Raw genomic sequence first — 50,278 nt, 5'->3', positions numbered from 1 at the left:
AACTGCTCTGGGTGCGCACCTTCTCCACCGTGGAGGCACTCCGACAGGCGCTGCTGGAGTGGGCCCACCGGTACAACGAGCACTGGCTGCTGGAGCGCCACCATTTCCGCTCGCCGAGTCAGGCCCGACGAGCGCTGATGCAGTCGAAGCAGGCGGCCTGATTACAACCAACCTGGTGTCTCAACAATTCGGTGCGGTACAGGCTGGAGCTGGGCGTGATGCACGAAACAGAATCCCGGACGCACGTGGCCACGACGGGGCTCCACGTCGCGCCCTATTTCTCCTTCATCTACGGCTCGGTGGGCCTGCGCCTGGGCATCCCGCTTTCCGCCGCGGAGGACCACCGGCCCCGGTATGGCTTCGAAGGGGCTGTCGTCCTGAGCTTGAAGCTTCCCGTGTTGTTGGGCGGGAGGACCGTCGCTCGCTTCCCCCATCTGTGAGTCGAGTGTGGCCGGCTCCGCGCGCTACTCCAGCTCCGAGTAGGCCTAAGGCTCTACCAGCGCATCCCCCCAGGCCAGGCGGTCTGGGCCTACGCCCTCCGCGGTGACCTGACGCAGCTCTGCGAGCCTGGCGCGCGCAGCCTCGGCGCTCAGTCCGAGGTGTCGCAAGAGCGCGTAGCCGAACATGCCCGTGCGGTGAATCCCCGCCGAGCAGTGGATGACCAGCTTGCCGCCGCCCTCGACGATGGCGCTCAGTTGGCGCAACACCTGCCTGAGCTCCTGGGTCCGCTCGGGGGCCGGGACCGCTCCGCCGTGAAACGGTACCCAAATCCAACCGAGGCCCGCTCGGGTCGCGGCCTCGCCAAGCTGGCGTGCGCCCTCGGTTTCCGCAAGCAGGGTGACGACGTGAGTCACCCCTTCGGCACGCAGCGTGGAGAAGTCCTTGAGCTTGGGTCGATGTGTCAGCGAGATCGCACCACCGCCAATGGAGACAAGGTGGACATCACTCATGGGGCAGTCCTCGTCACCGGGTGCCGGGAGCTGACAGCGCCGCCCAGCGCTTGACTTCGTCCGCAGTGGGCTTGAGGTCAACCACGATGAAGCGCTCCTCGTCATCATCGAAGTAGGTCTTCGCCGTGGCCTCCAGCAGGCTCCGGGCCAACACTTTCTCCAGGAGCATATTCCTGGGGTCGGTCGACTTGCCCAGGCTCCTACGAAAGGCCTTCTGCATGCGGGCAAGCTGCGGAGGTGGTGCGGGGGGCTCATCCCATTCGGTGTAAGAAGCGAGGTTCACTCCGTAGAGGTGGTGCTTTCGAGCGACGAAGTCGCTGCCCACCTCGACCGGCTCCGCGCGCTACTCCAGCTCCGAGTAGGCCTCTTCCAGACTCTCCAGGCTTTCGGCCACATCCTTGGCAGGGCATTTGGGGAGGTGGTCCACCAACTTGATGACCAACTCGTCCACCACCTCAAGGCTTACCTCACCCAGCTCGGTTTCACCCACCTCGACGAATTCAGTAGGCTCCCAGTCCAGGTAGATTCGAACCCGTTCGCTGCCGACCTTCTCCAGCACGAGCCGCGCGGCATCATCTGGATGCTCATAGACCCACTTCTTCTCGGAGGATTCGAGCCAGGGAAATACACTCGACCATGCCAGCGCGAAGTCTACTCCTGGCACGACGAACGAGGCCTTGCTGAAGTCACCTGATTCCGCGGCCTTCACATCCCCAAAAACATTGGGATGGGAACTCGTTCCGAGAAAAATGGCTGTCTGGAAAAGATGGTATCCCACCAGCAAGTCATCGGCTTCGGACGAGGTGCTCCGCTTGAGCTCTTCGTCAGACAAGACGCACTTCATCCACATTGTGATTCCTGTCCCCATTGGATGGCGGATCCCTTTGACCTGACCCTGAAGCTCCCCGTGCGGCTGGGCCGGGACACCGCCGTTCCCAGCTTCCACCAGTGAGTCTTCTCAGAGCGTCTTGACGTAACCCGAGACCTTCGGATTGCAGGCACTGACCTTCTTCAGCGCGGCCTCGGCTGCCTTCTTCTCCGAGTGGATGCTTGTCACGATGAACAGCCCCGGCGTCAGGCGCTTGTGCGGCGTGGTCTCGAGGACCAGGAAGCTGCTCGTACAGGCCTGCTCCAGCTGCGCGTTGTCGCGGGATGCGATGGCCTCCTGGACCGTCTTGAAGCTTCCGATGATGGCCGCGTAGCGCGCGGGCCGGTTCCGGAGCTCCTTCACCACTTTGCGGCCAGCGGCATCCCAGCGGTAGGCATCAATCTTCCACTGGTCTGGCTCGGCGGAGAGAAACGCATACTCCCTGTAGAAGCCCTCGACCGGTGAGCCCGGCGTCAGCGGGTATGGGCCGACGTGGGAACTCTCCGGACCCGCGAAGTTCTCATCCCCGTTCCAGGCTTCCGCCACCCCGCCGTCCTTGACCGCGTAGAGGCGGTGATGGCGATGGACATGTTCGAACCCGCCCTCCTGGGTGACGAGGAGTCCCCACTCCCCGGCCTCCAGTCGTACCGGCTGGACGGAGGTCGTGACGTTCTGTTCCTCCTCGCCGGAGGTCCAGCGCTCGGAGGACTCGGCTTGAATCCCGTACGCCATACCGGCGGGCAGCTTCGCCTTGCGCTTCCCGCCAGCCCCGTCGCTCAACTCGAGCTCGAGCTGGCAGGTATCGCCCGCCTTGCGGCAGCCCGTGGCGCGCAGGACGTACATCGCTTCGGTCGTCTCGCTCGCCTTGAAGCGCTTGAGCTCGAGACCTCCCTGCGTCGCGGGCTCGGCGCTGACCGCCCGCGGAACGCTCGCGCCCAGGAGCATGATGAATACCGAACCCAGCGCGGACCGACTTCCAAAGCCCATCTCTCCTGCCTCCCTGATTCCGACCGCAGTGTCCTCCACCTGAGAGTTTCACGCCGCCGTTCGGGCCTCCAGGGGGCATCCGAGGAGTACAGTGCCGCCCTTTGGGCGAGAGCGAGGGGATCTCATGGGCTGCTACGTGTTGGGTCTTCAGGAACTCGACCAGACGCAGGTCGCGATCGTGGGCGGCAAGGGCGCGCATCTGGGGGAGCTTTCGCGGATCGACGGCATCCGCGTGCCGGCTGGCTTCTGTGTGACGACCGACGCCTTCCAGCGGATCCTGGCGGAGGCGCCGTCAATCGACGGGCAGCTCCAGCAACTGTCGCGCCTGAAGCCGGACGACCGGGATCAACTCCGCGCGCTCAGCGCCGAGATCCGCCGGACCCTCGAAGGGACCGCCATCCCTGACGATGTGGCCGTGGCAATCACCCACGCGCACGCCAGTCTCGGTGAGCACGCCGCCTACGCCGTCCGTTCGAGCGCGACGGCGGAGGACCTGCCCACGGCCTCCTTCGCGGGCCAGCAGGACACGTACCTGAACGTCGTGGGGCCGGCGGCGATCCTCCAGCACGTCAGCCGGTGCTGGGCCTCGCTCTTCACCGAGCGGGCCGTCATCTACCGCCTGCGGAACGGCTTCGACCACCGCAAGGTCCGCATGGCGGTCGTCGTGCAACAGATGGTCTTCCCGCAGGCGGCCGGCATCCTGTTCACGGCCGACCCCATCACCTCCCACCGGAAGGTCGCCTCCGTGGAGGCAAACTTCGGCCTCGGTGAGGCCCTGGTCTCCGGTCTGGTGAACGCGGACTCCTACAAGGTGCGGGACGGCGAGGTCATCTCCAAGGCGATCGCCACCAAGCAACTGGCCATCCACGCCTTGCCGGCAGGCGGGACGCAGGAACAGGCGATCGATCCGGAGCGGCAGCAGCAGCCCGCGCTGACGGATGCGCAGGTCGTGCGGCTCGTGCAGCTGGGCCGGCGGATCGAAGCGCACTTCGGCCGTCCCCAGGACATCGAATGGTGCCTGGTCGATGACGCGTTCTTCTTCGTCCAGAGCCGGCCCATCACCACGCTGTTCCCCATCCCCGTGGCCAGCGACCAGGAGAACCACGTCTACGTCTCCGTCGGTCATCAGCAGATGATGACCGACGCCATGAAGCCGCTGGGGCTCTCCCTGTTCCAGCTGACGGCCTTGCGGCCGATGTTCGAGGCCGGCGGGAGGCTGTTCGTCGACATCACCCAGCTCCTGGCTTCACCGGCGGGCCGCGCGGTCCTCGTGGACGGCCTGGGGAAGAACGATCCGCTGATCAAGGATGCGCTGCAGACCCTCCTTGGACGCAGCGACTTCATCCGGCCACTCCCGGACGCGAGTCCCAGCAGGCCGCCGGCTGGCGGCGCACCCGCCCCGATCGCAACCGATCCGGCCATCGTCGACGAACTGATCGGCGGCAATCAGGCCTCCGTCGCCGCCTTGAAGCGCGACATCCAGACGAAGTCCGGGGCGGCGCTGTTCGACTTCATCCTGACGGACATCCAGGAGCTGAAGCGGCTCCTGTTCGAGCCGCGAAGTCATCAGGCGATCATGGCCGGGATGGAGGCCACCTGGTGGCTCAATGAGCAGCTGCAGGCGTGGCTGGGCGAGAAGAACGCGGCAGACACGCTCACGCAGTCCGTCCCCAACAACGTCACGTCGGAGATGGGGCTGGCGCTCCTGGAGGTCGCGGACGTGATCCGCCCGCATCCGGACGTGGTGGCCTACCTGCGGCAGGTCGAGGATGAAGGCTTCCTGGACGGGATGGACACGCTCGCGGGCGGCCGGGAAGCGCGAGACGCCATCCGCGCCTATCTCGACAAGTACGGCATGCGCTGCGTCGGCGAGATCGACATCACGAAGCCGCGTTGGAGCGAACGGCCCTCCACGCTCGTGCCCATCCTCCTGGGCAACATCCAGAACTTCGAACCGGGTGCCGGCGCGCGGCGCTTCGAGCAGGGACGTCAGGAGGCCTGGAAGAAGGAACAGGAGCTGCTGGAGCGCCTGCGGGCCTTGCCGGACGGGGAGGCGAAGGCTGAAGAGACGAAGCGGATGATCGACCGGGTCCGGACCTTCATGGGGTACCGGGAGTATCCGAAGTACGGCATCGTCAACCGGTACCTCGTCTACAAGCAGGCCCTGTTGGAAGAAGCCGGGCGCCTCGTGCAGGCCCACGTGCTTCGTGAAAAGGAAGACATCTTCTACCTCACGTTCCAGGAGCTCCACGACGTCGTGCGCACGAACCAGGCGGATGACCTGCTCATCCGTCAGCGCAAGGACGCGTTCCGGTCGTATCAAGCGCTCACGCCGCCCCGGGTGCTCACCTCGGATGGCGAGGTCATCGCCGGGGCATACCGGCGCGACGACCTGCCGGCGGGCGCGCTGGTCGGCCTGGCGGTTTCCGCGGGGACCATCGAGGGACGCGCCCGCGTCATCCTGGACATGGCGGAGGCCAGGCTCGAAGCAGGCGACATCCTGGTCACCTCCTTCACGGACCCGAGCTGGACGCCCTTGTTCGTGTCCATCAAGGGCCTGGTGACGGAGGTCGGCGGCCTGATGACCCACGGCGCGGTGATCGCACGGGAGTACGGCTTGCCAGCCGTCGTGGGCGTGGAGCAGGCCACCCGATTGATCCGGGACGGGCAGCGGATCCGCGTGCATGGGACGGACGGATACGTCGAGCTCCTGTCCTGGCCAGACGAGGCGCTCCGGCGGTGATCACCGGAGCGCCAGGGACGACTACTCGGCGACGTACACGAGGGTGTCCCCCTGGTAGAAGGGGCGGTAGCGGACGCCGCCGCACTGCTGGTAGGCGACGCCGCCCACCGTCGTGGCCGCGCAGCCCGCGGGGAGCGTCGTGACGGTGGCCGCGCCCGCCGGTGCCGCCACCACGGTCGTGTTGTTGCCGTAGACGGCGTCCTGACGGGCGGCCGTGCGTCTCGAGGTGCGCCGCGCCACCCGGCGCGACGTGCCGTAGTACTGGGCCAGGGCCACCTCCGGGAGCATGTCTCCCAGGAAGAAGAGCCCCAGCAACATCGCCGCCGCCCGCTGGCGGGGCTTGCGCGAGTGCGTTGTCATTTCGAGCCTCCTTGCTGCGCTCCGCCCTTCGAGTCCGGTGCGAGGAACGACACGCGCGTGGCATCGCGTGGGGGCGTGAACTGGAACTGGTCCGGGGTGAGCTGGGGCGACAGGTTCCACTCGGACAGAGTCACCGAGTACTGCGGCGCTCCCGGCAGGTCCCGCGAGGTGATGACGTACTTGAGCGGCAGGGGCCGCGGGCCGTCCTCGACCCACAGCTCCCAGTCCACGCCGTCGCGGTTGCGGAACGCCAGGTGATGCACGGGCACGCCGTTCACCTTGGCGCGGCCGAGGTATTTCCCGGAGCGCACGTCCTCGGTGAGCGCGGTGTAGGGATTGCTGACGAGCAGGTCACCCCCGGGCGCATCCAATCCGAGCTTCTGCGAGGCCATGTCCAACGTGGCATCCAGGGTGGAGGGGGCGGGCGTCGTCGCATACGCGTTGGCCTGCTCGCCGTGGACCGTGAGTCGCTGGCCGTCATAGAAGAGGTGGAGCCTGGCCAGGTCTCCGGCGCGGTCCACGCGGAGCCGGTTGGGCCGCTGCAGGCGCACGTCGCCCGCGCGCTGCAGTTGGATCTTCTGCCCCGAGTCGAGCACTTCATCGAGCGTCCCCTCGGTGCGGACGGAGAACTCCCGCTGCTCGGCCAGGAAGTCGCCCATCTGGCGCAGGATGCGCTGGGCCTGGGGATCGATCTTGGCCTCGGACTCGGTGCGCTCGGCGGTTGCCTGCTCCTGTTGCGCGCCCGCGAGCAGAGGTGTCGCTCCCAGGAGCAGGGCGAGCAGGGCCCCGCACCACCTCTTCCTCAAGCGTGCACTGCTACCTGTGTCTGTCATGAACCCCTCCTGTCCCCAGGACGTTGGGGACATGGCCGAGGGGCTCCAAGGCTCACCGGTTCAACCGCCGCGCTGTCTGGTGCCTTGCAAAAGGCCGTCACCGCGGACCGACATCAGTGGGAGGCGCCGGGGGGGCCCTTGCCATGCGGGGGCGCGTCGCCGCTGTCGTGGCGCACCTGGGCTGGCGTGCTCCGGATGGCCAACTCCTCCATGGTGGCGAAGGTGCGGAAGGCCCACCAGCCCAGGCTGAACCACGGAGGGGCTTCGAGCCTTCCTTTGACGGCCACATTCATCACGCCCGCCGCCGCGAAGCCCAGCGCCGTCAGCGCGCCCAGGTCCACGTGGCCCTCGGTGGCTCGTAGCAGCTCCACGTTGAGTCCCTTGATGAACGAGCTGGCCGCTCGCGCCACGCCGCTGCCCTCCTCGAGGGACCGCAGCAGGGCGTCCCCGTCGGGCAGTTCCTCTCCAGGGCGCACCACCGTGTCCACGCCGGTGCTCCGGCGCACCTCCTCCAGCAGTCGATCGACGTCTATTTCCTCGGGGTCGTGCATGCACAGCACGCTGCCGGTGAAGGGCCGCACCTGCACTTCGCTGATGCCCTCCACCAGCAGCAGGTCGTCCGCCAGCGACGTGGCCACCTTCCCGGCGCGCCGCAACCACGGCAGCCGCAGGCGCGTGCGCCCCGGTGACGTGTGGATGACGTGGATGCTCTTCTCCATGTGCGCTCCCTAGGCCCGGGCCTCATCCGCGGGCCGCGTGCGTTCGCCTCCGCGAGCCCTCGCTTTCGCTTCCGCCATCAGGTCCTCGATGTCCTCGTGCTTCATCGCGGCGCGCGCGATCACCATGTCGACGAAGTGGTAGGCCGCGGTGGCCACCTCCACGAGGAGCGGCCGCAGATGCTTGGTCACCAGCACGGTGCCCGCGCCCGCGCCGTAGCCCATGAGAAAGGAGGGGAGGTCGAACTTCATGAAGGTGTCTCCAGGGAAGAGGTTGTGTCCGTCACCCGCCGCGCCCGGCGCACCACCTGCGCGCCCCACGCGGGCGTCGCGCCCACCAGGGCCGGGAGCAACAGTCCCGCGGCCAGCCCGCCGAACGTCAGCGGCGTGGGCGCTGGAAGGCGCAATACCCGCCGCAGCGGCGGGAGGGTGAGCGCCGCCACGTGCAGGGCCGTGGCACCGCCGACGAAGGTGTAGATGCGCCACTCGCCGTCCGTGGGGATATGCCGCCGCGCCTCCCGGGGCGCGCGGCACACGGCCGAATAACCGAGCTGCACCGCGGTGAGCGTCCCGAACGCCAGCGGTGGTCCACCCAGTGCCATCCCCAGTGCTCCGACGCCCGCCATCAGCGCGCCGTCCCGCGCCACCCGCCGCACCGCCGGTCTCGTGAGCAGCGGCATCCCCGGTGGCGCCGGAGGCCGGTCGAGGATGGCCGGGTCTCCCGGCTCCAGCGCCAGGGCGATTCCCGGCAGCGTGTCCGTGAGGAGGTTGATCCACAGCAACTGCAGCGGCGAGAGCGGCTCCCGCAGCCCCAGCAGGCTCGCGCCCAACACCAGCGTCATCTCCGAGAGGTTGGTCGCGAAGAGGAAGCGCAGCGCCCGGCGCAGGTTGTCCTGGACGATGCGGCCTTCGCCCACCGCGGACATGATGCTGCGCAGGTCCTCGCTGGCCATCACCACATCCGCCACCGCGCGCGCCATGTCGCTGGAGCGCACGCCCACCGCCACGCCCACGTCCGCGGCCCGGAGCGCCGGGGCGTCGTTGATGCCGTCTCCCGCCATGGCGACGATGGCTCCCTGCGCGCGCAGGGCCTTCACCAGCTTCCGCTTGTCCTCCGGAGTCACACGCGCCAGCACCGCGGTGCGGGCGAGCCCGTCCGAAAGCGCCTCTCCCGACAGCTCGAGCAGCTCCGCCAGCTCATGCGGGGTGAGGGTGTCCCCCTCCAATCCCACCTGCCGGGCGACGGCCTCGGCCGTGCGGGGCTGGTCTCCCGTCAACACCACCGTGCGGATGCCCGCGCCTCGCGCCTGGCGCACCGACTCCGCCGCGCCCTCGCGGAGCGGGTCCCTCAGCCCCACGAAGCCGATGAAGGTGTACCCCTCCGTCGGCGCGGGGCCCGCGTCCCCGTCGAGCCGCCGCCAGGCCAGCGCCAGCACGCGCAGCCCGTCCGCCGCCAGCGCGTCGTTGCGCCTCGCCAGCCGCTTCCGCTGCTGTGCGTCCAGCGGCCCTTTCGAGTCCCGTTCGCAGATGGCCAGCACCTGCTCGGGAGCTCCCTTGATGAAGGCCACCGTGCCATCGCCGGGCGCATGGTGGACACTCAGCACGTAGTGGATGGCCTCGGAGCGCTCGCGGAGGTGGCGGCGAGGGAAGGCGCGGCGCAGCGCGGCCCCGTCCAGCCCCGCGGCGTGCGCGGCGGCCACCAGCGCCTTCTCCGTGGAGCTGCCGGACACCTCCAGCGTCGTGCCGCGGTGGTGGATGTCCACGTCGCTGTTGAGCAGTCCCAACGCCAGCGCCAGCGTGGGTGGATCCTCCAGCACGGCCTGGGGGCGCGGACGCAGCGAGGACAGCTCCAGGGGGCCCTCCCCCAGGTCCAGCACCTCCAGCCGCATCTCGTTGCGCGTGAGGGTGCCCGTCTTGTCCGCGCAGATGATGGTGACGCCTCCGAGCGCTTCGGCGGCCACCACGCGCCGCACCACCATGCCGCGCGCGTGCAGCCGCTGCATGGCGCGCAGCAGCGCCGCGGTCGCCACCAGGGGCAGGCCCTCGGGAAGCGCCGCCACGCCCAGCGCCACCGCGCCGCGCAGCACCTGGGGCCCGGAGCGGCCGTGGGCCAGGCCCGCCAGGGCGGACAGCGTCGCCGCGCCCACGGAGGCCGCCGCCACGCGCCGGTCCAACTGGCCCATCTTGCGCGTCAGCGGCGTGGACGGCGCGGACTCCTGCGCCACCAGCTCCCGCACGCGCGCCATCTCCGTGTCCGCGCCCGTGGCCACCACCAGGGCGCGCCCACGTCCCGAGGCCACCGCGGTTCCCGCGAACAACAGCGGCGTCCGCTCGGCCAGCGGCGCCCGCGCATCCACCGGCGCGGCCTGCTTGGGTTGCGGCTCGCTCTCGCCGGTGAGGGGAGCCTCGTCCGCGCAGAGCCGGTGCGCCTCCAGCACGCGCATGTCCGCGGGCAGCACGTCTCCGGCGCGCAGCAGCACCACGTCCCCGGGCACGAGCTCCGCCGCGGGCACCGTGAGGAGGACGCCGCCGCGCAGCACCTGTGCCGCACCCGCCTCCAGCTTCTGCCACGACGCGAGCAGCTCCTGGTTGCGGCGCTCGATGCGGTAGCCGATGCCCGCGTTGAGCCCCACCACCGTGAGGATGGCGGTCGCCTCCAGCCCGTCTCCCGCGAGCACCGAGGCCCCCGCCGAACCCAGCAGCAGCATCGTGGGCACGGTGGCCAGCTGCGAGCCCATCATGGCCAGGCGCGAGCGCGGTGCCTCCTCCTGCATGACATTGGGGCCAAAGCGCTTGAGCCGCCGGGCCGCCTCCTCGGTGGTGAGGCCCTGCTCCGTACCGTCCAGCCGGGCCAGCACCGCGTCCACGGTCATCGCATGCCACGGCTCCTGCTGTCCGCGCCGCGCGTGTTGCACCGGGCCGGCCTTGCGCGGCGTGGTTCCTTGGGCGGTCTGTGTGTCGGGCTCCTGGCGCAGCCGGGCCAGCAGCGGGGCCTGCGGCGCGTAGCGCACCAGCAGCCGTCCCGTGCGGGGTTCCGCGCTCACGTCCACGACGCCGGGCCAGGTGGCGAAGGTTCGCTCCAGCCGCCTGCCGAGGAAGGCATTCCACCGCAGGTCGGGGACCTCCAGGCGCAGCCTGCGCGCCGCGGTCGAGTGGCGCACCACCCGCGCGGGTGCGCACTGCCCGTCCATGAGGAACACCACCATTAGCGACCCCCTGACCGGGTCTCAGAGAGGTGGGGATGGTGGCCCGCCGGAACAAGTCAGCCCGGCGGGCCAGCGAAAGCCGCGGGGGCGACACCGTGCGCGGGTCGTTTCACCGGTCAACACCCGGTCCACCCTCGCGCTGGATACCTATGGGTCCCGGGCGGATTCACCGGTGAAGAGTGCGAAGTCGGGCCCGCTGTAAGCCAACTGCGTCAAGCTCTGAAGGAGTGAAGCCATGCGTCTCAATGGCGCCATCCGTGACAGTTCAATCTCGTAGGTCTTGTCGAACCAGCGCCAGGGAGTGGCGTGGGCGTGCTTGACGACAAGCTCGCCCATGCTCTTTCCTCACGACATGAAGACGCCTCTCTCCTTGCTCGTGAGTGCCGCGTTCACCCTTGCCTCTGTCCCCGCGCTCGCCCAGGACCGCGCGGATGATTTGCTCAGCGGCAGGCCTCCCCCCACGGGCACCGGGATGCTCGTCACAGGCAGCATCTTGTCCGGCGTGGCCGCGGTGAACCTGCTCTCCTCGCCTCTCTGCAAGACGAGCCTGATTCCTCGCGACACGCAGGATGTCTGTCTTGGGTCCTCCCTGGTGATTGGCGGCGTCCTCGCGGCCGTGGGGCTCCCGCTCCTGTTCGTGGGCATCAGCCGCCACAACACCTACGTCGAATGGAAGCGGCAACACCGCGCCATCTCGTTGCTCACCGACGTTGGCGTCGCGCCGACTCCAGGGGGAGCCGCGCTCACGTGGAGCGCCTCGTTCTGAAGGCTCAACCGGAGCGGCGGCGCCGCGACTTCGCCCGGCGCTGCGGCGCCTTCTCGCGCTGCGGTGCCTTGACGGCCTCGGGCGTCCGGGCGAGGTGGCGCACCTGGTAGAGGCTCAGCAGCATCATCGTCACCGCGCGCGACGCGTCCGGGGCAGGGGACGCTTCAGCCGCCGCGTCCTTCGGGACATGGGGGAGCCAGGACTCCTCCAGCCGGATCCGGAGCCGGAGGCGCTCCCCGGTGATGCGCAGCCGCTGAAGCTTCGCACCGGGCGGAAGGCGCACCGCCTCCCGGGCCCGGTCCAATGACAGCGCCGCGAGCCGCGGGTGCCGCTTCGCCTTCACGCGCAGCCGGGCGTCCAGGAACAGGGTGTCGTACTCCTTGGTCTTCTTGCGGCGCCGGGGCCCGTTGGGTCCCGGGTCGCTGACCTTGTTCCTGCGGCGCTCCACCGCGCTCAGCCGCAGGTGCGCGCCATCCGCCAGCCGCGTCTCCAGCGTGAGCCACGGGTCCAGCACATCCGACACGGCCTTCGAAAGGAGCTTCAGGTCATAGAAGCTCGAACCCGGCCCCTCGGGACGCGGGTCGGGACGAAGCCGCAGGCGCACGGGCGTCTTGGGTGCGAGGTCGTCCTTGAGGCGCAGGAGCACCCGGCGGACCAGCTCTGGCCGGCGGTCCAGCGCATCGCCAGGATGGCCCTCGGCGTGGAAGCGTCTGGGAAGCAGACTGCGAAACCACAGCACGATGCCCAGCCCGACCGCGAGGGTTCCCGCCACGACATCCAGGGGGCCGTCGGCGGTGCCGGCAACCCATAGGAGCAGGAGGAAGACCCCGATCCTCGACAGGGAGATCAGCCGGTGCCCCACGCGGCTCCGGAAGCGGCGGGCCTTCTGGATGGACGGGAGCGCCGCCAGGGCATCCATCACCCCTGGCAGGGGAGCCTCGAGCTCCAGGGCCTGCGACTTCGGGTGGATGCCTTCAACGGATGCCACGCGGCCCTCCTGCTTGCACGGGCGTGTTCGGGAGCGGGCATGCTAGCCGTCGCGGCGAGACATTCCACGTGGCGGGAAGGTCCGCCTCGCAGAACACACAGACGAACCAGGCCTCCTTCACGAGGTTGATTTCGCCGCACTGCGTGCAGCGCCGGAAGACGGCCTCGTGCGTGAAGCCAGCGGGGGGACTCAGCCCCGCGTTCGTGAGGGCCCATTCGACGGCGGCCCAGCAGGTCGTGTCCGGGCAATACCCCGTCGACTGATTCGAGACTTCCGTCACGAAGGGAGCCGGGCTCCCTCGTTGGAAACGGATCTCTCCGGCTGCCAGCACTTCTTCGCCCCCCGCGCATGCAACGTGCTCGGCGCGTCGTGGGGCCAGCCGCAGGCGTCCCTGGAGGTCGACGACGTATGTAGCCCCTTCGACGAGGGCGTCTGGCGTCGCATCGAGCCACGCCTCGACGTCGCGTGGTGCCACGATGGGAAATCCCACCGGGGCGTTCTCGACGGCGAGGCGTATCGCCTCCGGACCGATGTAGGAGTAGGCGTGTAGTTGCATGCCTGCTCCTCTACGGCCGAAAGGGCGTCGGCTGACTCACATCCCCGGGACGGCCGCTCGGAACTCTCGCAGGCTCATCTCCAGGTCCCCTCCCGCCGCATCTCCAGGGGGAGGGCACTTTCGGGCCGGGCCATGAAGGACTCCACGCCCTGCAGGACGGCACGGCACAGCTCGTCGGACGCCACTTCACCCAACGACGCCGTGCCGCACTGGATGGCGATGCGGCCCTTCTTCGCCCGTTTGAAGCGCAGGCTGAAGGATGAGTCCGCGCCCACGAAGCGGTGGTCCGTCGCGCCGCCCACCACCAGCGCCTTGAGCCCTCCGCGCAGGTCCGCGAACGCGATGACGAGCATCATGCCTGGTCCGGGGACCTGCCCTTGGAGGTGCAGGTCCCCGCGTCGCTCGTGAAGGTCATGTGCCCCAGGTCGAAGCCCGAGCGGTCGGGGGCCTGGGAGCTCTACGATCCGGCCACGGGCGCCTGGGCCGTGTCAGGCGCCATGTCCACGCCGCGCTACAACCAGGCGACCACCGCGCTCAGCACGGGCGACATCCTGGTCGCGGGCGGTTACCTGAGCCCCAGCGCGCAGAACACCACGGTGGAGCTGTACCGCCCGTGACGTGAGGCGGGGACTCACCGCCGCCTTTGACGGGGGGGAGTCCTTGGTGCGTCTGTCCCTCGGCCTCAAGAGGTCTGGGCGCTTGAAGCGCAGCCTGGCCGCTGGAGGCCGGCGGCCCTTGCCTGCGCCGGGCCTCGTCGCGAGCTTGAACCATGAGTGTCAGAGGAGCTTCGCGATGGAACTCACACCTCAAGCAGTAGCCATCCCCAAATCGACCGAGCACCTTGAGAAGGGGAAGTACGGCCCCATCTTTCCGAAGACTCCCGCCTGTTACGGCTTCACCATCGTCGCCAACGTCAAACCGGGGCGCGCCGATACGATGCGCGGCTACGGTCAGCGATTGGCCGAGTCCCTGAAGACCGAGCCCCACCTGCTGGCGCCGCTCAAGCTCCACTACCTGCGCTGGGTGCTCTTCGATAACGACACCCGGTTCATGTACCAGGGCATCTTCGATACCGATTTCGACAAATACACCGAGGACGCGGTCGTCATCTTCACGCGCTCCGGCATCAACACGGCCTTCGAGAACCTCGAGGGTTTTCCCATGGACTGGAAGACCAACACGCAGGCGTTCATCCAGTTCATCCGGGACCACCAGTGCACCAGCTTCCTGGAGTACGGCGAGTATCCGTTCTTCACGAGCGATGAGATCAAGAAGGCCCTGAAGCTCAAGGCCGCGTTCTCCGAGATGATCGAGCAGATGCAGTAGGACCGCAGCGAGAAGGGCCTGTCATGAGCACCCAGCCCGCACGGACGTACAACCAGGACCACGCGCCCCGGCGATATGCGAAGGGGCATCGGCGCGTCAGCGTCTACACGTCCTGGAGCTACCCCGGAGAGGCCAATCGGGATCCGACCGAAATGGACAATCGGTTCTCGACGATGACCGAGGTCCGCCGGGTGCTCTGGCCCACGTATGAGTCCCCGCAGTGGGCGGACCCGCGGAGGTTCCAGCAGGGCATCTCCGGCTCGCTGGAGCTCTTCTTCTGGGCATGGGTGCGGTTCCAGAAGGTCGTCGAGGAGGCCACCGGGTACGCGGTCCCCATGTTCCAGCGGGTGGATCAGGCGGGCTTCACCCTGCCGCTCGACGAGCGGGTCCTCGCCGACGCGGACACGCTGCTCGTCTTCAGCCTGGACCACAACGTCACCGAGCAGGTGGCGGCTCCGGAGGAGCTCGAAGCGCTCCGCGCGTTCCTCGCGCGCGAAGGCACCTGCCTGGTGATAGGCCCCCACCATGATGTCGGGCACTCGGAGGACATGCAGGAGCGTGCCCTCGAGTACGCCCACCATGGCGACGCGCTGGTGCCTCGCCAGCAGCGCTTTGGCAGTTATGCGCGCTCGTTGATGCAGGGGCTGGGAATCCCCGTCGAGAATCGCTGGGGCCTCCGCCCGGCCGTCATCGAGGGAACGAGCCGGAGTGTCCCGCTGACGGTGCGCGAGGACCTGGACACCCGCGGCTGGCTCAACGGGGTCCAGAACTTCAACTTCCACATGCACCTGCCGCATTACGCGGTCACGACGGACGACGCCCGTTCGGTTCGCGTCCTGGCGACGCAGCCCATTGATCTGACCCGGCCCCATCCCTTCACGAACGCGGGGAACACCGAGTTCAACGCCCTGGTGTGGATGCCGCCTGGCGACGGCAGGGCCGGTGACGTGCTGGTGGCGGACTCCACCATCTTCAGCACCCTGTTCGGGGCGGACGAGAGCCTCGAGCGCTTCTGGAAGAACCTGGCCACCGGCCACTGACATGCTCGAACTGGACGACATCCAGAGCGGAGTGCTCCGGCCCCGGCCCACGCCGTATGTCGCGACCTACATCCTCCTGCGCATCGACTACCGGAGGGCAGGGCGGGAGCTGATGCGCCGGCTTCTCCCGGTGGTGTCCTCGGCCGCGCATCCGGAGCGTCCGGCCGCCGAATGCTGGGTCAGCGTCTCGCTCACGTATTCCGGGCTCGAGGCGCTGGGCGTGCCAGGGGACTCCCTGGACAGCTTCGCGTGGGAGTTCCGGCAGGGGATGGCGGCCCGGGCGAGGGCGCTGGGGGACGAAGGGGAGAGCAGCCCCGAGCATTGGGAATCGCCGCTGGGAACTCCAGACGTCCATGTCGTGCTGACGATGCTCTCACCGGACCAGGCCCGGCTCGCTGCCGCGCTGGAGCGCGCGGGCGGGGCCCTGCGGGAACTGGGCGGCGTCCAGGCCCTCTGGCGTCAGGACTGCCACGCGCTCAGCACGGAGCGTGAGCCGTTCGGGTTCAGGGATGGCATCAGCCATCCGGCCGTCGAGGGAAGCGGCATTCCAGGAAGCAACCCCCACGAGGTGCCGCTCAAGGCAGGTGAGTTCGTCCTGGGCTACCCCGACGAGACAGGCACCCTGCCACCCATGCCCCAGCCCGACGTCCTGGGCCGCAATGGGACGTACATCGTCTTCCGCAAACTCCATCAGCGGGTGGCCGCGTTCCGGCAGTACCTGAAGCAAAGCGCGAGCAGGCCCGAGGACGAGGAGCTGCTGGCGGCGAAGATGATGGGGAGGTGGCGCAGCGGCGCGCCCCTGGCGCTGTGCCCGCACCATGACGATGCCTCCCTGGGCGCCGACCCCCGGCGCAACAATGACTTCCACTACGCGGACGACCCGACCGGCTACAAGACACCTCCCGGGTCACACGCCCGGCGCGCGAACCCCCGTGACGCGTCCGTCGCGGGAGTGGTGAGACTCCACCGGATGATCCGGCGCGGAACCGCCTACGGGTCCGAGCTTCCCGAAGGCGTCCTCGAGGATGACGGAGCCGACCGGGGGTTGATGTTCGCCTTCATCGGCTCGCACCTCGGACGGCAGTTCGAGTTCGTGCAATCCGAGTGGATCAACGGCGGTGAGTTCCTGGGGTTGGGGGAGGCGAAGGATCCGCTCGTTGGCGCCCACGACGGAACCGGGGAGTTCGCCTATCCCAGGCGGCCCATCCCCCGGTGTCTCAAAGGCCTGTCGCGGTTCGTGGTCACCCGAGGAGGCGAGTACGGGTTCATGCCCGGCCTGCGCGCCCTGCAATGGCTGGCGGACCTGCGGTCCTGAACGCCCGGTGAATCACTTCTCCAGGTCGCCGACGATCTTCTGGAAGGGCGACGGCTGGCCGGACAGCTTCTGGAAGAAGTTCCGGGCGTCGGTGCCTTCGTCGTAGTTCTTGAAGGCCTGGTCGTTGCTGTTCTTCCCGTCGGGCTTCAGGCCCGAGTAGTCCTGGCGGGAGGGCAGGCCGTGCTCGGCGCGGATGGCGTTCTCGGACGGGGCCCAGTTGTTCTTCGTGTGCGGGGTGGGGCGCAGGCCAATGGTCTCGAACTCCTCCGAGAGGCGGAGGCGGTTGTCCACGGTGGACTTCATGTTGTCCGAGTGCGCCGGGTGCTGCTTGAAGACGTCCGCGTTGCTGTGCTTGCTGGCGGCCAGGGGGCTCACCTGGAGGCCGTTGGACGCGCGCCAGGCGTGGACGGACTCGTGGCCCAGGCTGTTGAAGCGCTGGCCGCCGCCGTTCTCGTTGTACTTGATGTCGCTGGCCGTGCCGGCGCCGGGCTGACCGTCGAAGCGGTACGCCGGGCGGGTGGACGACAGGGTGCCGTCGTTGCGCGGCACATGCGAGTTGGGCATCGCCGAGTTGCGGCCCGAGTAGATGTCCATCGCCGTCAGCGGCTTGCTCTGCATGCCCGTGGCGCCGGGGTTCACGGCCTGGGTGCGGCCGTTGATGTCATTCAGCATCTGGTTGCCCACGGGCTTGCTCGTGAGGCGGTTGGTGGAGTTGCGCACGTCCTGCGTGAAGTCCGCGAACTGCGCGCCGGACTGGCCGCTGTCACGGCGGGTCCGGATGCCCTGGAGCTTGGGGTCCACCACGCCGTAGTCCGTGGGCTTGAGGTTGTTCTTGCCCGCCTGCAGCTCCGCGGGAGACGCCACCGGCTTCGGCTTCGCGGTCTCGGGCTTCGCCGGCACGCTGCCGCTGCGGGGGCGGGAGGTGGAGCTGGAGCCGAACGACGAAGAGGGCTTGGAGAACGAAGAGGAGCGCAGCTTCATGGGAAGGCCTCGGGAGTGGAGTGCAGCGACGGACCACCCCTAGTGCACCCCGCGTGCCCACCGTTTCACGGCCCTTCGCTTCGTGATTCCAGGAGGTTACGTCGAAGTGGAGGCCCCGCCCTGGTGACTGGCGTCGGAGGCCTGATGTCTCCAGACATCAGGCCCCGACCCTCCACTGTCAGTTCGCGGGCCCGATGTAGATCTGCTTCACGACCTGCGTCTGGTTTCCCGCCGCATCCGTGGCGGTCACCAGCAGCGGGACGAAGCCCCGGTTGACCAGGTCCACCGTGTGGGTGACCGTGCCCGTGCCGCTGTCCACCGTGCTGGTCTCCAGCCACTGGGTCGTCACGCGCGTGGGCGTGGCGTCCTGGATGGAGGAGGTGACGACCACCAGGGGACTGGAGAGCGTCTCATCCTCCCGAGGCGAGACGATGGTGACGACGGGAGGCGTGAGGTCCACCGACACCGTCATCTGCTTGCGCGTGACGGCACCGCTCGCATCGGTGGCGGTCAGCTCCACGACATGGGTGCCTTCCACGAGGTCGAGGAAGGTGAGGACAAAACCCCCGCTGAAGTCCGGCGTCACGGGGATGGGCTGGCCCCCGTCCACCGTGAAGGAGGCCTGGGTGATGGACGCGCCACCAGCACGAGGCGTGCTCCAGCCGCAGGCCATGAGGGTCGTCTCCTGCGTGTAGCGCGGCAGGTTGCACATCGTGACGTTGGGCCCATCGTCCGGCGGCTCCTGCACTGTGACGTGGAAGCCGCACGTGGAGGTATTTCCAGCGGCGTCCCGGGCATCCACCACCGTCAGCGTCTGGCCCACGGGGAACAGGCTCCCGGACGCGGGCCGGTAGCTCACTGTGACGTCCGACACCGCGTCGGTGGCGGTGGCCGCCGGATAGCTGACCGTGGCACCTGCGGCACTGGCCGCCACCACCGTCACGTCCTGGGGACAGGTGAGCGCGGGCGCGGTGGTGTCCACCACCGCGACGGTGAAGCCGCAGGCCGCGGTATTGCCCGCCTCATCGCGGGCCGTGGCCGTTACGGTCGTCTGACCCAGCGCGAACAGGCCGCCGCGCGCGGGGCTGTAGCTCACCTCCGGCGCCGGCGTGACGTCGTCCGTGGCCACGGCGTCGGGCCAGGTCGCGGTGGCACCCGCACCGCTCGTGGCCTCCACGGTGACGGCCGGAGGACAGGTCACGGACGGCGGCGTCGTGTCGTCGATGCCCTCCCCAACCCTCCACAGCTCGGTGCCGGTGAGCCCGTCATCGGCGGTGAAGTACAGCACGCCTCCGCTGACGGTCAGCTGATCCGGTACCGACGATTCCGGTCCCTCCCGGAGGTCCGCCACCCGCCGGGTGCCCTCCGGGGTGCCATCGGTCACCCACAGCTCGCGGCCGGTGGTCCCGTCATCCGCCGTGAAGTAGATGAGGTCCCCGAACACCGTGAGCTTCTCGGGCGAGGAGCCCTGCGCGCCGGGACGGATGTCCTTCACGAACTCCACCGCCTGTGCGCCATCCGTCCGCCACAGCTCCGCCCCGAACGTGCCTTCGTCCGCGACGAAGTACAGCCAGGGCCCCACGGACAGCCACTGCTTCGGCCACGCGTCGCTAAACCACTTACTCGGCAGCGACAGGAGGCGCACGGTCCCCTCGGACGTGCCATCCGTCCGCCACAGCATGGGCACCCCGTTCTCCGAGGTGGTGAAGTACAGGCCTCCCTGTCCGGGCGTCAGGTAGTCGTAGCTGTACTCGAAGGGGCGGACGGTCCCCGTCGGCACGACGTCCGTGACCTTCACCGTCCCGGCCTCGGTGCCGTCGGTCCGGTGGATGAAGGGAACGCCTGTGTCGTCGTAGGCCACGAAGTAGAGCAGGCCCTCGTAGGGCGTGAGGTCACTGGGGACAGAGGGTGCATTTCCCGACCGGATGTCCTTCACGCGCACGGTCCCGTTCGGCGTGCCGTCCGTCTTCCACAACTCCATGTCGCCCGTGCCCTCAAAGGGCGTGAAGAAGAGCGTCCCATTGAACGGGGTGAGGCTCTGGGGCGCGGAGCCGCCCGGCCCCGGAATGAGATCCAGGACGAGCGTGGTGCCCGCTTCCGTCCCGTCGCTCCGCCACAGCTCCACGCCCGTCGTCCCGTCATTGGCCCGGAAGTAGAACGTCCCGTCCCCCATCCCCACGAAGCCATCCGGCGCGACGCCGTTCGTCGGCCCGGGGAGGATGTCCTTGAGCAGGCGCGTGCCTTCCGCGGTGCCATCGGTAATCCAGGCCTCGGGGCCGGAGACACCGTCGTTGGTGCTGTAGACCGCCTTGTCGCCCACATTCCACATGAAGCCACCGGAGGACTTCTGGCCCGGCGCGATGTCCTTGATGAGCACCGTGCTCCCGGGCGTGCCCCGGCTCTTCCACGGCTCGAAGCCGGACTCCAGCGTGTTGGCGCTAAGGAAGAGCGTGCCGTCGACGTCCACCAGGGTCACCGGTCGCGAGCTGTTGACCGGCGACGTCCTGAGGTTGCGCACCAACCGGGTGCCCGCCGCCGTGCCATCCGTCCGCCACAGCTCGCGGCCCCAGAGGCCATCATCCGCGGAGAACCACGCGAAGCCGTCTCCGGCCGTGGCCGCGGTCGGGCCGGAGCCGGCCGCGCCGGGCCAGATGTCCTGGACCAGCACCGTGCCCGCTTCCGTCCCATCGCTCTTCCACAGCTCCTTCCCGTGGACGTCATCCTGCGCGGAGAACAGCAGCACCCCGTCCAGGTCCACCAGGGGCACGGGCGAAGCGCTTCCAGCGCCGGGCAGGACGTCCCGGACCAGCACGGTGCCCGCTTCCGTCCCGTCGCTCGTCCACAGCTCCGTCCCGTGGACGGCATCGGTGGCGCTGAAGAAGAGCCTTCCCCCCGAAGTCATCAGGTTCGAAGGATTGGAGCCCGTCGCGCCCGGGGAGATGTCCTTGAGGCGCCGTGTGCCGTCGGGCGTCCCGTCCGTCACCCACGGCTCCTGGCCGGACGTGCCGTCGTCCGCGGTGAAGAAGACGCGCGAGCCCAGTGCCACCAGGGAAGTGGGCCGGGAGCCTCCTGCTCCCGGTTGGATGTCCTTGATCATGAAGGTGCCCGGGGCTACCCCGTTGCTCCGCCACAGCTCCAGGCCGTGGGTGCCATTGTCCAGCGTGACGTAGAGCACTCCATTCAGCACCACCGACGCTTGCACGGAGATGCTCGAGTCCGGCCCCGGGCGGACGTCCTTCACCAGCGAGGTGCCGAACGCGGTGCCATCGCTTCGCCACAGCTCATAGCCCGTGGTGCCGTTGTTGGCGAAGAACAGCAGCGTGCCATTCACGTTGCGCAGCCCGGAACTCAAGGCGCCGGAATTACTCCCCGGGAAGATGTCCTTCACCAGCACGGTGCCGTTCGGCGTGCCGTCGCTCTTCCAAAGCTCCTGGCCGGTGGTGTCACCGTTGGCGACGAAGAACAGCGTTTCATTCACCGCCGTCAACGCCGAGGGCCGGGAGTCGGTCCAGACGTTGAGGTCCTTCACGAAGACCGTGCCGCCCGCGGTCCCGTTGCTCTTCCACAGCTCACCCGTCGAGAAGAAGACCGTGTTTCCCACGCGGGTCAGGTTCTGGGGCTCGCTGGAGAACCCCTGCGACCCCGCGCTGTTCACGCGCGTCGTCCCGCCCTCGGACCCGTCGCTCGTCCACAGCTCGTAGTTGGACGCCGGTCCGCCGGAGGACGTGAAGACCACCGAGTTTCCCAGGCGCACCGGGTTGTTGGGAGAGGCGCCGGAGTCTCCAGGCCGGAAGTCCTTCACCAGCGAAACCGGCGCCTCCAGGCGCTGGCGGGTGGAGACCGGTACGGGCGCGGCCTCCTCCTGCGTTCGTGTCTCGCCGCATCCCGCCCCGACCAGCACCGCCAGACTCCATCCCCACCGCCAAAGACATCCATTCCGCATGGGTTTGTGTTCCCCCTGGACGCGGCCGGACGGCCTCCAAGAGCCAATACTGACCGCGCCTGGACCCATCTACTCCAAATGTTGACTTCAGGACAATGCCACCCGAAAGACCAGACAAGCGCGTTATCATGGATTGTCTGATTGTTTTGGTTTGCCCATGGAATACGAAGGCGCGGGGAGGAACAAGGGGTCCTCCCCGCGCCCAGCGTCACCACTGGCTGTTACCGGATGGTCCAGGCCACGGTGCCGCTGCAGCTGCTGCTCGAGTAGCAGCCAGCACGGAGCTGGTAGCTCCCGCTGCCGCCCGCGGGCACCGTGTAGACGAAGTTCGAACCCACGCCACCGCATGCGTCATCGTTGAAGGTCACCTGCGTGCCGCTCGGACCGTAGAGCCGCAGATAGGTGTCACCGGAGAAGCTCGAGCCCGTCACACCGCAGGTTCCCAGCGTGAGGACCTGGCCCGCCGTCAAGCTGAGGGTCTGGTTCACCGTGCTTACCGTGGCGCTGCTGGTGTTGCTCGCGCTGTACTGGAGGGGCCCGGAGCCCGGCGCCGCGCTGAGCGTCCAGGCCACGGTGCCCGTGCAGCGGGTGCTCGCGGAGCAGCCTGCGCGGAGCTGGTAGTTGCCGCCGGCGCCCGCCGGCACCGTGTAGACGAAGCTCGAGCCCGCACCACCACACGCGTTGTCGCTGAAGGCCACCTGTGTGCCATTCGGGTTGTAGAGGCGCAGGTAGGTGTCACCGGTGAACGTTGAGCCCGCCACGCCGCAGGTTCCCACCGTGAAGGTCTGTCCCGCCGTCATCGCGATGGTCTGGTTGGCCGTGCCCGTCGTCGCATCGCTCGTGTTGCTCGCGCTGTAGCTGAAGGGGCTGTAGTTGGGGAAGGGCGGATACTGCACCGTCACCATCACGGACGCGCTGGAGGTGACATTGCCCGCGGCGTCATATGCCTTGGCGGATACCGAGTGGAGCCCGGCGGTGGTGTAGATGTACCAGGGCACCGAGAAGGGCGCGGTGGTGCTGGTGCCGGCCGGCATCCCGTCCAGGAAGAACTCGACCCGGGCCACCCCGACATCGTCGCTGGCCGAAGCCGTGACGATGTACGACGTCTCGCGCAGGAGGATGTCGTTCGGCGCGGGGTAGGTGATGGAGACCGTGGGCGCGATGAAATCATTGTTCAGGGTCACATTCAGGCTGGTGCTGCCCACGTTCCCCGCGCCGTCGTACGCCTTGGCCGTCAGCGTGTACGCGCCGTTGGCGAGCGCGCGTGTGGCCCAGTCATGGGTGAAGGGCTCACTCGTGTCCGTCCCGAGCAGCGTGGCGCCCCGGTAGAACTCCACCCGCGTGATGCCGGAGTGGTCGTCGCTCGCGCTGGCCGCCAGCGTGACGGTCCCCTGCAGGACGGCGCCCTCCACCGGCGACGTGAAGGAGACCCCCGGCGCGACGGCGTCATTGTCCACCGTGATGTTCACGGTGGCCGAGTTCGCCAGGTTGTACGCCGCGTCCCAGGCCCGCGCGGACACCGTGTGGGTGCCATTGGCCAGCTGGGTGCTGCTCCACGTGAGGGTGTACGGCGCCGTGTTGTCGATGGCCACGGTGTTGCCGTCCACCTTGAACTCCACGGAGGTGACCCCGCGGTTGTCGGAGGCGTCGGCCGAGAACACCAGGCTCCCCCTCACGGTCGCTCCCGCCACGGGCGAGGTGAGGGTCACGGTGGGCGCAGTGAGGTCGTTGTCCAGCGTGAAGGTGAGCCACTCGGAGTAGACGAGATTGCCCGCCGTATCCAGGACCTCGGCCCGGACCCGGGTGGGGCCATTGGGCAGGTTCCGGGTGTACCAACTGCAGCTGTACGAGGGACTGTAGGCGTTGCACAGGATGGTGTTGTTCAGCTCCGCGCGGAAGTCCACCCGGGAGACAGGCGTGTTGTCCGTCGCCGTGGCGGTGAGCGACACCGAGCCGCTCAGCACGGCGCCCGCCGCGGGCGACACAACGGCCACCGTGGGCGGCGGGTCCACCGTGATGTGCACGGGCGCCGACGTCGTCACCTTCCCGGAGGCGTCGTAAGCGCGGGCCGTCAGCGTATGCGGGCCGGGCGGCGCCGTCTGGACGTTCCAGGGGATGCCGAACTGGGCCTGGACGCTCGTGCCGAGCAGCACGGTGTCATCGAGGTAGAACTCCACGTGGGTGACGCGGATGTCGTCGGTGGCGTTGGCAACCACGCTCCTCGACCCGCCCACCGTCGCTCCATCCACGGGGGCGATGAGGCTCACCGTGGGCGCGGCGTAGTCGTTGCGGATGTACAGATTGACGGACGAGGCCCGGGCATTGCCCACGGCGTCGTAGACCCGCACCATCCAGTAGACCATGCCGTTGGGCACGGAGAAGCTGTCCCAGCTCGCCTCGAAGGGCGCGCTGCTGTCGCTGCCCACGAGGACGTTGTCGATGAAGAAGTCCACCCGGCCCATGGCCTGGTCATCCACGGCCTGGGCCACGAGCGTCACCTGCCCGGAGACGGTGCTCCCGGCGGCGGGCAGGTGCGTGACGGAGGGTTGGGTGACGTCCGGCGCGGAGACCGCGAAGGCAAGGTCGTCGTGGTCATGGACAGCCCCGGGGGTGCACGGAGCGCCCTGGGCCTGGGCGGCGTCCACGAGCACGGCGCGCACGGCCTGGAAGCTGCCCGCGGGGAGCTTGAAGGTGGTGGAGAGGGTCTCGGCGCCGCCGGTGGCGGGCAGCGTGACCAGGTGCACCCACTGTGGCGCGGTGGCATCCGTGGCCCGGAAGAGCATCAGCGCGCTGCCGGAGGAGGGGGCACCCCACACGTCCGCCTCCACCTTCACCGTCCGCCCCTGGGCGAGCCATGAGACGCCATCCACGGTGGAGACGCGGAGGGCCTCCACGGAGGCGTCGGACTGGAAGGTGCCGTCGTTCCCGTCGGTGCAGCTTCCGCCCAACGTATTGGGAGCGTTGGACTCGGGGCCCACGGTGCCCCGGCCCGTCAGCGTGGAGTTGGAATCACAGAGGGCGCCGTGGGCGGTGCACGCGGGCGCTGCCAGCTGGGCGTCATACTGCGCGTTCGATGATGCGAGCGTCTGGGCCACGGAGGCGCTCGCATCCGGGGCGGAAGTCGTATCGGAAGGGCCGGGGGCGCAAGACCCTCCGGCAAGGCACAACATCAGGGTTTGAGTCAGTCGGAGTGAAAATCTCATCACGCGTCCTTGGGGTGATTGGCCAGCGCTGGACGCAGTATGGGAAATGGCCCTGACGCGGGCCTGGCGATGGGGCACGTGGGGTGAAATCGCCACGGCCCCTGTGTATTCAGCCTACTGGCACGACGCCGGATACGACGGGGTGATGACGGTCTGCCCCGACTCCGTGAGGGTCAGGACGGAACCCTCCGTGGCGCCAGTCACGGCCTTCGCCGTGGCGGTAAAGCCAGTCGTTCCGTTCAGCGTGACCTTGTAGATGAACCGGCAGCCCGCCACCCAGGACGCGTCCGGGACGGCGGCGCGGGTGCCATTCGAGCACCCCTCCGGCACGAAGCCGATCAGCGGCAGGTTGGTGGAGTATTGATCCCTCTCCGCGAAGTACGACTGCTCCACCACGTGGATGTAGTTCATGTTGCTCCGGGCCTCTCGCAGCTGGGCTTCGCAGGTGAAGGATTGCGGCGGCTGGCACTCCGCGGAGTCCACGTAGCGGCGCACGCCCTGGCGCTCCAGCCAGAAGAGGCGGCCGGAGACGGGGTGGGTGCCAATCTGGAGGGTGATGCCCGCGGACGCCGTCCCCGCCACGCCCTGCGCCACCGCCGTGAAGCCCGCCGATGGATTCGGCGTGATGCCGGTGACCTTGTAGGAGAAGTTGCACCCGGACACCCAGCCCGCTCCCGGCACGGGGGCGCGGCTGCCGTTCGGACACGCCGCGGGCGCGAAACCCGCACTGGCGAGGTTCAGCGTGAAGACATCATTCACCCCGAAGTAATCGGACTCCGCCGCGAAGAGCGACCGCATCTCGCGGATGGCCTCGCATTCCACCGTGCCGCAGTCCACCGGCGTCCCCACGTCCGCCCAGGCGGTCGCGGACACTCCTGCCATTCCCATGCACAGCACGGACAGCCACTGCTTCAGGTTCTGCTTCATGAGGTGTGCGCTCCTTCTCGGGGAAAAGTCGCGCCTTGGACACGCGCGCCCTGTCGCCGGTTCCGTTCGCCGGTCACATATCAGGTCCAGGCGCCAGCACGCTCTCGAGCCTGGGGTGCTCGCGTACCCAGACACAGGGCTTGTCCTATTCATCTCCGCCCCCGAAAGCGGCTGGCTTGAAACCGCGAGGCGCGAGCCATCAGGATGCGCCGCCCCGTCGGAATGGCAGACCCTGCCGCGACGTGGGTCACCCCATGACCCCGCCCATGAAAAGACTTGCAGCCGCCCCAGCTCTCCTATTGGCACGGACCTGCGCGGCCTGCGGCACGGACGCAACGGACTTCAGCCCTGGCACGCAGCGCGCGGAACGTCACAGTGGCGGTCCACCGGCGCCATGCTGACGGCGCGCAGCGGCGCGGTGGCGGCGCGGTTGACCTCGGGCGAGGTGCTGGCCGTGGGCTGCGCGACGGCCAGTGGGCCGTCCACTGCGCTGTATTCGCCGTGAGCTGAAGTGAACTCACGCAGGCCCGGCGCAACGGCGCCGGGCCTGTGGGGCAGGGGCGTCCGGCGCTAGGCTGCCCGGCATGAGTTCCCCGCCCGAAGCCGACCTCTCCACCGATGAGCTGTTCGCCCGCACGCTCCAGGGCGACGAGGAGGACGAGGGCGCGTGGTTCGCCATCTGGCAGCTGCACCACCGAGGAGGGGAGGACGTCTTCCAGCGGGCCGCCGCCTGGCTCCAGTCCTCCTCCCCGAAGGAGCGGGGACGCGGCGCGAACATCCTTTCCCAACTGGACTTCCGGCACCGGCCCCCGGAGCGCATCGCACGCTTCATGGACGCGCTCCTGCCGGCGCTCGCGAAGGAACAGGACGCCGCCGTGTTGGCGGCGATGACCGCCGCCCTGCGCCACCTGGGTGATGATCGCCGCGGGGTGCCCGCGCTCCTTTCCCTGAGGGAGCACCCGGACGCCCACGTTCGCTTCGGCGTCGTCATGGGGCTGTCACGGTTCCGGGACGCCCAGGTGCTCCAGGCATTGATTCAGCTTTCCCGCGACTCCGACGACGCCGTGCGAGAGTGGGCCACGTTCACACTCGGCTCCGAGGCGCGGGAGGTGGACACGGCGGAGCTGCGCGAGGCGCTGGTGGACCGGCTCTCCGAGACCCACGTCAAGATTCGCGGGGAGGCCCTCTTGGGATTGGCCCTGCGCAAGGACGCGCGCGTCTTCGAACCGCTGCGGCGCGTGCTGGAGGGGCCCGGGGTCACCACGCTGGACGTGGAGGCGGCCCAGGCGCTGGAGGACGTCTCGTTGCTCCCGCTGCTGCTGGGGCACCGTGAGGCCTTCGACGAGGAGGACGAGGACCACGAGCTCCGCGCGGTCCTCTTCGAGGCCATCCACGCGCTGGAGTCCCTTGCCCGGTGACGGACGTGTCGCCGACGGGAGCGGAGAGGGCTGCTCGCCTCACCGGAACAGCAGGTCCGCCTCGGTGATGGGCCGCGCCGGAGTGTCCGTCACCGCATCGAGCAGGAAGGATTGCCACCTGGCGACCGCGTAGCCACCGTAGCCGTTGCGGTTGAGGTAGGCCTCAATCGCCACGGCCCGCTCAAGCTTCTCGGCAATCTGCCAGCGAACTCCACTGGGAGGGGGGCTGGCTCCTTCGCGGAGACAGCTCACCTCGAAGGAGATGCGCGAGGCGAGCAGGGCCGGGTCCCCGCGGAAGACACGCGCGACGCGTCCTTCAACGACTGCCTCGCCTCGCACCTCTGAGGGAAGCACCACGCGGTCAATCTCAACCTGGACGTGGAACTCGGCATCCAGGGCGGCTCGGGTGTAGTGGTCGGGAAGTAGCATGTCCCAAGGCTATCCCTTCTGCGGGCCTACGGCGCTTTGAGGACGTCGGTGATGCGCAGGTGGCGGGGCTGGGCTTGCACCCGCTCGAACCAGGCGCGGATGGCGGGATGGCGGCCCAGGTCGAACCGGCCCTCCTCCGCCACGTGTGTGTACGCATACAGCGCGATGTCCGCGAGGCTGTAATGCTCGCCCGCGAAGAAGGGCCGCTTGCGCAGCTCGCCCTCCATGATGTCGAGCGCGGCGTAGCCCTTCTGGATGCGCTCCTCCAGCTCCTTCTCCTTGCCGGAAGGGACGCCGAAGAAGGTGAGCCACGCCCGAGCCACGGCGATGTAGGGCTCGTGACTGTACTGCTCGAAGAACATCCACTGGAGCATCCGCGCCCGCTCCAGCCGGTCGGTGGGAATGAAGGGGGTGCCCTCGCCGAAATACCAGAGGATGGCGTTGGACTCGGCGAGGAAGACACCGGGCTCCAGCTCCACGGTGGGGGTCCGGGCAATGGGGTTCATCGCCTTGAACTCCGGCGTGCGCGTCTCTCCGGCGGAGAGGTCCACCTCCCGCGTTTCAAACGGAATCGCGAGCTGATGCAGCAGGAGGCGGACCTTGTAGCAATTCCCAGAGGGGTTGAACTGGTGGAGCTTGATCATGGGCGGTGAGTCTACTCCCATGCGGTTCCGCGGCCACCCCGAGGTCAGGCAGCGGTCATGGGTAGACGCAGGTCACGAAAACCGAGCTGATACTGACATCGCCCAGGCTCCATGTGCCACCGCCGCGCACGACGATGCGACTGCTGGCATAGGGGGTCGAGGTCCAGATCCACTCAAGAGTCCATCCCGCGTTCGCGAGGAAACGACCGCCTTTCGCGACGTGCAAGGCCTCCAGCTCCGATGAAGTCGGCAGCCGCCACCCCATGTGGTTGCCCATCGTCCTGCTGGAGCAGTACGCCTCCGCGTTCGTGTACGTTCGCGTGGTCGCGTCGGGTCTCATCCAGGTCAGTCCTGCATGGGAGAAGGTGGCGGGGTATTCACCCGTCCCACGAACACACGTCAGGAATTGCTTGTCGGAATCAAGGGAATAGCTGGAGCCGCCGGTCGACATGTGCGTGACCCTGTGGCCATAGGAAATGGGTGTCATGGCCCAGATCCAGTCGAGCGGCCAGCCTTCCGCCGCGAGAAGACTCGTCCCTTTGTCGACCCACAAATCGGTCAGTTCTTCCACGGTGGGCATGCGCCATCCGCTCTGACCCGCGATGACCGTATTCGTGCAATACGTCGTTCCGTCCATCCAGGTCACGGTGGCCGCCCCCGGCCTCACCCAGGTCAATCCTCCGCTCGTGAGCATGCCGGTGGGGTCGATGGCCGCCGGCAGCCCCGAGACAGTGAAGGACTTCGAGGCCGAGAGGCCGTGGGCATTGGTGACGACGACGGTGATGGTGGGGGGCATACCCGCTGCCGCGAAGGCAGGCGCCGTCCACACGACATGGCTGGTATTGGCGCCGTCCTGCGCCGTGGCCAGTGAGCCTGCGCTGGCGGTCCAGGAAAAACCCAGGGTGCTGGACTGCGGGTCCAGGGCGGTGACGTCAAAAGCCACCGTCTGCTCAGGCGAGGTGGAGGTGGCGGATTGGTAGAAGTGGGTGAAGGTTGGCGCAAAGCGCACGGGAGTGGTGTCGGTGACACAGAGGTTGAGCGAGCCCGTGGTCTGCCCACCCCGGCCGTCTTGAACCGTGACGGCGAGGCGGCAGTTGTTGCATGCGCCGGCCGGTCTGGAGGAGGGGACAAACGAGGCGGTGCTGGACGTCGCATCCGTCCAGGTGCCGGGGCAGGAGGAGGTCCACTGGTAGGAGAGCGCATCCGCATCCGCGTCGGACGCAAGCGCGGAGACGGCGGTGGACTGTCCCGCGTCGAGGCGGTTGAGGGACGCGGAGACCTTGGTGACGACAGGCCAGCGGTTGAAGGAGATGTCGAGGGTGGCGTCGCCGGTGACGAGGTCCGGGACGACGTTGACGGTGAGGGAGACGGAGACGGCGGATCCCCGAGAGTCCGTCACGGTGAGGGTGAGGGTTTGCACGCCGGGGGAAGCAGGCGCCGTCCACGAGGAGGTCGCGGCGGTGGAGTCGGAGAAGGTGCCGCCGGAGGCGGTCCAGGCCAGGGTGAGCGCGTCTCCGGCGTTGGGGTCATGAACCGTCGCGGACAGGGAGAGGGAGGCGCCAGGCTGAAGCGCGTTGCTGGAGGCGGTCAGTGAGTCAATGACGGGCGCTTCGTTGTCATAGGGCGTAGGGGCCGGAATCTCCTGGAGGCTGAGGAACACGGCAGTGGTCTGGTTGGCGGTGATGGAGACACCGGAAGCCTGGCCTTGGAAGAGCAGGGTGCCGGAGGTGTCGAAGGCCTCCGCGAGGACGAAGCGGTTGGGCCCGGCGGGAATGCTGCCGACGAGGCCACCCCAGGAGTCGCTGGACTTGAGCAGTTCCACGACGCGGGAGGACATGTCCGAGGAGGAGATGGTCACCTTGACGCGGGTGACATCGCTCACGGTGAGGGCTTGCTGGACGGAGCTGGCGAGTTGGACGGAGCCGACGGGCTGCGCGCTACAGGCCATGAGGGCGAGCAGCAGCAATCCAGCGAGGGCGGGGAGTGGGCGGTGGAGGGGCATGGTTTGTAGGGAATGAGCTGACGAGCGGAGAAATGATGCGGAAGCTCGTCTACGGTACCCCAGCAGCCGCCACCCTCCTGGGCCGGCGTGTGTCAGCGCGGGTACGGGACGTCTCCGCGCGCGTTCCGGCAGCGCCCTTTGACGAGGCCCTGGACTCCGAAGACCGCCAGTTGCGCAGCCCCTGAACGTGTCGCCACGTAGGACCGGCCGGAGTGTTTCGGCTCGTCAGGATTCAACGGCGCGGTCCCCATGGAAGGGACCGGCCGCGACACCGCGACTAACAGTGATTGACCCGCTCGAAGTAGGCCGAGCGGTAGCCGTGCAACACCGACTGGTCACCGAACCCGCATCCGCAGATGATCTCTCCCCTCCAGAGGGTGTGCGCCGGATCCTCGTAGTACGTGATGACGTAGTCCTGCCCGTTGCAATCGGGAAGCGCGTCCTTGCGCGTCCCGATATCCGTCGGGCCTTCCACCTCACCTTCGGAGGTTCCACATCCAGCAAGGAGGCCGACTGCCATCATCCCGGCGATGATTGCCGATCGCATCTGTTGCTCCTGGTCGTGTGTGTTGGGTGCTGCGAGGCCATGATAGCGCTGTCATTCACGGACGTGTCTGGTAGGAAATGTTGAGTAGTTGATTATTGCTCGTTTTGCGCTTATTGGAATGGTTTTGGCGCATGCATGGATGGGGACGCGCGGTCGCGCGCTGTCCTTTCCTCGAACAGGAGGTTTGCATGCGTAGACTTTCCATGGCGCTGCTCGTGGGTGTCTCCCTCGCCGGTTGCGGAGGCGACCCGGAAGTGGAGAACCAGGAGATCGTCTCCAACCTGATCAAGGCCGGCTTTCCGGCCAATGACATCCAGGTCTTCGACGGTGCCGTGTACGTGGGCCGGGACGCTCACGTGACCCTCGATGCGTCCCGCGAGCTGCTCCAGCCCCTGGAGGGGAGCGCCGAGCAGTACCGCACGACGAACCAGGTCGGCACGGGCGTGACGAAGATCTGCGTCAACCCCACCGCCGCGTTCAACAGCTATCCCAACCTGAGCCAGGGCCTCGACCTGGCCCTCGCCAACTACAACGAGCAGGGGCTGCGGCTCACCTTCGCTCGCGGACCGACCACCGGCTGTACGGCGAACATCTCCGCGGAGACCACATCCGGTACCGGCGGCCAGGCGGGCTTCCCGTCGAACGGGATGCCCTATGGGGTCTTCTATATTGGCACCGGCCTGGACAGCTACAGCGCGGACGTGAACGAGCACGTCATCACCCACGAGCTGGGCCACGCCATCGGCTTCCGTCACTCGGACTACTACAACCGCAGCATCAGCTGCGGCGCCGGTGGCGACGAGGGCGAGGCGGGCGTGGGGGCCATCCACATCCCCAACACGCCCACCACGGCCACCGTGGGCGGCTCCGTCATGAACTCGTGCTTCCGGTCGACCGAGACGGGTGAGTGGACCGGCTCGGACATCACCGCGCTGGCGGCCCTCTACTCCACGGGCGGCGGGGTCCAGAGCTGCTCGAACTACAACATCATCTCCTATCGCGGGCAGAACGGGACGCAGATCCGCTGCGGCTGCGACGCGGTGGGCGGCGGCGCAGTGTGGGGGACGGACCTCTACACCGACGACTCGAACGTCTGCGTGGCCGCGGTCCATGCCGGCGCGATCGGCAATGCGGGTGGGACGGTGGTGGTCACCATCCAGCCGGGGCAGGCCAGCTACGCGGGCACCACCCGCAACGGCGTCACCACGTACTCCTACGGCGCCTGGTCGGGGAGCTTCTCCGTCAGCGGCACGACGCCTCCGCTGAACACCTGCTCCAGCTACAGCTTCACGTCCTACCGCGGCCAGAACGGCACGAGCATCCGGTGCAGCTGCGGTCCGGTGAGCGGCGGCACGGTGTGGGGGACGGACCTCTACACCGATGACTCGAACGCCTGCGCGGCCGCGGTGCACGCGGGGGTGATTCCGGCTTCGGGTGGCAACGTGTCCGTCACCATCCAGCCGGGGCAGTCCAGCTACACGGGCACCACGCGCAACGGCATCACCACGTTGTCCTACGGCGCCTGGTCGGGGAGCTTCTCCCTCAGCCCGTAGTCGTCGCGTCCGCATCTGGAACGAGCGGCCCCTGGGGACGGTTGTCCCCGGGGGCTGTTTTTTGACCTGTCAGGAACGGGCGGCAAGGAACTCCCGTCTCCCTGCCCCGCCGTAGGTGCAGGGGAATGGGTCTTCGTCCTCGGATACAATCGCCATGCACACGGTCCAGGGGGAACGCGGCTTGAAGCCTTGGGTGTTCGTCGTACTCAGCGTGGTGATGGGGGGCTGCTCCACTCGCGACATCGACAGTGACGCGGATGGCGGACTGAACGTCGTTGTCGATGCGGGCACTGACGGGGGCCTCGACGCGGGCACTGACGGGGGCTTCGACGCTGGCACTGACGGCGGCGCCGATGCGGGCACGTGCACGCAGGATGCGGACTGTGACCTGGAGCAGCGGTGCGAGCCCGCGACCGGGGCGTGCGTGCCCCGGACCTTGCGGTGCACGACCTCCGCGGACTGTCTTGCTTCGGAAATCTGCCATCCCACGGCGGAGGTCTGTGTCCGGACCTGCATGACTGGCGCGGACTGTCCGGACTCGGCGAAGACCTGTGACGTGCTGAGTCCCACCGATTCGCAGCGGGTCTGCAAGTGCTCCACGGATGCGCTGTGCAACGAAGGGCGGAGCACCTTCGACCGGGTGTGCTCGACCCAGGATGCCGTCTGCACGCCGAAGTGCGCGGCGGATGAGGCATGCGCCGAGGGGCTGCGCTGCGATACCAGCACGGGGCAGTGCAAGGTGCGCGGTGACAGCGGCGCCCCCTGCACGGGAGCGGGGCAGTCGAACTGCGACTACGGCACGCACTTCTGCAGCTCGAACGTGTGCACGGCGCTCTGGGGACCCACTTGCCTCAACTACGAGAACTTCCCGAACAAGGACCGGCTGGGCACCACCGGCCCCATCCTCTACGACGCCCGCCGGGTGAGCGTCAGTCCCGACCCGGCGCTCTGCGGGAGCGCGACCCCCAAGCGCGTGGATGTCGCCCTCTCCGCGTATGCCAGCAGGCCCTTCCCGACGCTCAAGGCGAACCTGAGTGGCTTCTTCCGGGTGATGGTGGACGGGTCCACGCGGGATGGCCAATCGCTCCTGTTCCCGGGGAACAGCTACACCGTGTCGGGCGAGAATCAGGAGCGTGCGGAGTTCGTCGTGAGCCTCTGCGCCGAGTCGACAAGCACCACTCTTTCAGGCGGCTTCTACTTCACGGACGGCAACTTCCTCTGCTTCCAGGCCAACTACTAGGGAAGGCCACATCACGAATGCGGGGGGCGGATGTGTCCACGGGGCGCCATGGGAGGCCCTGATCCCCGCTCTTCCGGCTCCGGTCCGTAGTAGGAACGCTTCGATGTCCGAACTCGACGACGCCGCGCTCCTGGAACTGCTGGACCTGACCTTCGACGCGCTCTGTGCCTCCCGCGTCTCGGACTGGGTGGACCCCGACCGGGTCCTCGCCGCGGTCGACCTCGCGCTGACGCCCGCGCGGGTGATGGACTGGCACGCACGGTTGGTGGTCCCCATGCGCACGCGCCTTCTCGCGCGCGCGGCGAAGAGCCGCACCCGGCTGGGCGCATGGCTCCCCGCCGAGGCCACCGCGTCCCTGAAGGCGCTCCTGGGCCAGCCGGTGCATCTGCCTCGCAAGGCCATCGACGAGATGGTGGCGTCCGAGCAGGTGCGGGAGACCGTGCGCACCACGCTCCAGGAGACCCTGTCGTCCCTGGTGAGCAAGGTCATCGCGGGTGCTCCCGGGGCGGGTAGCGGTGGGCTGCGGGATGCGCTGAGTTGGGGCGCGCGAGCGGCGGCCTCGGCGGGCAAGGGAATCCTGGGAGGCCTGGGCGGCAGCTTGCAGGACCGCGTGCGCGAGGTCATCGACGGCTCCATGGCCCTGGTGCAGCGGCGGATCGCCGAGCGGCTCGCCAGCGAGGAGACCGCCCGGTCCCTGGGGGCCCAGCGCCAGAAGGTCTTCCTGTCCACCCTGGAGAAGACGGAGGCGGACGCCGCGCAGGCGCTGAACCGGGTACCCCACGAGCAGCTCGATTCGCTGACACCCCATGTGATTGCCCACAACCTCGCGCGTCCCGAGGTGCGCGAGGGGTTGAAGGCCGAGCTCCACGCCGTCCTGGAGGACCTGTCACGGCACACCGTGGGGGAGCTGCTCGATCAGGCCGGGCTGCGGGACGCGACACGCCAGTGGCTGCATGCGCACGGTCTGCCCTTCGCGCGCAGCCTGGCACGCTCCGCACCCTTCAGCGCATGGGCCCGGCCCGCGGGGTGAGCAGGCCAGGCCGATGCGCCGCGAAACGACAGGCTTCAGAAGTAATAGGTGTAGCGGATGTAGAGCTTGTAGTTGATGGCCACGATTTCACAGCTGTCCATCTTCGCGAAGCTGCTGTGATTCTTGACCATGTGGGCCTCCGCGATCTTCCGTTGCTCTGAGTTGCAGGACACGCCGCCCTCTCCGTCGGCCTTCACCTCGAACTCGTCGGCCATGGCGCCCTGGGCCTGGACCGTGCGCTCGTCGCCTGTCGTTGCTTCCGAATCGACGCCGCCACAACCGAGCATCAGTCCGCCGGCCAGAAGTCCCACGATGATCCGCATGTGCATTTGTCTTCCTGGGTAGAGGTTGGTCTTACGTCGCAATGACGCAGGCACGAAGCAAAGCAGGCTTCATGCCAGTCATCGCGGAGTCCAGCGTTCCCAGGGATTCCAGAGTGCGGGCCGGACGTGGCGATTGTGATTCGTGAATGGAGATGTGTCGATTCACGTCACAGGGCCCTGCCTGCTTGTAGCGCTTCACGCCATAGGCAAATATTTACACTGTCGGTGACTTCGCCTGTCTCGCCGCGTGAGGGCCCGCGCCCGGATGCAGCCCGGCTAGTAATTGAGCCAGCGGTAGCCCGTGGTCGCCGAGCCCGAGCACAGCAGGGAGTTCGGCGTGTGGCTCGTGGCGTTGCAGCAGTCCTTCGTTGCGTTCGGGGTCGTGCACGGCTTGTTCACGTACAGGCTGCATGACAGCAGGCCGCCGCACGATGACGGACACGCGGTCGACACGCCGTCGCACGTCACGCCCTGGTTGTCCGTAGACGTGCAGGTGGTCCCCGTACAGGAGACAGAGGTCCCCCCTGCGCAGGTCGCCGTACAGGTGCCAAACTGGGACACCGTCCGCGCATCGGCCTCGGGGGCCATCGTGTCGTCAAGGGCCGGGCCTCCGCACCCGACGAGGGAAAGGCCGACCAACGTCACCAGCGCAGCAAGGGAAAGCTTCATGGGAAACCCCTGGAGGTCCTTCGAGTGGACCTCAATCCCAACCGTTTCCTCGCTCCAGGTCTAGACCCAAATCGTTGGCCCGTGCCTGACGCGCGTGCCCTCGCAATGGGCACGGAGGTCAGCGTTGAGGGCGCCACCACAGGCTCTTCAGTTCAGCGACCTCGCAGGCCTGCCGGGCTTCCTCGGTGAAGCAGTAGAAGGTCAGCTCCGGCACACAGAAAACGGGTGGGAAGCCCCCGTCGGCTGGCGGAGCACCAGGGGCAGGGCTTCGTCCTGACCCAGGACGGATTCACCGGATTGATGAAATGGCACTCCCTTCACGAGGGTGCGCTCACGGTCCAGACAAGGGGTTTCTTCCAGCAAATGGAGGATGACGAAGTCCTCGTTCTTCATCGAGGGGTCCGTCACCGGGTACCAGCGTTCTCCAGGTTGCCCACGAACTCGACGACCTCGGGTGCCCCTTGCTCTCGCTGGTAGTCGATGGAGGGCTCGTGGAACGTCACGTACTCGAAGCCGTCGAAGTCGATGATCTCGGCATCATGGACCCCATCCTCCGTGATGTGAGTGACGTCCGGCAGCAGTTCATGAATCATGCGGTGTTCGACTCCGAGTCCTGGGGGCCTACTCGAACACGCCGATGCCCGGGTCGTTGCCCCCGGTCTTCACGGGCTTCGCGGGCCGGGGCGGCGGCGCGGCGCGCACCGGCTCCAACCGCACGTTCACGCGTTGCTCCGCCGTGTCCGCGAGCCGGCTGTAGTCCAGGGGATCACCTCGCCCTCGGCGGGTGCCACGGTCCGTTCGACCGTGCAGGTCCAGGCCACCGCCACCGATGACACGCAGATCGTCCGGGTCGAGCTCTACGTAGACGGTGCGTTGATTGGAACGGACTCCTCCTCGCCCTACGGGATCTCCTGGAGTCCGAACTCGGTGGCTATTGGCAGCCACACGTTGACGGTCAAGGCATATGACTCCTATGGCAACGTGGGGACCTCGCCCGCGGCGGGGGGGACGGTGGCCCGCGACGTCACCGCGCCCACGGTCTCGGCGAGTTCACCGGCGGAGGGCGCCACCGTCAGCTCCTATGCCTTCTTCGCGGCGAACGCCGCCGATGATGATGTCATCTCCAGGGTGGATTACTTCCTCGATGGACAGTTGCTGGGGTCGGGTGGCAACAGCACAGGGAGTACGATGAGGCATGCACTCTCCCAAATGGCTCCTCCTGGCCGCCCTGGCATTCGCTTGCGTCGCCTCCGCAGCCAGCCCCGTTCCCACCTACCAGACCCAGACCCTCGAGGGCTGGACGGTTCGCATCGATGACCGCCTGCTGACACCGGCGAACAAGCCCGCGACGAACAAGGCCCTGGTGCTCCTGGCGGCGCAGCTCAAGGATGTCGTCCGGATCGTCCCCGCGGGCCCCGTGGCTCAGCTCCGCAAGGTGACGCTGTGGCTGTCGCCGCCCTATCCCAACGAGGAGCCGAGGGCGACGTACCATCTTTCCGAATCCTGGATGCGCCAGAATGGTCGCAACCTGGCGATGTTGAAGAGCGTCGAGTTCTCGAACGTCTCCATCTTCGAGAAGGAGTTCAAGCGGATGCCCGTGCTCGTGCTCCACGAGCTCAGCCACGCCTATCATGACCAGGTGCTCGGCTGGGAGCACGCCGGCCTCGCGGCTGTCTATGCGCGCGCAATGGCAAGCAGGAGCTACGACTGCGTGGAGCGCTGGCGTGCGCCCGAGCTGCACAGCACGTTCGAGCGTGCCTATGCCATGACCGACGTGGGGGAGTACTTCGCGGAGAACTCGGAAGCGTTCTTCGGCCGCAACGACTTCTATCCCTCTACGCGTGAAGAGCTGGGCAAGCACGACCCGGGCATGCTCGCGCTGCTCCAGCAGGTGTGGCAGGTGACGCCGACCACGACCACGACACCCATCCCGCCGCCGGTGCCCGCCGCCTTCGATGCCCGCTGCTACTACCGGTTGACGACCCTGTGGCAGGGCGAGGGCATGTCGCTGGACATCCTCTATGACGGCAAGGCCAACAACGTGCCCATCCTCGCCAGGACGGGCGACTACGATGGGCAGCGATGGAAGCTGACGCCGGAGGCCAACGGCTTCTACCGACTGACGACCCAGTGGCGTGGGACCAGCCTGTCCCTGGCCAACGCCGCCGGCAATCGCCCCCTCCTCGTCAAATCGGCGGATGTTCCGGAGCAGCGATGGAAGCTGATTCCGGAGCCCAACGGCATCTACCGGCTGACGACCCAGGCGCAGGGCGACGCGCTGTCACTGGACATCGTCAATGACAGCATCGCCAACAACATCCCCATCCTCGCCAAGACAGGCTGCAATGACTCGGGGCAGCTGTGGAAGGTGACCACCGTCCCCGTGCCCCCTGAGCATCGAGTGGAGGATTCGCCGTGAGCCAGGAGCGGCAGGAGGTTCTCGTCGGCGCCATCAAGGCGGAAGCAAAACCCCAAGCAGGTCGCGCTGTTACCGGCTAACGCCTTGAACTCACAGCAGGGGCGGAGCCGGGGCTGGAGGAGGAGAGCCCCGCCATTGCCGCGACGGTGGAGGAGCCGAGGATGGAGCGCACACCCCGTTTGGACTGGGCGGGGCTGCTGAAAAGGACGTTCGCCCTGGACGTGTTCGCATGATTGAGGAGTGGAGGCAGGCTTGAGGGTGTTGGCGTACGTGAAGGGAGCAGGAGGCGTGCGGCTCATTGGCTCCCCGTCAGCATCCCTCACCTCCCGCGCTGCTCCCGCCCGCTACGCCCAAGCGGGCTCCTGTCCTTCTATGCTCACCGTCGTCCTGTAGATGACGGCGAGCCGCCTGCCCGGGTCATGGACGGTGATGCCTGCCATCCTGGATGTTCGTCTTCATCGCCAGCAGGATGGGCACTCGCCGGTGGGGTGTTCTCGCGCCCTGCTCGAAGTCCTCTCATCCGCTGCGACTGCTTCGCGAGGCTCACACTCGCGGCAAGAGGGGGACGTTCATGAAAAGAGCAGGCATTCAGCTGGTGCTGGCGCTCGCGGCGGCGCTGTTCGCGGGCTGTGGAGTCACGTCCGGGGACACGGGGACGGCGCGGTTCGCCGTATCGGTGCCCCAATCCCTCTCTTCTACCATCGCCCGCGTCGCGGTCGCCTCGGGCGGGCCGGACATCCGCACCGTCTGGGTGGACCTGGCGCCCACGAATGGCGTGTGGGGCGGCACCATCGGCAACATCCCCGCGGGCACCGGCCGTGCCTTCGCCGCGCGCGCCTATGACACCTCCGGCGCCTTGCTCTTCTCTGGCTCCGCCGACGGCGTCTCCATCCTCGCCAACCAGACGACCCTCGTCGCCATCACCCTCCAGCAAATCAACCCACCGCCGCCCTTCGAGAACGGGGCCCCCATCATCGACTTCGTCGCGGCCTCCCCCAGCACTGTGGCGGCCGGTGGCACCGTCTCCCTCTCCGCCTCCGCGCATGACCCGAACCCCGATGACACGCTCGGCTACGCGTGGAGCGCCACCGCGGGCACCTTCTCCTCGACCTCCGAGCGCTTCACCTCGTGGACGGCGCCGGCCTCCGCCGGGATTCAAACGCTGACACTCACGGTGACCGACTCACGTGGCCTGGCCTCCAGCGCCCTGCTGGTCGTCAACGTTCTGCCCGAGGGCGAGGGTGAGGCTGAGCTGTCCATCTCCTTCAACAGTACCCCTGAAGTGACCTTGCTCGTGGCCTCGCCCACGCAGCTCGTCGTCGGGCAGCCGACGTCGGTGTCCGTCACGGCTTCGGATTCAGACGGGGACAGCCTCGCCTACTCCTGGAGCGCCTCGTGCGCAGGCACCTGGAGCAACGCAAGCTCCAGCATCGCTCGATTCACGCCCTCACTCGCGCCGGCCGAGGCCTGCAACAACTGCCGGCTGAGCATCTCCGTGTCCGACGGGCACGGAGGGCACAACACGGGCACCGTCGCCCTGTGTGTCAGCAACACGCCCCCCGTCCAGCACCTCTCGCCCGTCATCCTCCGCTCCTACCGTTCCTCGGACACCGCCAATCCCAGCGATGTGCTCACCTACGAGGTGGCCGCCAGCGACCCGCAGGGCTCCGCGCTCACCTTCTCCTGGGAGACCACTGCCGGGGCGTTGGGCACGCCGACCGGCGACTCCACGCACAGCCGCATCACCTGGAGGGCCCCGTCTTGCGCCATCGCCGGCACGCCCCCTGTCGTGACCGTCACCGTCACGAATGCCTTCGGCCTCACTGCCACGCGAAGCTTCGAGGTGATGGGGCTTCCGGCGTGTTCCTTCACGGGTTGGACGACGACCGGCCCCATGGTCACGGGTCGTTGGCTGCACACGGCGACGCTCCTGCTCAACGGCAGGGTGCTCGCCGCGGGAGGAATGGGGTTCAACCTGCTCGAGACCGCGGAGTTGTACGACCCGGCGACCGACACCTGGTCCGCGACCGGTTCCCTGAACTCCGGTCGTGAAAGTCACACGGCGACACTGCTGCCGGACGGCAGGGTGCTCGTCGCGGGGGGAGCTGGCGGCAACTTTCTTGCGAGCGCGGAGGTGTATGACCCGGCGACCGGTATCTGGAGCATGACCGGTGACATGGCTTCACCTCGCTACATGCACACGGCGACACGGCTGCTCGACGGCAAGGTTCTCGTCGTCGGGGGAACCAGCGGAATAGGTGAACTCGCGACGGCGGAGCTCTACGACCCGTCCTCGGGCACCTGGAGCATGACGGGCGCCATGGCCCAACAGCGCTTCGTGCACACGGCGACGCTCCTGCTCGACGGCAAGGTGCTCGTCACGGGAGGGCGCAACGGGACGGACACTCTCGCGACAGCGGAGCTCTATGACCCATCCTCGGGCACCTGGAGCACGACAGGCACCATGAGCGAACCTCGCGCCTACCATCGGGCGACACTCCTGCCCGACGGCAGGGTGCTCGTCACCGGCGGAGTCAGCGACGACGCCCTCATGACCGCGGAGGTGTATGACCCGGCCTCGGGGACGTGGAGCGCGGCGGGCGTCATGACCCAACGCCGCCTTGCTCACACCGCGACCCTCCTGCCCGACGGCAAGGTGCTCATCGCGGGAGGCAGTGACAGCAGCATCGAGCTGGCGACGGCGGAGCTTTACGACCCGGTCGCCGGCACTTGGAGTCCGACGGCCACCATGGCCTCTGCTCGCGCGTGGCACACGGCGACGCTGCTGCCCAACGGCAAGGTGCTCGCCGCGGGGGTGGGCATTGGCGAGACCACGACGGCGGAGTTGTACACACCCTGAGCTGAGAACCGAGGCCATCATCACCTCGCTGGCGTCCATCACGAGGCCCACGCGAGATGTACCTGGGAGCGGCGGCAATCGAACCCGCGGGCTACTCGAACACGCCGATGCCCGGGTCGTTGCCCCCGGACTTCACGGGCTTCGTGGGCCGGGGCGGCTGCGCGGCGCGCACCGGCTCCAGCCGCACGCTCACGCGCTGCTCCGCCGTGTCCGCGAGCCGGCTGTAATCCAGGGTCTTCTCCAGGTCCTGATGCCCGGCGAGCTTGAAGCGCAGCTCGGTGGCCCTGGAGCGCGGCATCAGCAGCCGGGTGGGCGTGGTGCCGATCTGCGCATCACCATCGAAGATGGCCGCGCCAGACGGCGAGGAGGTGAACTCCACCGTCACATCCTGCGGCAGCGCCGCCGGAGGAGGCGTCGTCGGCGGCTCCTGCACCCGCGTGGGCGGCGCGTCCACGGGTGCCTTCGGAGACGTCATCCCCACGGGGGCCTGCGGCGTCTCGCCACCCCCACGCGCCATCACCACCGCCACGCCCGCGCCAATCAGCAGCAGCGGCACGCCGATGAGCGCCGCCTTCACGCCCCCGGACATGCCCTTGGGCGGCGGCGGGAGCTCCGGCTCCTGCTCCACGGCACGAGGGGCAGGGGGACGGGGCCTGCTCGAGGCCACGGGCGCCGGGCTGTTCCCGTTGGACGTCGCCCGCGGAGCCGCCGCCTGCGCTCCCGCCGACGTGCCGCCCCGAGGCGGAGCCATGCCCACGCGCGACCCCGTCTTGCCCGTGGCCGGCGCACGGCCCGCGCGGCTGCCAGAGCCCAGCCGGCTGCCCGAACCGGCGCGGCTCCCCGAGCCCGCGCGGCTGCGGCTGCCCGTGCCCCGCTCGGCGCCGGGCGTGCCGCCCGTGGGGTGCGCGTCCAGTTCCTCGGGGGACAGGCCCTCCACCGCGTCCAGCAGCGAGTCGATGAACTCCTGCGCGTTCTGGTACCGGTCCTCCTTCTCCGGCGCGAGCGCCTTGGTGAAGAAGGCATCCAGCTCCGGCGGCACCGGCGCGCCCTGGCGCTTGCTGTTCACCGGAGGCACGGGCTGCGTCAGCGACGCCGTCAGCGCCTTGCGCACCGTGTTCGCGCCGTAGGGCGAGCTGCCCGTGAGGCAGAAGTAGAGCACGCCCGCCATCGAGTAGAGGTCGGAGCGCTGGTCCACGGACTCGCCGCCGGCCTGCTCGGGCGGCATGTACTGCGGGGTGCCCAGCACCTGGCCCGTGGAGGTGAGCTGCTCCTCCTCGTCCTGCTCCAGGGCCTTCACCAGACCGAAGTCCAGCACCTTGACGAAGTCCTTCCCGTCGAGCGCCTGGACCATGATGTTGTGCGGCTTCAGGTCGCGGTGGACGCAACCCTCGTCGTGCGCGTGCGCCAGTCCCAGCGTGGCCTGCTCCAGCAGGTTCACCGCGCGGCGCAGCGTCATGGGCCCTTCGCGCTTCACCAGCTCCTTGAGGCTCTCCCCCTTGAGGAGCTCCATCACGTAGTAGCAGGTGCCGTCCGCCGCCCGGCCGAAGTCGAAGATGGTGATGACGTTCGGGTGGCGCAGCCGGCTGGCGATCTCCGCCTCTCGGCGGAAGCGCTCGAAGAACTGGGGCGCCGCGGCGAGCGACGGGTTGAGCGTCTTCACCGCCACCGGGCGCTGCACGGACGTCTGCGTGGCCCGGAACACCATGCCCATGCCGCCCTGACCCAGGACGCTTTCAATCTTGTAGCGGCCGTCCAGCACCTGGCCCAGGAGCTGGAGGCTCTGCGCCGCGCACAGGTGATCTTGACCTTCGGTACTTCCGCAGTGGGGGCAGGGGGCGGCCATGGGTGCCGGGAGTATAGGCAAGCCCTGCCTTCCGCCCAACCGGGGAGATGTGCCCCCTGGGCAGTCAGGCAGGCATCAGAACCGTTCCCGAAGGGCTTGCCGGCTGTTATCTCCCCCCTCCGCCATGAGCCTCGTCATCGCCCAGGACATCAGCCTCGCCTACGGAAAGAAGGTCCTCTTCGACGAGGACAATTTCACCCTCGGTCCCAGGGACCGGGTGGGTCTGGTGGGGGCCAACGGGACGGGAAAGTCGTCCCTCATGAAGATCATCGCCGGGGCGAGCCAGCCGGACGGAGGCACCGTCCAGTACAGCCGCCGGGCCCGGGCGGGCTACCTGCCCCAGGAGATCGCCGGCCTGCCGGAGGGCACCGTCGTGGAGGCGGTCATGAGCACCGTCCCCGGCCGGGACTCGTTGGAGGTCCGGCTGAAGGACACGGAAGCGGCGCTCGCGGCCAGCACGGACGAGGAGGAGCAGTTGGAGCTGGCCCAGACGCTGGCGGACCTCCACGCGGAGCTGGACGACTTCGAGAACCGCTACGGCCGCCACCACGCCGAGCGCATCCTGAAGGGCCTGGGCTTCAAGGACGCGGACCTGTCCAAGCCCACCCAGGCGCTCTCCGGTGGTTGGCGCATGCGCGCGGCGCTCGCGGGCCTGTTGCTCCAGGACCCGGACCTGCTGCTCTTGGACGAGCCCACGAACCACCTGGACGTGCCCACGCTCGCGTGGTTCGACGGGTTCCTGCGCCGCTCCAACAAGGCGATGGTGCTCATCTCCCACGACCGCGACTTCCTCAACCGGCAGATCAACCGGGTGGTGTCGCTGGAGATGGAGGGCGTGCGCGAGTACGCCGGCAACTACGAGGACTACAAGCGCCAGCGCGCGGAGGAGATGGTGCTCCTGCAGGCGCGGGCGGAGAAGGTGGAGCAGCGCCGCGCGGAGCTGCAGGGCTTCATCGACCGGTTCGGCGCGAAGGCCACCAAGGCGAAGCAGGCGCAGAGCCGCGCGAAGATGCTGGCCAAGCTGGAGAAGGTCCAGGTCCTGGAAGAGCGCCAGACGATGAAGTTCCGCTTCCCGGAAGTGGAGCGCTCAGGCCGGGACGTGGTGTTGATGGAGGACATCACCAAGCGCTACGGCCCGCTCACCGTCTATGACGGGCTGAACGCGCGGCTGGAGCGGGGCCAGCGCATCGCCGTGGTGGGCGCGAACGGCGCGGGCAAGACGACGCTGCTCAAGATGGTGGCGGGGGAGCTGGCGCCGGACACCGGCAAGGTGTCGCTGGGGCACAACGTGGTGGTGGGCTATTACGCGCAGCACCACGCGGACAAGCTGGACCGCCGCAACACCATCATCGAGGAGGTGCGGCCCCTGGCGGCGGACAAGCCGGAGAGCTACGTGCGCGGCGTGCTGGGCGCGTTCCTCTTCAGCGGCGACGACGTGGACAAGCCCATTGGCGTGCTGAGCGGTGGCGAGCGCGCCCGCGTGGCGCTGGCGAAGCTGCTGCTGATTCCGTCCAACTTCCTGCTGATGGACGAGCCGACGAACCACCTGGACCTGGACTCGTCGGAGATGCTGATTGAGGCGCTGAAGCTGTACGGCGGCACGCTCCTGTTCGTGAGCCACAACCGCAGCTTCATCAACAACCTGTGCACGCACGTCTGGGAGGTAGCGGACGGCAAGCTCACGTCGCACGCGGGCAACCTGGACGAATACCTCTACCACCAGGAGCAGCTGCGCCTGCTGGCGGAGGGCGCGGACACGGGCGCGGCGAGCGGGAAGGGCGGGGCGGCGGGTGCGGGCCCGGTGTCGGAGAAGGACCGCAAGCGCCTGGAGGCGGAGGCCCGTCAGCGGCGCTCCGTGGTGGAGGGCCCCATCAAGAAGGAGATCGCGAAGCTGGAGGAGCGCATCGCGAAGGTGGAGGCCGAACAGAAGGAGCGCGAGACGCAGCTGGCGGACCCGGTGCTCTACAACGACTTCGCCAGGGCGAAGCCGCTGATGGACGCGCACCGCACGGGCAAGGAGGAGCTGGAGGACCTCTATGCCCGCTGGGAGGCCGCGCAGGAGAAGCTGGCGGCGGCGCAGGCCTGACGCGGGAGGGCTGGACAGGGGAGGGGCCTTGGAATCCAATCCAAGGCCGCCCGAAGTCCGGAGCCTCCATGTTCTTTGGCCGTTCCAACGAAAACCCGACGTTCATTCCACACAGCAAGATTTCAGCGGCGGTCCAGGACCTGATTGAAGGTGCCAAGCGCGAGCTGACGCTGGTGACACCCTATTTCAAGCCCTGGAATCACTTGCAGAATGCCATCCGTGGCCGGCTGAAGGAGCATGTCGCGGTCACGCTGGTCATCCGGGCGGATGAGCTCACCAAGACCTCGGCGCACCTCCAGCCGTTTGCTGCGGAGGGGGCCCGGATCATGAGTCTGGATCGACTGCATGCGAAGCTCTACATGAGCGAGAGGTGCGCCGTCCTGACATCCATGAACCTCCTGGAGACGTCCGCACTGAACAGCTGGGAATGTGCGTTGCAGATCTCCGCCGAGGACTCGCCCACGCTGTTCAAGCAGTTCGCGGAGCAGGTACTTGCTATTCGCAATGCCGCGAACCTTGTGCCGCCTTCGGCGCTCACCGGGGCGCCTTCCCCGGCTCCTGCGTCGCAGCCTGCTGCGAAACAAGAGCCCAACCTCATCCAGCACTTCGGCATCTGGAAGACCGACCTGAAGCCCGAGATGATCGAGGCGCGTCGTACCTATCCGCGTGCCTATGAGGGGTGGTCAGACGAGGAGTTGGGTGTCGTGAAGCTGCTCGGGCAGCGCGGAGAAGATGCCGAAACCATCGCCAAGCGATTGGGCCGCCAACCCAGCTCCATTGAGCGGAAACTGAAGGAACTGCTTTAGACCTGCCATGGCGCATATCAGCAGAGAGGTTGCGCGCAACCTCATTGTCGAGCTGGGGCTGCCTCAGGTCATCCTGGACATCTTCGAGGGCAATCCACCGGAGGACTGCAGCTACCGGTACGGCCGTCCGGATGAGTACTACCGGATGACCGAAGAGCATCAGGCTCACTACGGCGCGGACGCCGTGGTGCCGTTCATGGACAACAGCAACTTCGACGTTCTGTTCGCCTACGATCGACAGCGGCATGCATTTCTTCGCTTCTACGTGGAAGCGCCAGCAGAGGGCCTCGCCCGACCCTTGTGCTCATGGCAGCAGCTCATGGCTCAAGAGTTCATCCGTCACTACGAAAATGAAATGGACAACGCCCTCCTTCGTGATTTCGCGAAGCGGTTCGACTTCCATTTCGTAGAGGAGTTGATCGAACTGGGAGAGCGGGACTGCCGGGAGGACGACGAGAGGTGGCTCCCGGAGTGCGAAAAGTTTGTCGCCTGGGTTGGCGAACGAGGAGACAAGGCGCTGCTGTAGGCGGGTTATTGAACATCGAAGATCTTCCGGACCGGCGCTCCGCCACGCTCGATTTGCAGCTCGATGCGCCGGGCGTCCCGCAGCTTCGTGAAGGCCTCCAGCGCCTTGTCGGGGCTGTCCAGGTCCAGGCCGTTGATGCGCTGGAGCACGTCTCCGTTGCGCAGCCCCAGCCGTGAGTAGAACGACGCCTCGCGGATGGAGAACAGTTTGAAGCCCACGGGGCGGCCGTCCTTGAAGGCGGGCACCACCCGGGCCTGCATCGACAGCTCGTTCAGGTGCGTGAGCGCTTCGGTGACGTCCTCGCGCGGTACGGCGTAGGTGTCCGGGCCTGTCTCCCGGATGCCGCGGCCCAGGCCGGAGCCTCCGGGCTGCGCGGCCCCCGGATGGGCGTTCACCGCGACGGGCCCTGCGCTCCCGAATCCGTCGACGTATTCGAGCCGCCCGTCCACCAGCAGCAGGATGCGCTCCCGTTCAATGGCGAAGACCCGCGCCCCCTGGATGATGTCACTGACCATCAGGCTGTGCGCGCTGCCGGCCGGCAGCTCATGGATGGAGGCCATGGACCACCGGGGATCCTGCGCCACCAGGGTGCCCAGCAGCCGGATGCCCAGCGTGCTTCGGCGCAGGTCCGGCGGCGGCTCTGGAGGCAACGCCACGCTGGCGACGGACGAGAGTCCCGTCAGTTGGGCCAGACGCGTCCCATCCAGAGCCGTCGCGGGAGGGACGTTCGATGGCACCGGAGCCTCGGCCCAGGTGGCCCGGACGCCTGGCATCACGAAGGCACTGGTCACCTGGTTCACGATCAGCGCGGCCGTCAGGGCACACGAAAAGACAAGCAGGACGAACAGGCCCTGGACGGGCCGCTGCATTCCACGATTCACGGAAAGGCCTCCCTGTTTGGAACAGGGAGGCCTTGAGCAAGCCAGGGGCCAGCGGCTGCTCCAGAGGGAGCGCTGTTGGCGCTGAAGCCCGGTCAGGGACCTCGTGTCAGGGTCCGCGGTGCCAGGAATGACAACCCGTCATGACACGGTGTCCAGCGGTCCTCAGTGGTTGTAATAGAAGCTCGAGCCCCAGATGGAGGCGGTCCGGCTGGCGGGAGCCGTGCCCACCAGGCAGTGCGCGCCGTCATAACCGCCGATGACACAGTGGGGCGGAGGCGTGATGTAGAGGTTGTTCGCCCACTTGAACGGGCTCGAACCCCACGGCAGCGGCATGACGTAGCAGTTGGCCCCGTCGAACGTCGACGGCGCGGGGCATGCATTGCCGGGGCCGGGCGTCAGGTAGAGGTTCCCGGACCAGATGAAGTAGCTGGTGCTCCAGGACGGGTAGGGGAGGATGTAGCAGTTCGCCGTGTCCCAGCCGGAGGGCGCCGGGCAGAAGGTGCCGGGGACCGCGTTGACGTAGTAGGCGTTGTTGTGGACGAACGCCGTCAGCCCGGAGGGCACGTTCATCACGTGGCAGTTCGCCCCGTCCCAGCTCGCGGTGATGGGCGCGCCCGTGTGCGACGTGACGGTCGGCGCGCAGGGGTTGTAGGGGTTATAGGGCGTGGCTGCTGAGAAGAACGCGTACGAGTCGGCGTTGCGGGTGGCGCTGCTGGGATCGACGCTCGCGAGCGTCAGGTTGGCGGAGTAGCCGTACTGGATGTCATCCGTCTTCGCCACGACCCGGAAATGGCTGACTTCATGAATCAGGGTGTCTGCCTTGGAGCCCGGTCCAGTCATGGGCGCGGGCCAGAATCCGGAGCACAGGTGGATCTTGTATTCCTTCCGGGGCTTGACGTAGGCGTAGGCGTTGCTTTGGTTGCAGTCGCAGTAGAACTTGAACGTCTCGTTGTCCACGGCGTTCCGAATCTTCCGGAAGTTCTCACGGACGGTGCTGTAACGAGAGCTGTCGTAGGCGCCGAACCACTGGGTGTAGCGGGTCACCGGGTTCCCCGCCACCAGGTAGTCATAGGAGTCGTTCGCGTAGTTGAGGGCGTGCTGCCGGGCGTCAATCAGTGCGTTCTTCTGCGAGCTGCTGCACTGCTTCCACTTCTCGTTGCTGCCATTGACGATCTTGGTCTCCGGTTCGTCGTCCAGGTCGTCTGGATCCAGGGGCGGCTCGCGACCCTCGATGTCGAGGAAGACGACGTTGGAGACCGCCGTCCCCTTGCCCATTCGCGCGTCCAGGAGCTCGGTCTTGAACTGGACGGCGTAGGTGCCCGAGACGGAGAGGTCGTAGTTATCCCAGAGCGAGGCGATGCCCGAGATGCTCTCCCCCGGCTTCAGCGTGAGGTAATCGCTGTCCGCGGGCGCGTCGCGCCTGTAGAGCCGGCCGATGTACTCCACCGGCTTGCGCTCCAGGGCGACGGTGAGGATGTCCGCCTGGATGCCATCCATGGCAGGCGTCTGGTAGCCGAGGATTCGCACCGGCTCTTTCGATACGTTCGTGAATGTAACGGCGAGGTCGACGGGCGCGTCCGCCGGGAACTTCGTCACCTTGGACGCGAGCTTGATTTCAATGGCCTCCCCGGCGCTCGCGTGGAACGGAACCGACACGAGCGCTGCTACGATGAGACAAATCCACTTCATCCGGCTTCCCCCTGCTTGGGTTGATTGCCCGAGCAGGGTGCGACAGTCTGGCTGGATAATTCAATGTGACTAATGCGCTACTCGGGGCGTGGATTTGTAGCCGGAAAGGTTACAGCGAGCGGTTCATCCCGCCTCGGCGCTTCGTTCCTGAAGACCCTGACCCGTTGAACAGCCGGGCTACGTGCGCATCAACGGGGTGGAGGTCTACGAGAACGGGAGGCCTCCCGGTTTGAGCGGGAGTCCATGAGCAGTCACGTACTCAACCCCGCGACCACCAATCCAGTGGCTTCTTCGTGAGCGGGTCGTACGCATTCGCGAACATCCAGACCGCTCCCTCGATACGTGACACGGCCAGGTCGAAGAAGTCCGCGATGCGATCAAAGCCGATGGACGCGGGCATGGTGAAGATGAGCGACGTCACGGCGCCGCCATCCAGCTGGCCCCCGAGCTCCGCTGCTTCCCGTTGGAGGCGCGTCATCTCCGGGCCTTGATTCATTCCCTCTTTGGGAAAGAAGATCCAGGCGGAGAAGTTCCCGCCTCGCTTCAGGACCTTGAACGTGTCGAGCGCCTCGCCCGTCAGCTCGATTTCGTCGCCGGTCGCGAGTCCCTCCACTAGCCCTGGGGAGGACGTGATCCGATAGCGATTGGGCCCCAATTGTATCGCGGGCACGCGCTCCTTCATCGGGCGCTGATGGGGCGCGACGCGAACCGCCAATGAGATTCCAGGTTGTTGATCCACGGTGTCTTTCGCGATGTGGCTACTTGAAGATCTTCGACAGGAACCACACGACCGCGGACTCCGCGGCGCTGTTGTTCAGGTGCCGGGCGCGGCGGCCGTAGGTCTCGCTGGGCTGGGCCTTGGTCAGCTCATCCGTGTACGGCGCGGAGCCTTCCGGCGCGCAGCTTCCGCAGTACAGCCGCTCCTCCCAGACGAACCCGTAGCGCACGTCCATCCGCCGGCCACACGTCACGCAGGCCGGCTCGTCACCCACGCGCACCTTGGGCAACAGGCTCAGGCTTCGCTTGGGGTCGTACTCGTGCTCGAAGTCGGCGGCGACTGGCTGTGGCTCATGGCGGGCTTCCGGCTCCGCGGCCTTCTGGAGCCGGGCCAGCTCCTCCGCGTCCAGGGCCACGCCCCGGCACTTCGTGCAGACGTCCACCGTCACGTCCCGCAGCTCCACCGCGGGCAGCGGCGCGCTGCCGCACGTGGGGCAGGTGGGCGCCTGACGCCCGCAGGACGGACAGCCCGGGACGTACTGGAGCGAGGCCTCACAGCCCTTGCACTGCCCGGGCTTGCCCTTCGCCTGTTCGAAGACGGCCGTCAGCGTGGGCCCGCCGACGACGCGCGCCAGCATCTCCTCCTCGAACCAGGCGGCCCCGCAGGCGCCGCACTCGTCGCGCACCAGCCCCCGGGCGTAGGTGTTGCGCATCGTCGTCTGGCAGAAGGGGCACGCCTGCATGGCGCCCACAGCCTACCGGGTCTTCCCCGGAAACGGGATGCCGCGCGACTCACCCCGCGCGGCGGCGCTTCTCCTTCTTCGGCTTGGGCTCGGGCGTCTTCGGGGCCGGCGCGGGTTCGCGCAGCTCCTCCGGGACGGGGAGGGC

Annotated in this window: 45 protein-coding genes and 1 pseudogene; 17 read left to right on the top strand and 29 right to left on the bottom strand. The window is 67.9% G+C overall.

The features are described 5' to 3' along the window. Window positions 1-191: 191 nt before the first annotated feature. The gene (locus D7Y21_RS16370) at window positions 192-440 is read left to right on the top strand and encodes a hypothetical protein (protein WP_121714265.1); all 249 of its coding nucleotides are present in this window, start codon (window positions 192-194) and stop codon (window positions 438-440) included. 45 nt (window positions 441-485) lie between these two features. Here the strand turns inward: D7Y21_RS16370 and D7Y21_RS16365 are convergent, their stop codons facing one another. The 4 genes from D7Y21_RS16365 to D7Y21_RS16355 form a co-directional block, all read right to left on the bottom strand. Then, window positions 486-950 (bottom strand): tyrosine-protein phosphatase, encoded by a 465-nt coding sequence (locus D7Y21_RS16365; protein WP_121714263.1) that lies wholly within the window; start codon window positions 948-950, stop codon window positions 486-488. A 13-nt stretch (window positions 951-963) separates the two neighbouring features. Continuing rightward, entirely contained in the window at window positions 964-1,275 is a 312-nt protein-coding gene (locus tag D7Y21_RS41445; protein ID WP_147469303.1) for a hypothetical protein, read from the bottom strand. An 18-nt stretch (window positions 1,276-1,293) separates the two neighbouring features. Next, complete coding sequence (locus tag D7Y21_RS16360; RefSeq protein ID WP_147469302.1) at window positions 1,294-1,782, bottom strand: hypothetical protein; 489 nt, start codon at window positions 1,780-1,782, stop codon at window positions 1,294-1,296. A gap of 126 nt (window positions 1,783-1,908) precedes the next feature. Further along, window positions 1,909-2,805, bottom strand: coding sequence for a hypothetical protein (locus D7Y21_RS16355; protein WP_121714259.1), 897 nt, complete (start codon window positions 2,803-2,805; stop codon window positions 1,909-1,911). A gap of 124 nt (window positions 2,806-2,929) precedes the next feature. On the opposite strand from D7Y21_RS16355, the gene rph reads away from it, so the two are divergent. Then, complete coding sequence (gene rph / locus D7Y21_RS16350; protein ID WP_121714256.1) at window positions 2,930-5,548, top strand: rifamycin-inactivating phosphotransferase; 2,619 nt, start codon at window positions 2,930-2,932, stop codon at window positions 5,546-5,548. 21 nt (window positions 5,549-5,569) lie between these two features. On the opposite strand, the gene D7Y21_RS16345 is transcribed toward rph, so the two are convergent. The 6 genes from D7Y21_RS16345 to D7Y21_RS42745 form a co-directional block, all read right to left on the bottom strand. Beyond that, window positions 5,570-5,908 (bottom strand): hypothetical protein, encoded by a 339-nt coding sequence (locus tag D7Y21_RS16345; RefSeq protein WP_120567054.1) that lies wholly within the window; start codon window positions 5,906-5,908, stop codon window positions 5,570-5,572. Next, entirely contained in the window at window positions 5,905-6,714 is an 810-nt protein-coding gene (locus D7Y21_RS16340; RefSeq protein ID WP_158619431.1) for a DUF2092 domain-containing protein, read from the bottom strand. The genes D7Y21_RS16345 and D7Y21_RS16340 overlap by 4 nt, the downstream gene beginning before the upstream one ends. Before the next feature lie 140 nt (window positions 6,715-6,854). After that, window positions 6,855-7,460: an HMA2 domain-containing protein gene (locus D7Y21_RS16335; protein WP_120567052.1), complete on the bottom strand. Its 606-nt coding sequence runs from the start codon at window positions 7,458-7,460 to the stop codon at window positions 6,855-6,857. A 9-nt stretch (window positions 7,461-7,469) separates the two neighbouring features. Continuing rightward, window positions 7,470-7,709 carry a hypothetical protein gene (locus D7Y21_RS16330; RefSeq protein ID WP_121714254.1) on the bottom strand — a complete coding sequence of 80 codons (240 nt, stop codon included), beginning with the start codon at window positions 7,707-7,709 and terminating at the stop codon, window positions 7,470-7,472. Then, complete coding sequence (locus tag D7Y21_RS16325) at window positions 7,706-10,663, bottom strand: cation-transporting P-type ATPase (RefSeq protein WP_121714252.1); 2,958 nt, start codon at window positions 10,661-10,663, stop codon at window positions 7,706-7,708. The genes D7Y21_RS16330 and D7Y21_RS16325 overlap by 4 nt, the downstream gene beginning before the upstream one ends. A 147-nt stretch (window positions 10,664-10,810) precedes the next feature. Further along, entirely contained in the window at window positions 10,811-10,999 is a 189-nt protein-coding gene (locus D7Y21_RS42745; protein ID WP_120567049.1) for a hypothetical protein, read from the bottom strand. Between D7Y21_RS42745 and D7Y21_RS16315 the strand changes: the two genes are divergently transcribed. Further along, window positions 10,998-11,429 carry a hypothetical protein gene (locus D7Y21_RS16315; RefSeq protein ID WP_121714250.1) on the top strand — a complete coding sequence of 144 codons (432 nt, stop codon included), beginning with the start codon at window positions 10,998-11,000 and terminating at the stop codon, window positions 11,427-11,429. The two genes, D7Y21_RS42745 and D7Y21_RS16315, sit on opposite strands and share 2 nt — an antisense overlap. 4 nt (window positions 11,430-11,433) lie before the next feature. On the opposite strand, the gene D7Y21_RS16310 is transcribed toward D7Y21_RS16315, so the two are convergent. The 3 genes from D7Y21_RS16310 to D7Y21_RS16300 all read right to left on the bottom strand — a co-directional run bounded on the left by D7Y21_RS16310 (window position 11,434) and on the right by D7Y21_RS16300 (window position 13,329). Next, window positions 11,434-12,417, bottom strand: coding sequence for a hypothetical protein (locus D7Y21_RS16310; protein WP_121714249.1), 984 nt, complete (start codon window positions 12,415-12,417; stop codon window positions 11,434-11,436). Next, window positions 12,404-12,973, bottom strand: coding sequence for a hypothetical protein (locus tag D7Y21_RS16305; RefSeq protein ID WP_199735426.1), 570 nt, complete (start codon window positions 12,971-12,973; stop codon window positions 12,404-12,406). Before D7Y21_RS16305 ends, D7Y21_RS16310 begins: the two co-directional genes overlap by 14 nt. A gap of 74 nt (window positions 12,974-13,047) precedes the next feature. Beyond that, on the bottom strand, window positions 13,048-13,329 hold the full coding sequence (locus D7Y21_RS16300; protein ID WP_121714247.1) for a hypothetical protein: 282 nt from the start codon (window positions 13,327-13,329) through the stop codon (window positions 13,048-13,050). Window positions 13,330-13,350: 21 nt separating this feature from the next. Between D7Y21_RS16300 and D7Y21_RS16295 the strand changes: the two genes are divergently transcribed. The 4 genes from D7Y21_RS16295 to D7Y21_RS16280 all read left to right on the top strand — a co-directional run bounded on the left by D7Y21_RS16295 (window position 13,351) and on the right by D7Y21_RS16280 (window position 16,654). Next, entirely contained in the window at window positions 13,351-13,590 is a 240-nt protein-coding gene (locus D7Y21_RS16295; protein ID WP_120567045.1) for a hypothetical protein, read from the top strand. A gap of 175 nt (window positions 13,591-13,765) precedes the next feature. Further along, window positions 13,766-14,299: a hypothetical protein gene (locus D7Y21_RS16290; protein WP_121714245.1), complete on the top strand. Its 534-nt coding sequence runs from the start codon at window positions 13,766-13,768 to the stop codon at window positions 14,297-14,299. 23 nt (window positions 14,300-14,322) lie between these two features. Beyond that, complete coding sequence (locus tag D7Y21_RS16285) at window positions 14,323-15,339, top strand: hypothetical protein (protein ID WP_233612122.1); 1,017 nt, start codon at window positions 14,323-14,325, stop codon at window positions 15,337-15,339. A gap of 1 nt (window position 15,340) precedes the next feature. Continuing rightward, a complete protein-coding gene (locus D7Y21_RS16280) occupies window positions 15,341-16,654 on the top strand; it encodes a peroxidase (RefSeq protein WP_121714241.1) in 1,314 nt (437 codons plus the stop codon). Between the two features lie 12 nt (window positions 16,655-16,666). Here the strand turns inward: D7Y21_RS16280 and D7Y21_RS16275 are convergent, their stop codons facing one another. From D7Y21_RS16275 to D7Y21_RS16260, 4 genes are all read right to left on the bottom strand, one after another. Then, window positions 16,667-17,635, bottom strand: a complete 969-nt coding sequence (locus D7Y21_RS16275; RefSeq protein WP_120567042.1) for a M91 family zinc metallopeptidase — start codon at window positions 17,633-17,635, stop codon at window positions 16,667-16,669. Between the two features lie 178 nt (window positions 17,636-17,813). After that, window positions 17,814-21,536 (bottom strand): ELWxxDGT repeat protein, encoded by a 3,723-nt coding sequence (locus D7Y21_RS16270; protein ID WP_158627298.1) that lies wholly within the window; start codon window positions 21,534-21,536, stop codon window positions 17,814-17,816. A 263-nt stretch (window positions 21,537-21,799) separates the two neighbouring features. Next, complete coding sequence (locus D7Y21_RS16265) at window positions 21,800-24,673, bottom strand: Ig-like domain-containing protein (protein WP_121714238.1); 2,874 nt, start codon at window positions 24,671-24,673, stop codon at window positions 21,800-21,802. Window positions 24,674-24,895: 222 nt separating this feature from the next. Continuing rightward, window positions 24,896-25,708 (bottom strand): hypothetical protein, encoded by an 813-nt coding sequence (locus D7Y21_RS16260; RefSeq protein ID WP_121714236.1) that lies wholly within the window; start codon window positions 25,706-25,708, stop codon window positions 24,896-24,898. A gap of 584 nt (window positions 25,709-26,292) precedes the next feature. Here D7Y21_RS16260 and D7Y21_RS16255 point away from each other — a divergent pair. Then, entirely contained in the window at window positions 26,293-27,126 is an 834-nt protein-coding gene (locus D7Y21_RS16255) for a HEAT repeat domain-containing protein (RefSeq protein WP_121714234.1), read from the top strand. 39 nt (window positions 27,127-27,165) lie between these two features. Here the strand turns inward: D7Y21_RS16255 and D7Y21_RS16250 are convergent, their stop codons facing one another. From D7Y21_RS16250 to D7Y21_RS16235, 4 genes are all read right to left on the bottom strand, one after another. After that, on the bottom strand, window positions 27,166-27,555 hold the full coding sequence (locus tag D7Y21_RS16250) for a hypothetical protein (protein ID WP_120567037.1): 390 nt from the start codon (window positions 27,553-27,555) through the stop codon (window positions 27,166-27,168). A gap of 26 nt (window positions 27,556-27,581) precedes the next feature. Further along, window positions 27,582-28,199, bottom strand: a complete 618-nt coding sequence (locus tag D7Y21_RS16245; protein ID WP_121714232.1) for a glutathione S-transferase family protein — start codon at window positions 28,197-28,199, stop codon at window positions 27,582-27,584. A gap of 55 nt (window positions 28,200-28,254) precedes the next feature. Beyond that, a complete protein-coding gene (locus tag D7Y21_RS16240) occupies window positions 28,255-30,081 on the bottom strand; it encodes an Ig-like domain-containing protein (protein ID WP_370038715.1) in 1,827 nt (608 codons plus the stop codon). Between the two features lie 397 nt (window positions 30,082-30,478). Next, a complete protein-coding gene (locus tag D7Y21_RS16235; protein WP_147443382.1) occupies window positions 30,479-30,676 on the bottom strand; it encodes a hypothetical protein in 198 nt (65 codons plus the stop codon). A 260-nt stretch (window positions 30,677-30,936) separates the two neighbouring features. Between D7Y21_RS16235 and D7Y21_RS43470 the strand changes: the two genes are divergently transcribed. The 3 genes from D7Y21_RS43470 (at window position 30,937) to D7Y21_RS16220 (ending at window position 34,571) form a co-directional block, all read left to right on the top strand. Continuing rightward, window positions 30,937-32,301, top strand: coding sequence for a M57 family metalloprotease (locus tag D7Y21_RS43470; protein WP_121714229.1), 1,365 nt, complete (start codon window positions 30,937-30,939; stop codon window positions 32,299-32,301). Between the two features lie 193 nt (window positions 32,302-32,494). After that, a complete protein-coding gene (locus D7Y21_RS16225; RefSeq protein ID WP_147469301.1) occupies window positions 32,495-33,541 on the top strand; it encodes a hypothetical protein in 1,047 nt (348 codons plus the stop codon). 103 nt (window positions 33,542-33,644) lie between these two features. Next, entirely contained in the window at window positions 33,645-34,571 is a 927-nt protein-coding gene (locus D7Y21_RS16220; protein WP_121714225.1) for a hypothetical protein, read from the top strand. 35 nt (window positions 34,572-34,606) lie between these two features. Here the strand turns inward: D7Y21_RS16220 and D7Y21_RS16215 are convergent, their stop codons facing one another. The 3 genes from D7Y21_RS16215 to D7Y21_RS42730 all read right to left on the bottom strand — a co-directional run bounded on the left by D7Y21_RS16215 (window position 34,607) and on the right by D7Y21_RS42730 (window position 36,156). Beyond that, window positions 34,607-34,894: a hypothetical protein gene (locus D7Y21_RS16215; RefSeq protein ID WP_147469300.1), complete on the bottom strand. Its 288-nt coding sequence runs from the start codon at window positions 34,892-34,894 to the stop codon at window positions 34,607-34,609. A 276-nt stretch (window positions 34,895-35,170) separates the two neighbouring features. Next, complete coding sequence (locus tag D7Y21_RS16210) at window positions 35,171-35,563, bottom strand: hypothetical protein (protein WP_121714223.1); 393 nt, start codon at window positions 35,561-35,563, stop codon at window positions 35,171-35,173. A gap of 404 nt (window positions 35,564-35,967) precedes the next feature. Beyond that, complete coding sequence (locus D7Y21_RS42730) at window positions 35,968-36,156, bottom strand: hypothetical protein (RefSeq protein WP_121714221.1); 189 nt, start codon at window positions 36,154-36,156, stop codon at window positions 35,968-35,970. 133 nt (window positions 36,157-36,289) lie between these two features. On the opposite strand from D7Y21_RS42730, the pseudogene D7Y21_RS43655 reads away from it, so the two are divergent. The 3 genes and pseudogenes from D7Y21_RS43655 to D7Y21_RS16185 form a co-directional block, all read left to right on the top strand. Beyond that, a pseudogene (locus D7Y21_RS43655) lies at window positions 36,290-36,508 on the top strand (Ig-like domain-containing protein); the annotation flags it as partial. Between the two features lie 250 nt (window positions 36,509-36,758). After that, complete coding sequence (locus tag D7Y21_RS42725) at window positions 36,759-37,982, top strand: RICIN domain-containing protein (RefSeq protein ID WP_121714219.1); 1,224 nt, start codon at window positions 36,759-36,761, stop codon at window positions 37,980-37,982. Between the two features lie 571 nt (window positions 37,983-38,553). Further along, window positions 38,554-40,842 carry a kelch motif-containing protein gene (locus D7Y21_RS16185; protein WP_121714267.1) on the top strand — a complete coding sequence of 763 codons (2,289 nt, stop codon included), beginning with the start codon at window positions 38,554-38,556 and terminating at the stop codon, window positions 40,840-40,842. Window positions 40,843-40,933: 91 nt separating this feature from the next. Here D7Y21_RS16185 and D7Y21_RS16180 read toward each other — a convergent pair whose 3' ends face one another. Continuing rightward, entirely contained in the window at window positions 40,934-42,685 is a 1,752-nt protein-coding gene (locus D7Y21_RS16180) for a serine/threonine-protein kinase (RefSeq protein ID WP_121714217.1), read from the bottom strand. Window positions 42,686-42,809: 124 nt separating this feature from the next. On the opposite strand from D7Y21_RS16180, the gene D7Y21_RS16175 reads away from it, so the two are divergent. The 3 genes from D7Y21_RS16175 to D7Y21_RS16165 all read left to right on the top strand — a co-directional run bounded on the left by D7Y21_RS16175 (window position 42,810) and on the right by D7Y21_RS16165 (window position 46,103). After that, a complete protein-coding gene (locus D7Y21_RS16175; protein WP_121714215.1) occupies window positions 42,810-44,771 on the top strand; it encodes an ABC-F family ATP-binding cassette domain-containing protein in 1,962 nt (653 codons plus the stop codon). Between the two features lie 68 nt (window positions 44,772-44,839). After that, window positions 44,840-45,577: a phospholipase D-like domain-containing protein gene (locus D7Y21_RS16170; protein ID WP_120567023.1), complete on the top strand. Its 738-nt coding sequence runs from the start codon at window positions 44,840-44,842 to the stop codon at window positions 45,575-45,577. 7 nt (window positions 45,578-45,584) lie between these two features. After that, complete coding sequence (locus D7Y21_RS16165) at window positions 45,585-46,103, top strand: hypothetical protein (RefSeq protein WP_120567022.1); 519 nt, start codon at window positions 45,585-45,587, stop codon at window positions 46,101-46,103. Between the two features lie 5 nt (window positions 46,104-46,108). Here the strand turns inward: D7Y21_RS16165 and gspC are convergent, their stop codons facing one another. The 4 genes from gspC to D7Y21_RS16145 all read right to left on the bottom strand — a co-directional run bounded on the left by gspC (window position 46,109) and on the right by D7Y21_RS16145 (window position 50,133). Beyond that, window positions 46,109-46,984, bottom strand: coding sequence for a type II secretion system protein GspC (gene gspC / locus D7Y21_RS16160; protein WP_147469299.1), 876 nt, complete (start codon window positions 46,982-46,984; stop codon window positions 46,109-46,111). A 162-nt stretch (window positions 46,985-47,146) separates the two neighbouring features. Next, complete coding sequence (locus D7Y21_RS16155; protein WP_121714211.1) at window positions 47,147-48,673, bottom strand: M35 family metallo-endopeptidase; 1,527 nt, start codon at window positions 48,671-48,673, stop codon at window positions 47,147-47,149. Between the two features lie 259 nt (window positions 48,674-48,932). Beyond that, on the bottom strand, window positions 48,933-49,388 hold the full coding sequence (locus D7Y21_RS16150) for a DUF4265 domain-containing protein (protein ID WP_147469298.1): 456 nt from the start codon (window positions 49,386-49,388) through the stop codon (window positions 48,933-48,935). Between the two features lie 43 nt (window positions 49,389-49,431). Then, on the bottom strand, window positions 49,432-50,133 hold the full coding sequence (locus D7Y21_RS16145) for a zf-TFIIB domain-containing protein (protein ID WP_147443427.1): 702 nt from the start codon (window positions 50,131-50,133) through the stop codon (window positions 49,432-49,434). Window positions 50,134-50,278 lie beyond the last annotated feature (145 nt).

The sequence above is a fragment of the Corallococcus sp. AB045 genome (assembly GCF_003668895.1).
GTDB classification, from domain to species: Bacteria; Myxococcota; Myxococcia; order Myxococcales; family Myxococcaceae; genus Corallococcus; species Corallococcus coralloides.
The sequence above is the reverse complement of the archived record's forward strand: the minus strand, read 5'-3'. Positions and strand labels throughout refer to the sequence as shown.

What these genes read in the sequence shown, in the direction of transcription:
- D7Y21_RS16365 (WP_121714263.1), bottom strand. Translation starts at nt 950, where the DNA reads ATGAGTGATGTCCACCTTGTCTCCATTGGCGGTGGTGCGATCTCGCTG.
- D7Y21_RS16355 (WP_121714259.1), bottom strand. Translation starts at nt 2,805, where the DNA reads ATGGGCTTTGGAAGTCGGTCCGCGCTGGGTTCGGTATTCATCATGCTC.
- rph (WP_121714256.1), top strand. Translation starts at nt 2,930, where the DNA reads ATGGGCTGCTACGTGTTGGGTCTTCAGGAACTCGACCAGACGCAGGTC.
- D7Y21_RS16345 (WP_120567054.1), bottom strand. Translation starts at nt 5,908, where the DNA reads ATGACAACGCACTCGCGCAAGCCCCGCCAGCGGGCGGCGGCGATGTTG.
- D7Y21_RS16335 (WP_120567052.1), bottom strand. Translation starts at nt 7,460, where the DNA reads ATGGAGAAGAGCATCCACGTCATCCACACGTCACCGGGGCGCACGCGC.
- D7Y21_RS16330 (WP_121714254.1), bottom strand. Translation starts at nt 7,709, where the DNA reads ATGAAGTTCGACCTCCCCTCCTTTCTCATGGGCTACGGCGCGGGCGCG.
- D7Y21_RS16325 (WP_121714252.1), bottom strand. Translation starts at nt 10,663, where the DNA reads ATGGTGGTGTTCCTCATGGACGGGCAGTGCGCACCCGCGCGGGTGGTG.
- D7Y21_RS16315 (WP_121714250.1), top strand. Translation starts at nt 10,998, where the DNA reads ATGCTCTTTCCTCACGACATGAAGACGCCTCTCTCCTTGCTCGTGAGT.
- D7Y21_RS42745 (WP_120567049.1), bottom strand. Translation starts at nt 10,999, where the DNA reads ATGGGCGAGCTTGTCGTCAAGCACGCCCACGCCACTCCCTGGCGCTGG.
- D7Y21_RS16305 (WP_199735426.1), bottom strand. Translation starts at nt 12,973, where the DNA reads ATGCAACTACACGCCTACTCCTACATCGGTCCGGAGGCGATACGCCTC.
- D7Y21_RS16300 (WP_121714247.1), bottom strand. Translation starts at nt 13,329, where the DNA reads ATGATGCTCGTCATCGCGTTCGCGGACCTGCGCGGAGGGCTCAAGGCG.
- D7Y21_RS16290 (WP_121714245.1), top strand. Translation starts at nt 13,766, where the DNA reads ATGGAACTCACACCTCAAGCAGTAGCCATCCCCAAATCGACCGAGCAC.
- D7Y21_RS16285 (WP_233612122.1), top strand. Translation starts at nt 14,323, where the DNA reads ATGAGCACCCAGCCCGCACGGACGTACAACCAGGACCACGCGCCCCGG.
- D7Y21_RS16280 (WP_121714241.1), top strand. Translation starts at nt 15,341, where the DNA reads ATGCTCGAACTGGACGACATCCAGAGCGGAGTGCTCCGGCCCCGGCCC.
- D7Y21_RS16275 (WP_120567042.1), bottom strand. Translation starts at nt 17,635, where the DNA reads ATGAAGCTGCGCTCCTCTTCGTTCTCCAAGCCCTCTTCGTCGTTCGGC.
- D7Y21_RS16260 (WP_121714236.1), bottom strand. Translation starts at nt 25,708, where the DNA reads ATGAAGCAGAACCTGAAGCAGTGGCTGTCCGTGCTGTGCATGGGAATG.
- D7Y21_RS16255 (WP_121714234.1), top strand. Translation starts at nt 26,293, where the DNA reads ATGAGTTCCCCGCCCGAAGCCGACCTCTCCACCGATGAGCTGTTCGCC.
- D7Y21_RS16250 (WP_120567037.1), bottom strand. Translation starts at nt 27,555, where the DNA reads ATGCTACTTCCCGACCACTACACCCGAGCCGCCCTGGATGCCGAGTTC.
- D7Y21_RS16245 (WP_121714232.1), bottom strand. Translation starts at nt 28,199, where the DNA reads ATGATCAAGCTCCACCAGTTCAACCCCTCTGGGAATTGCTACAAGGTC.
- D7Y21_RS43470 (WP_121714229.1), top strand. Translation starts at nt 30,937, where the DNA reads ATGCGTAGACTTTCCATGGCGCTGCTCGTGGGTGTCTCCCTCGCCGGT.
- D7Y21_RS16220 (WP_121714225.1), top strand. Translation starts at nt 33,645, where the DNA reads ATGTCCGAACTCGACGACGCCGCGCTCCTGGAACTGCTGGACCTGACC.
- D7Y21_RS16215 (WP_147469300.1), bottom strand. Translation starts at nt 34,894, where the DNA reads ATGCGGATCATCGTGGGACTTCTGGCCGGCGGACTGATGCTCGGTTGT.
- D7Y21_RS16210 (WP_121714223.1), bottom strand. Translation starts at nt 35,563, where the DNA reads ATGAAGCTTTCCCTTGCTGCGCTGGTGACGTTGGTCGGCCTTTCCCTC.
- D7Y21_RS42730 (WP_121714221.1), bottom strand. Translation starts at nt 36,156, where the DNA reads ATGATTCATGAACTGCTGCCGGACGTCACTCACATCACGGAGGATGGG.
- D7Y21_RS42725 (WP_121714219.1), top strand. Translation starts at nt 36,759, where the DNA reads ATGCACTCTCCCAAATGGCTCCTCCTGGCCGCCCTGGCATTCGCTTGC.
- D7Y21_RS16185 (WP_121714267.1), top strand. Translation starts at nt 38,554, where the DNA reads ATGAAAAGAGCAGGCATTCAGCTGGTGCTGGCGCTCGCGGCGGCGCTG.
- D7Y21_RS16180 (WP_121714217.1), bottom strand. Translation starts at nt 42,685, where the DNA reads ATGGCCGCCCCCTGCCCCCACTGCGGAAGTACCGAAGGTCAAGATCAC.
- D7Y21_RS16175 (WP_121714215.1), top strand. Translation starts at nt 42,810, where the DNA reads ATGAGCCTCGTCATCGCCCAGGACATCAGCCTCGCCTACGGAAAGAAG.
- D7Y21_RS16170 (WP_120567023.1), top strand. Translation starts at nt 44,840, where the DNA reads ATGTTCTTTGGCCGTTCCAACGAAAACCCGACGTTCATTCCACACAGC.
- D7Y21_RS16165 (WP_120567022.1), top strand. Translation starts at nt 45,585, where the DNA reads ATGGCGCATATCAGCAGAGAGGTTGCGCGCAACCTCATTGTCGAGCTG.
- D7Y21_RS16155 (WP_121714211.1), bottom strand. Translation starts at nt 48,673, where the DNA reads ATGAAGTGGATTTGTCTCATCGTAGCAGCGCTCGTGTCGGTTCCGTTC.
- D7Y21_RS16145 (WP_147443427.1), bottom strand. Translation starts at nt 50,133, where the DNA reads ATGCAGGCGTGCCCCTTCTGCCAGACGACGATGCGCAACACCTACGCC.